The organism is Oceaniserpentilla sp. 4NH20-0058 (assembly GCF_040371755.1).
GTDB lineage: Bacteria > Pseudomonadota > Gammaproteobacteria > Pseudomonadales > Oceanobacteraceae > Bermanella.
Window position 1 is genome coordinate 57,672 of the sequence record NZ_BAABWE010000006.1, and the last position, 57,671, is coordinate 115,342.

The window sequence follows — 57,671 nt, forward strand, 5'->3', positions numbered from 1 at the left end:
TGCAATTCTTGAAGAGCGTAAGGATTTAGAGATGCGCAAACGTTATGAAGCTGCGAAATTTGCAGCACGCACAATTGAAGCTATATAACGAGTACTTTATGAAACTTGTAGATACAAAAATTAGAGATGTGAAAATTATTGAGCCACAAGTCTTTGGTGATGATCGTGGCTTTTTTATGGAGACCTTTAGAGCGTCTATCATGGATGAATTAACGGGTGGGAAGTCTTTTGTTCAAGATAATCACTCTAAATCAAAACAGGGAATTTTACGCGGTTTACATTACCAAATGCAGCAAACTCAAGGCAAGCTTGTTCGCGTGGTACAAGGTGAAGTATTTGATGTTGCGGTTGATTTAAGAAAAAACAGTGAGACATTTGGTCAGTGGGTTGGTGTTGTTTTATCTGCAGAAAATAAAAAGCAGCTTTGGGTGCCTGAAGGTTTTGCTCATGGTTTTTATGTTATGAGTGATACTGCTGAATTTGTATATAAATGCACTGATTATTATGCACCTGAGTTTGATCGATCAATATTGTGGAATGATCCAGATATTTCTATCGACTGGCCGTTAGTAAATGATGAGCAACCACTCCTATCTGATAAAGATAAGAACGGTACACTTCTTAGTCAAGCAGATACATTTTAGGTTTAAATGATTGTCCTAATGTCATCTTAAGTGTTGGATGAATAATAAATTAATTGCTAGGAGGTCGCCTACAGGCGCCCAAATGAAAGTTCTTATTACAGGCAAAAATGGCCAACTTGGTTATGAATTACAACAAACGGTACCAGTAGGTGCTGAGGTTTATGCATACGCTTCTTCAGAGTTAGATATTAGTGATGAGCAAGCAGTGCAAGAGATAATGCAAACAATAAAACCAAATATTGTAATTAATGCCGCTGCGTATACCGCAGTAGATAACGCAGAAAGTAATGAAGAGGCAGCCTACGCAGTTAATGCAAAGGGGGCAGAGTATCTAGCGTTAGCGTGTAAAGAAAATAATGCTCGGTTGATTCATGTCTCTACAGATTTTGTATTTGATGCCACAAAAAATACTCCCTACGAGTCAAATGATAAAACGAATCCATTAGGTGTTTATGGGGCTAGTAAATTAGCAGGCTGTAAGGCAATAAATGATCACCATGCAGAAAACAGTGTAATAATACGTACTTCCTGGGTTTATAGTTCTCACGGCAATAATTTTGTTAAGACTATGTTACGCCTGATGGCTGAAAGGCCAGAGTTAGGGGTCGTGAGTGATCAAATTGGTAGCCCTACCTGGGCGAAAGGTTTGGCAGTGGCTTGTTGGGGATTTGCTCAAAATAAAGTAAATGGTATTTATCATTACAGCGATTTGGGTGTGGCTAGCTGGTATGATTTTGCAGTAGCGATTCAAAATTTGGCGTTAGCTAATAATTTATTAGAAAATCAAATTGAAATTAAGCCCATTAAAGCTGCGGCTTATCCCACTCCTGCAAAGCGACCTGCATATAGTGTAATGAATACAGATAGCACATATGAAATATTAAATTTACAAGGTAAGCATTGGCAAGCAGCCTTAAATGAAATGCTTATCGAATTGAAAAAAACGGACGCTTAAGTTGGCGCTGTATTCATACTTCAACATCATTCATAGAGGCCGCTAAGATAGCGCCTAAAAATTTTTTTAAAAGTAGGAGGCCGCTTTAGGGCGACCAATTAGAAATGAAAATACTATTAGTAACTGGCGGTGCAGGCTTCATTGGTGCAAACTTTGTGCACTATTGGTTGGCAACATATCCACAAGATAAAGTTATTGTATTGGATGCTTTGACATATGCTGGCAATATCGAAAGCTTAAGTCCGATCAAGGATAATAAAAATTATACTTTTTGCCATGGTAATATATGTGATACGCAGTTGGTTGAAGGGCTTATAGAAAAATATAAAGTTAACACTATTGTTCATTTCGCAGCAGAGAGCCATGTTGATCGCTCAATCGAAGGACCAGATGCCTTTATTGAAACCAATATAATAGGCACTCATAGTCTATTAAAGGCGGCTAAAAAATTATGGATAGACGAACCTAAAGCAAAAGGCGAATCACCACTAGAACACCGCTTTCACCATGTAAGTACAGATGAAGTTTATGGAGATCTTGGTCCTCAAGATCCAGCATTTACAGAAAATACGCAATATGCACCGAGTTCACCTTATAGTGCAAGTAAAGCAGCAAGCGACCATCTGGTTCGAGCGTATCATCATACTTATGGTTTGGAGACGACGACCTCTAATTGCTCAAACAATTATGGCTCTTACCATTTCCCAGAAAAATTAATTCCACTGGTATTAACTAACATATTGTTTGATAAAGCCTTGCCTATTTATGGTAATGGCAAACAAATTCGTGATTGGCTATATGTGACGGATCATGCTCGAGGGATTGATTTAGTTTTACAAAAAGGTCGGTTAGGTGAGTGTTATAATATTGGTGGCATTAACGAATGGGCGAATATAGATATTGTGAATTTAATTTGTGAATTAATGAATGAACAATTTTCAAATAATCCTGAGTTGTCTAAAAAATACCCGCAAGCCACTAAAGCGATAGATGGTAAATCACAAGAGTTAATCACTTATGTGACTGATCGCGCTGGGCATGATCAAAGATATGCAATAAATCCGACAAAATCAAATGAAGAGCTTGGTTATAAGCCACAAGAAAGTTTTGAGACGGGTATACGGAAAACAATAGAATGGTACTTAAATTCGCAAGATTGGTGGATGCCTTTAACCAAAGGAAGTAAATAATATGAGTAGTTCTGCTGAAATTCGAAATGTAGAAGCTTCGAATGAAGTTTTAGGCGCATTTTATGATCATGTTATAACGATAAAAGATAACGTCGTATGCTTGTTGGGGTGGGAGCGCTATACAGGTAATGAAAGGCCTAATCTTGTTGTCACACATGGTGGTAACGATGTTAGTATCAATAAATTAGAAACGATTTTTTATAAGCGACCTGATGTAAATAAACATTTTGAGGATGATTTAGATCAGCAGTGGGGGGTAGCTAGAGTATTTACAGTTGAAACTGATGAAATAGAGAATCTGGCAGATTTATCTTATAAGTTAGAGTTAGAAGAAACAGGTGTAAGTGTAGATGCTAACTTTTCACAAGATATTAATGCACTACTAAATGCGACTAGTATGATGAATGATGCAGAGTTGGGTTTAGTAAAAAAATTCCTTCTTGAGCCATATTCACAGGAGATAATAGCTAAGCAAGTGAATGCTGCTGTTGGAATAGAACAGCTTCCCGGCTTTGTAAGAATACATACAGATACCGCATTCTCAATTAACGAATATGGCGTGTTCTTCCAAGGATGGCTTGTAGATGCCGATAGTAATTTACTTGGTATTTATTTACAGCAACAAAATAAGCTCTCAAAAAATCTGCTGGATAATAAAACATCTTTCCCTCGTTTAGACGTTAATGAAGCATTTAACACAAAAATATCTAGTCGTTATAAAGCTGGGCTATATGGTGTATTTGAGTTCGACGAATATGATGTTAGTAAACCTACGCAATTGGTTTTTTTGAGTTCAGGAGGCAATGTAGCAATTAAACCTCTTGAAGTGTCAAGTAAAGGGGATGACCCTGTAAGGGTTATACAGTCACTATTGGCTCCATTTGATATTAAAAGGCCTGGTTACGAAGATGAATTTAATGGTTATTTAGGTAAGGCAATTGAGTCGGTTTGGAAGGGCAAGAAATTTTTAAAAGACACTGAGGAAGTAACTTTTTTTGGTGAAATAACAAAGTCTCCTATTTGCAGTTTAATTATTCCAATTTATGGACGTTATGATTTCGTAATGTACCAAATGGCGCAATTCTCTAAAGATGATGACCTAAAAAACGCTGAAATCATTTATGTTTTGGATGACCCTAGATTATTGAATGAATTCAATCACTACTGTGCAGGCGTATATTCATTATTTAATGTCCCGTTTAAAACGGTTGTATACGATATGAATCTTGGATTTGCTGGCGCTAATAATAGGGGAGTAACGCATGCAACCTCAGAAATGCTTTTACTCCTTAATTCGGATGTCATGCCAAAGGAGACAGGTTGGTTAAATAAAATGCTTGCCTCATACAAGTCTGCACCTGATGCAGGTGTTTTGGGTGCACGGTTGGTTTTTGAAGATGAAACTATTCAGCATGATGGTTTGTCGTATCAGCAAGTCATGCAGTATGGAAATCTATGGTTGATAGAGCACCCAGGAAAGGGCTTGCCAGTATCGATGAAAGAGAATAAAGGTTTGCATTCCATTGCATCAATAACTGGTGCATGCATGATGATGGAAACATTAATATATAATGAGTTAGAAGGACTTGATGAAAGTTATATATTAGGTGATTTTGAAGATAGCGATTTATGTCTTAAAGCACTTGAATCCGGCTATAAGAATTACTTAGATAGTGATATTTCTTTATATCACCTGGAACGCCAATCACAAAATTTATTTGAAGATAGGTCTTGGAAATTTAAGTTAACAATTTATAACGGAATACAACATACAAGACGTTGGGATCAACTTATCAAAAAGATTAATGCTTCAGAAGGGGATGTTTAAATGAGCGGATTAAATCAAAAAATATTAATCATATCTCATGGTCACCCGGATCACAGTAAAGGTGGTGCTGAAGTAGCAGCTTATAATTTATTTAAAGAATATCAAGCTCAAGGAAAAGACGCATTATTTCTTGCAAGATCTGGAGAGTCATCTCACGGTGGCTCCGTATTTTCCTCAAGAAATAATGAGACAGAAGTATTGTTTCATACAAGTATTGGAGATTGGTTTAATCTTCGCTGCGCTGAATCACGACATATGGCTGAACATTTCTCTGGCCTCTTAACAAGATTTAACCCTGAGGTCGTACATTTTCATCACTATGCTCACATGGGCTTAGAAATGATTCGAATTGTTAAAAATACACTGCCCGAAGCAAAAATTATATTTACATTACATGAATATATGGCTATCTGTTTTAATAATGGTCAAATGGTTAAGAAAGACTCCACTAAACTGTGTTATGAGTCGAATCCTGTTGATTGCTCTCAATGCTTTCCTGAAAAATCGAGTGCTGATTTTTTCATGCGCAAACAATACATACAATCAATGTTTGAGCTAGTTGATCATTTTATTTCCCCTAGCCATTTCTTGATTGACCGTTATAAAGCTTGGGGAATAGCCGAAGAAAAAATGACTATGATTGAAAATGGTCAGCCAAAGGCTATAAACAGTGATCCAAGGCCATTAGCAAGTGGGGAGAAGCGGGGGCGATTTGCCTTTTTTGGGCAAATTAATCCATTTAAAGGTATCGATGTAATCCTTGAAGCTTTTGCTTCATTGTCTGAAGATCTCCGGGAGCAAGTACACCTTGATATTCATGGTGCAAATTTACACCTTCAGGAAGAAAGCTTTCAGGAAAAAGTAAATGGTTTACTTGAAGAGTTATCTGGTGTGGTAACTATGCATGGTTCTTATGAACCACATGAAATGCCGCGTTTACTTGCTGAATGTGATTGGATGATTATTCCATCTATTTGGTGGGAAAACTCCCCTATGGTAATTCAAGAAGCCTATAACCATGGACGTCCAGTTATATCTGCTGATATTGGAGGAATGGCAGAAAAAATCATTGACGGTAAGACTGGTTATCATTTTAGACGAGGCAGTCATCAATCTTTAGCCTCAGTGATTGAAAAAGCGGTGACCACGGATCAATGGAGTCGTATACATAACAACATAGTTAAACCAATAAACATTGAAGAATGCGCACATGAGCACTTTAAGGTTTTAGAGAATGTCTAAGAGATTAATTCTACATATAGGTGCTGAAAAGACAGCAACAACCTTTATTCAGAATTATATGTCTGTTAATAGGGAAAATTATAAAGAGCAGGGAGTGCTATATCCAAAGACAAGCTTTGGTGAGCATGCTCAATTTTCACTTATCGCTGCTTTGCATGATATTGATCATGGGTTTGGACTTGAGTTTGCTCCAAAGGGCAAAGCATTTAGCATTGAGTCTGAATGGATGCCGTTAATTAATAGGCTTAATAAACAGTCAAAATTCCATACTGTTCTAATAAGTGCCGAGCATTTTTCTTCACGATTAAAGGATAAAGGGCTTGAAACATTAAGTGAGATACTAGGGCAGTTGGAAGGATATGAAATCGAAGTTATTTATTATTTTCGACGACAGGACGACTTTTTTCAATCTTGGTACAGCACACATATCAAGGCAGGTGGTTATAAAACTTTAAAGCAAGCCTTAATAGACGATTTCAAAAATCATTGGTTTTTCGATATTTACTATTTAATTGAAAAGTGGAAAAACGTACTACCTAATGCAAAATTCCATATTAGACCTTATGACTATGTATCTAAAAATATAGGCATGATAAAGGACTTTACGACTGTGCTGGATCTACCTGTATTAGATAATGCTTTAACGCCTAATTTAGATCGTAATGAATCATGGTCTCCTTATATGTTAGCTATTGCACGTCATATTAATGAATTTTTTCAGCCTGAAACTTTAGAGAAGCGATATCAAATTCTTGAGTTTATAGCAAGTAACTTTCAACGTGACGAAAAAATCAAGAACTTATTATCGGTAGATATTAAAAAGAAAATATTGAACGAATTTGATGAAAGTAATCGTAAGCTATGTTTGGAATATAATATTAATTACGATCTTATTTTCTCCGACCCTGTGGAATCTAAGTTTGTGAATCCTGATGGTATTGAAGTTAATGACTTGAAATTAACCAAAGTACTTATTGAAGCAATTAAAGCAAGTCTATAGGTGTTTTTGAGTAATTTGAGTGTCAGAATGAAAACTTTATATTTACATATTGGTACAGAGAAAACAGCCACTACATCTATACAGATGTTTTGTAAAAAAAATAGGGCGCTGCTTCTTGATAATGGGCTTCTTTATCCTAGTGTTTTATCGGAAGAGCATAATAATGCACACTTTTCATTGGTTGCGTCTTTACTTAGAAAATTTGATAACAATGCTCGTATTGAATTTGCGGGTAAGGGTGTATTAGATTTTGAATCGGAATGGGGTTATTTAATAAAACAAATTAATGAAAACCCTGAAAATGATATATTAATTAGCGCGGAACATTTTAGTTCTAGATTATCTCAAGAGCACATTAGCAAAATTTGTGCTTTTTTTAGGGAAAACCTAGCTACTCACAATATTAAAATAGTGATTAATTTTAGAGCGTATAATGAATTATTAGTATCTGCATATAGCACGATGCTAAAGTCAGGTGGAAGGAAGTCTTTTGGAGATTACTTTCAAGCAATTCCGAATAAAAAGTATTACTTTGACTATGTGGCAATTATTAAAAATTGGTCTGAATTTTTTGGTATCGAAAATTTAATAGTTGATACGTTTGATTCGGAATATAAATCTGATGGAGTTGTATCGCGTTTCTTATCTAGTGTTGGGCAAAAAAGCATTGATGTTGTTGAGGCAGACTATATCTTTAATGAGTCGCTTAGCCCGATGACACTGGTTTATGGTTATAAACTGAATGAAAAGTTTCATAATAACCCTAACCGAAAAAAAATCCTTAAAAAATTCAGTGATAATACAATTGGCGTTGAGGGTGATGTGTTATCTGTAGAGCAACTTTCTATTATTGATATTTGTTGTCGAAATGATATTCAAGAGTTAAAAGAGTTATTCGGGAAGGATAGGATTAGAATAAAATCTATAAAATGGAATAATATTAAAAATAGTACCTGTGTATTTGATGGCTCAGAAGAATATTTATTGAAGGTTATAGCAGGGCTTTATAGTTAGGTAATTGTATGAAATTGGTATTACATATAGGTTCTGGTAAAACAGGTACAAGTAGCATTCAGAAGAAACTTAAAGATTCAAAAAAATCCGGGAAATTAAAGTCCTTCATTTATACTGGATTATTTTTTGAAGAAGTTCCTGAATGTGATGTGGATATGTCTGGTCGATTACCACAACATTTTTTTACTGAAATGAGAGGACGCAAAGAAGATGAGCTGATTGATTTAACCCTTGGCTGCCTACAGACAATTAAATCTGTATATGAAAAAAAGGGTATTGATACCATCATCTGGAGTAACGAGAGTCTTTATCGGTCTACATCCTTTTTCGCTAATCTTATTCCATTAATTTCACCTCTATTTGATTTAGAAGTGGTTTTATATTTGAGGCGTCAAGATAAGTGGTTTGTTTCTTCTTATGAACAATGGAATATAAAACATAAAACATATTCTGGTAAATATAAAAATTTCGATGAGTGGTTTGCAAGTAACTCAAATCGGGGCTCGCATGAAAAAAACCTAATTACTTGGGAAAAGATGGTCGGTAAACAGAACTTCAAAGTTCATGCCTATGATGAAATTGATAATGTAGTAGACCACTTTTTAAATTCTGTTGATATCAAGCTTACTGATTCACTCCAAATAACTAATAAAAGTAGAGTAAATACTCAGCAGCCTAAAGCCCTATTGTCAATTTATGAGCTTTATTCTTCCGTTAGTTTGAACTCTCAGTTACCAGTAGAGGTTAATAAGCTTTTACAAAATATTCCTGTTAATCAAATAGAATATGAATCGGCTACTATTAAAGGCTTATCTGATGTAAATATTAATGCTGGAATATTAGATGTTTTTGAAGAAGAAAATAAAAGAATATCTGAGCGTTACAATATCCCATTTTCCAAGAAATACTGGGATTTAGAGCAAATAAATAAAACTAGCGGTTCTGCATCTGTAGAATCAATTTTAGCTGTCATGGTGCGTATTTTGGTTGAACAAAATAATCGTATTACTGAATTAGAATCTAAGTTGAACAATTAAAATATGAAAGCAATTATTCCTGTAGCGGGCCTAGGCACGCGAATGTTACCAGCAACAAAAGCAATTCCAAAAGAAATGCTGCCTATTGTTGATAAACCTCTTATTCAGTATGTTGTTAATGAAGCAATTTCCGCTGGAATCAAAGAAATTGTACTAGTAACTCATTCTAGTAAAAATAGTATTGAAAATCATTTTGATACTAGCTTTGAGTTAGAAGCGACATTAGAGGCCCGCGTTAAACGTCAATTATTAGTTGAGGTTCAATCAATATGCCCTAAAGACGTGACTATTATGCATGTTCGTCAAGGTCAAGCGAAAGGCTTAGGTCATGCAATTAGCTGCGCCCGCCCTTTAGTAGGTAATAATCCATTTGTGGTGATTTTACCTGATGTAATTATTGATGATGTAACTTCAGACTTATCAAAAGATAATTTAGCTGAAATGTTACAGAATTTTAATAAATCGAGTCGGGGTCAAGTCATGGTTGAAGGCGTCGCTCAGGATCAAGTTGATAAATACGGTATAGTTGATTGCTCAGGTGTAGAGATTAATCCCGGTCAATCTGTTGCTATGGTTGGAATGGTAGAGAAGCCCTTGATAGAAGAGGCGCCATCAAATCAAGCGGTTGTAGGGCGATACGTATTACCTGCATCTATTTGGTCAATCCTTGAAAATACTCAACCAGGTGCTGGTGATGAAATACAATTAACTGATGCCATTGCCAAATTAATGGAAACAGAAACAGTTGAAGCCTATTCAATGAAAGGCAAAAGCCACGATTGCGGCAGCAAAACAGGCTATATGTTAGCAAACTTAGAATACGGATTACGCCATCCAGAAGTATCAAAATGTTTAATGGACGCAATAAGTAAATTAAATATTCAATCTATTGGCAGTTACTAGTCAGTATTGGTTAACAGGGCAATAAACAGGAATATATATGCAGTCTCAAATGGATGAATTGCAAAGTTTTGGTTATCGGTTTTTAGGGCCTATCATAACTTCATTTTTTGATGAAATTGAAAAGAAAAAAACTGGAAATGAACTTTTCTTTCTTGCAAGAGAAGGTTATCACCTTGAATCACTATATAAATATTATTGTGGGCTATTAGGTAAATCTTATGAAACTAAATATTTACTCTGCTCTAGAGTGTTCTTGTTTAAGTTGTGCTTAACGGATAAAAATCTAATACCTTTAACATTGGGACATCATTTCAAAGGTAGTTTAGAGTCTCTACTTATTAGGCGTTATGGTTTTAGTGGTACACAAATTAATAAAGTTAAAAAAGACTTAAAGAATAGTGATAAATTATTAGCCACGGAGATTAGCTTACCTAGCAGGCAGGATATAGCGGTTAAGGCAATATTTGATGTATCGAGGTTATTCATAAATGAACTTGAAAGTAAAAAGAAACTATATCTAAAATATTTAGATTCAATTGGTTTTAATTCAGATAACAAATCTGTAGTTGATATTGGTTTTTCTGGAACTATCCAGAAACTATTATCGAAAATAACTAATAAAAAAACAATTGGTCACTACATGGTGACTACTGTAAATGCTAAAAATAGTGCTGAATGTACATTCCACGGTCATTTTTCAAGTGGTCAAAAATTTGGGAATGGTTATCCATTACTTGATAAGTCGCTATATCTAGAGTCATTATTGACTGCACCACATGGTCAGGTTAATGATATTTTTGGAAGTGATGATGGGTATCGATTTGGTTATTCTACAAAAACCAAAGCACAGCATGAATTTTATCTTATTGATCAAGTTGTTGAAGGTATACGGAGCTATATGGATGACACACTTGAGTCAGGATTACAGCTGACAAAAGAATATGTACCTGAGTACTTTGCTTCTATTGTTAAAAGACCACAATTCATACCTGAAGGTTTAAGAAATATATTGGAAGTTGATGATCATATATCAGGCTTTGGTGTGCTAAACCCTATAAAAGTATTTGGTTAAAAAATGTTAAATATAATCAAGAAAAAATTATCAAAATCTTTTGATAGAAATAAAAGAAGTATACAACCAAAATTATTAGATGCAGCATTATATGAAGACTCTGTAGCAGAAGGTCTATTTGATCCTTTATGGTATCAGCATCAATATAAATTATTTTTTGATACACCAGAAGCAGCATTTAATGATTACCTAAGAAAATCTAAGTTTTCAAATGTTGCTCCTAGTATGAATTTTGACCCTGTATCTTATTTTCATAATAATCCAGATGTTTACGCTGTTAGCGAATCGCCATTACTGCACTACCTTAGATTTGGTCGTTATGAAGGAAGGCAGGCATACCCTTTAAGGCCTTTATGGAATTCATCTGATAATATTAATGTTTCTGAGTATAAACATAAACGTGAAGGCAGGTACGCAGTTGTTTTACATATTTTCTATGAAGACTTTATAAAGAAATTTCATAATGCCTTTATGGGGGTTGATTTTGAATTTGATCTATTTATTACAACAACTTCAAAGGCGGTAGAAAAAAAAGCCAAACTTGTATTTGAAAATAACCCAGCTATAAAAAATATTAATGTTACAAATGTACCAAACAAAGGAAGAAATTTTGGTGGATTTTTAGTTGAATATTCTAAGGATTTATTAGAGTACGACTTTGTTTGCCATTTGCATTCAAAAAAGTCTTTGTATTCAGGTAGTGAACAAGTTCATTGGGCCGAATATTTACTAGAATATCTTGCACGTGATAAGCAGATATTAAGTAAAATGTTAAATATCTTTGAACAAGATGAAAAACTTGGATTATTTTATCCTACAACGTTTTGGAACATGCCTCAGTGGACTTGCCACTGGTTGAAAAATAAAGGAATTGGTAATAAAACGCTTAAAGAATGGTTTGACTTGAAGCAAGATAAAGATTTTTTTTCCTATCCTGCTGGAGGGATGTTTTGGGCTAAAAAGGATGCCCTAAAGCCAATTTTGGAAAGGAGTTGGAGTTATGATGATTTTCCTGAAGAGCCAATTCCAGCAGACGGTACGATCCTTCATGTAATAGAGCGTATACTACCAATTGTTGCTGAAAATGAAGGATTTAAGAGCTTCTATTATTATCCCCCTACTGGCGAATTCACAATAGATGAAAGTTTTATATTTTTAGAGTATCAATTTGGTTTGGATTATCGGATGAATATGTTGTGCTCACAACAAGAAATCTGTTCTTTTGATATATTTGATACGTTGGTATGGCGTAAGTTTTATGAACCAGATTACGCTAAATATTTATTACCTGAGCGCGCTGAATTAAGCATTACTGGCGAAGAATTTGTGGAGCTTAGAAATAACGCTGAGCTTGATGTTCGTAAGAAAAAACATTTTAAAGGTGATGTGTCCATACATGAAGTCTATGTAGAGCTAGCTAATAATAAAGTTATTAATGCTTCTGATGTTGATAAATTATCCGATCTTGAATTTGAAATTGATTTATCAATGATTTCTCCTAAAGAAGTAATGGTAAGTTTTTTAAATTCTCTATCTGAGCAAGGTAAAGAAATATACATAGTATCTGATACTTACTATTCAAAAGCTCAAATAGAAAAATTATTAAGTGTTGTCGGTGTGAAAGCCCCATATAAGTTATATGTATCTAGTGATATGCAGATGAGAAAAGATAATGGTTCTATTTGGGAGCATTTATCTAAAGGTCTCAAGTCGCAGAATAAAATAGATAAGTTTGTACATATAGGGGATAACGTTGTCTCCGATTCGCAAATTCCTGGTGATTTTGACCTAAGGACCTTACATATATTAGCACCAAAGGATAAATGGCAGGCTCAATCTCTTTGTGAAATACCATCAGAAGCATTTGGAATTAAGAATATTTCCGAAATGAAAAGATGGGGATTGCTATTATCAAAGCAATGCGTTAACCCTTTTTTATAAAGTTGTAAGTAATGAATAGACTAATATTACATATAGGCCCTCATAAAACGGGCAGTACTTATATACAAAGAGAACTTTTTAACTCAAAAGAGAAGTTACTAACTAATAATTTATTGTATCCAAGTACAATGCTTGAGATGTTTGGTCATACAGGTCTTGCAAATTCGATTAAAACTAATTCTTTGTCGGATTTTAAGTCTGAAATATCGGACATTAATAATTTCTCAGGAGATGTGATTTTATCAAGCGAGAATTTTTTTAATCTTGATGAACTTGGAATCAAAATACTAGAAGAGTCTTTGGAGTATAATGATGTTGAAATCATTGTGTTTTATCGGCAACCCACAATTAGATTGTTATCTCTGTGGCATGAATATGTTAAGTCAGGTATGACTCTTTCTTATTCTGAATTCTCATCGCGTCATATTTCAAAACCGTTTATGAGTGAAGAGTTGAATATATCAATTAAGTTAAATTTATTTTTGAAGTATTTTAAATCCGGAGATGTAAGGATTATTGATTATGATGAGTCCGTAGCTAATAAGAATACGCTCAGGAGCTTTATGGAAGCTATAGGGAGAAAAGGTTTACTGGATGAAAGTTATGCTGTAATTAATAAAAGAATAAATTTTTATGACCTCGAGGTTCTGAGATGTTTACATCATCTTTCAAAAGGAGGTGAGCTTAAGGGGCATGCATTGAGATTAAAGTATTTCAAAAATAGATATATATTTAAAGAAATTTTGGATAAAAGAATTTTCCCGTTTTTATCAGGAAATTCTATACCATTAAAAATTGGAGGGTCATTTATTGATCATGCTATGGCTGATTTAATGAACAATGAATATGCATTTAAAGTATCAAATAATGGAAATTTTGAAATAGAGAACATATTGTTGCCATCTTCAGTATGGATGTTAAATTTAGAAATGGTTTCTGAAATTCATGGTATTTATACTATGTTAGTAGATATGGATTAATAGAGGTTTTTACTTGATAGACTTTAGGAATTTAGATGTAATTCTACATATAGGTGGGCCTAAAACAGGATCATCTATTATGCAAAAATATTTTAATGATAATGGAGAGCATCTTAATTCAGTTGGATTGTATTACCCTGTTCATGATGCTGATAAAAATGGCATATCTGGTGGTCATTGGTCTTTGGTTGATTTTTTAAAGTCTGGAAATATATTAAAAGCTAAAGAGTTTATAGAGGAAAACATACGTATCGCAAATAATAGAAATCTAACTTTGTTATTGTCATCGGAGCATTTTGTTGATTTTGCAAGTGATTTTTTTACTTTGTTGCAAGGAATAAGTTTTCATATTATTTCTTTTTATAGACATCCTATTGAATGTTTTGTCTCATCTTACAATCAAGATGTGAAACGCCATTATTTAAAGTTGAAATTAGAAGAGTATTCGTTTTCAAATGCTCCTCTTAAACCTCGCATTACAGGCGAGTCATTATTAAATTGGTTAAATTATTTTTCAGTAAATAGTGTCTATGTGGTTTTTTATAAGAAAGAATTCAATGTTGTAAATAAGTTTTTTGAAGTTCTAGGAATTAATTCTACTGATTTCGATTCTAGAATTAATAAAAGCTATACACCATCAGCTCTTAATTTGAAGCGAATATTTAATAAATTAATTTCTATTAAAGATGAAAAGTTTAATGCTAGTCTAGATCAGGTGTTACAACATTATTCGGACTCTATAGATGTCGTATATCCATCGTATATTGATACTTTAGGTGGTGAAACATATGCTTATTTAGAAAGAATTTATGCTCCCTATATTCAGCTTGTTCAAGATAAGTTTAAAATAAAAGTGTGTTTATCTGAATCTGCCCCTTGCGGGCGAGATATAGACTCTTTAGATGATATATTTAAATTGATAAAAAAAAATAGAGAGACTTATGATTTTTTTAGAAAAAAATTATTATTTCAGCTTTCAAATAGTCCAATTGATAGTGATTTTTATCTTTTAATATATTACTTTGAAATAGGTAGTATAAGTAATAACTCCTTTCAGTTATCAGATGCTACTTTAAGAAATATTTTATCTGATGACTTATTACTTCCTGATTTATTAAGAGAGTTTTCTATACTGCTTAGTGAAATTGGCTGCCATAAGTCAGCTTATAAGGTGATTGATAAAGCGTTAGAATTGAGGCCGAGCGGGCCAGTTATCCAGCAATTACATCGTAAACTTGCATGCATAATTGAGTAATTTGATATCGATTATTCTTTACTAGATATTTATTAGAGCGAATAATAAATGTCATTTTTATATTTTTATAGGCATTCTTTTGTTAATTGAGATCACATTACTTGTACTACTTCTATTCTTACTGGTAAGTAATAAATTTTCACCTGTGCACGTATTTCTATTCATTTTTTCATTGTTATTGATTATTGCACCAGAACCTACGCAATTATTAAGTTACTCCATGAACCCTGTGATAGTAAGTTTGGCTGCTTTGTATGTTGTGGTTGGGGCTTTAGTGAATACAGGGGCAACTCAACATGTTGCTGCTTTAATTATGCACAAGCCAAAAGGGCCATATATTCCTAAGCGAATATTAGTCCTTACCTCATTATTAAGTGCATTTATCAATAATAGTCCAGTGGTGGCCATGTTAACAAGGATAGTACAAGGACATTCTAGACGTTATGCTATTTCACCATCACGTTGGTTGTTACCTATTAGTTACGCTTCAATTCTTGGTGGTACTTGTACATTAATTGGCACAAGTACCAACCTTATTGTTGACGGTATGATGCAAAAAGCTAATGGCTATGAATTTCATTTATTTGAGATTGCATACGTAGGTGTTCCGTTAGTTTTAGTTGGCTGGCTTTATTTACGATTCGTTGCACATAAATTACTGCCAGTTAGAGAGGGCTCAGGTGAGCAGTTCGATCATGTACGTGAATATATGGTTGAAATGCTGATTCAAGAAGGTAGCGAGCTGGACGGTAAAACCATTATAGATGCAGGTTTAAGAAGTTTGCCGGGTCTTTTTTTGGTTGAACTTGAAAGAGAGGGCCAAGTGCTTTCGGCAGTGAGGCCAAGGACAGTACTAAATGCAGAGGATCGCTTGATTTTCGCAGGTAGCCCTGAGTCGGTTTTAGAATTACGAAATTTTAGAGGCTTGGTACTAGCTGATGATCATAGGTTTAAATTAGAAGGAGATAGGGGAGACCGTAGGCTATTTGAAGCCGTATTATCACCTTCGAATTCGATGCTTGGAAAGACAATCAAAGAGGCACGCTTTCGTCACCGATATAGTGCAGTAGTACTGAGTGTTTGCCGTCATGGTGCACGATTAAGAGGGCGTCTAGGTGACATTGAATTACAAGCAGGTGATACGCTATTAATTGAAGCTCAAAAGGGATTTTTGTTTAGATATCGAAATAGTCAAGATTTTCTATTAGTGAGTAAATTTGCAGAAACTGACCAAACGGATACGAAGAAAGCCAATATTTCATTGTCAATTTTTTCAGTAATGATTTTTTTATCAGGTTTTGGTTTTCTAAGTATTATGCAAGCTTCCATTGTTGCGGCTATGTCTATGATTTTTACGCGATGCATTAACTTTGAAGATGCAGGGAAATCAATAGATTATTCGGTTTTACTTGTGATTGGGTGCGCATTGGGTATAGGTGGTGCTATAGAGACCTCTGGCTTGGCTGGTAGTATTGCTGAATCTGTTTTGGGAATATCAAGTGACCCATTTATTCTTTTAGTTGGTATTTACCTTGTAACAGTATGTTTGACTGAAATAATAAGCAATAATGCAGCAGCGGTTATTATGTTGCCAATTGCTCTTTCTGCAGCAAGTGCTTTGAATCTCAGCCCACAAGCATTTGCTGTTGCTGTGATGGTTGCTGCCTCAGCAAGCTTTATGACACCTACAGGCTATCAAACGAATTTGATGGTTATGGGGCCTGGTGGTTATAAGTTTAACGATTATTTAAAAGTTGGTGCTCCGCTGAGTATATTAGTTGCATTAATTGCACTAACAATTATTCCAATAGCGTGGCCTCTTAACTAAAGATTATTTATTAAATTGTGAAGGACATTATGAAAGATAATATTGTATGGCATGAGCATCCGGTAGATAAATCCATTCGCTCATATATGAAAAAGCAACGCCCTTGCTTGTTGTGGTTTACTGGGCTTAGTGGTTCTGGTAAATCAACAATTGCGGGTGCAGTTGAAAGTAAACTAGCAGATCGTCTACAACATACATATTTGATGGATGGTGATAATGTTCGTCATGGTTTATGTGGAGACCTTGGTTTTAATGAAAATGATCGCAACGAAAATATTCGCCGAGTAGGTGAAGTGGCCAATTTAATGGTAGATGCTGGTTTGATTGTATTAACAGCATTTATTTCTCCATTTAAAGTAAATCGTGAATGTGTAAGAGATATGTTGAAAGAAGGTGAATTTATTGAGGTACATATAGATACGCCTATCGATGAATGTGAGAAGCGCGACCCGAAAGGTCTCTATAAAAAGGCACGTGCTGGTCAGATTAAAGATTTTACTGGGATTGATTCGCCATATGAAGCGCCAGAGGCGGCTGAAATCACAATCAAAAATGTGGACATCAGTGTTCATGATGCTGCTGATATTGTAATAACGTATTTAGAAGATCGTGGCTATTTAAAGCCAGCGGAAATCAATAATGCTGCATTGGAGTTAAGCTAATGGATGCGTTATTGAAGCAGGCGAAAGATATAGCGAAGAGTGCTGGCGATGCCATCATGGAAATATATCGTACTGACTATGCACAGTATGAAAAAGAAGATAAAAGCCCGTTAACAGAGGCTGATCTAGCAGCACATCATATTATTATTGATGGTTTAAAAGCCATTAGTGATTTGCCTTGCTTATCAGAAGAGTCTGGTGAAGAAGATGGTATTACTTGGGATCGACGAAAAGATTGGAAAAAGTACTGGTTAATTGATCCATTGGACGGCACCAAAGAATTTATTAAAAAGAGCGATGAGTTTACCGTTAATATCGCACTTATTGATAATGGTAAAGCTGTTTTAGGAGTTGTTTATTGTCCTCCTTTAGAGCGCTTCTATTTTGCAGCTGAAGGTATTGGTGCTTTCCGCCAGGATTCAGGTAATACACCTAAATCTATTTCAGTTGCACAAGAGCCTGTAGGTGATGAAACCTGGAAAGTGGTTGGTTCAAGAAGTCACGGAGCTGAAGCTCTTGAAAAGTTTTCGCAAAAACTGGGCAACGTTGATCTTGTATCCATGGGGAGCTCATTAAAGTTATGCCTTGTAGCTGAAGGTGTAGCAAATTTATACCCTCGATTAGCCCCAACTTGTGAGTGGGATACAGGTGCAGCGCAAGCAGTAGTTGAGATTGCTGGTGGTAAAATTTTAAGACCAGATCTTAAATCTTTAGATTACGGTCAAAAAGAAGATTTGCTAAACCCATTTTTTATTGTTTGTTCAGATATCAATGAGCTATGGATAAGTGAGTTTGTAGAGCTTAGTAAATAGTTGAGTAAATAAGATGAAAATTGCTGTAATAGGGACATCTAATTCTGTACAGAAAAATAATTATGTAACGGCTCTGTCACAAGATCATGAAGTGCATAATTTATCTTCGGGCAGAGTTTCTTACTACGCTCATATAAAAACGATACTCAAGAATATTGCTTTACTTAAGACAATGGATTTGATTATTGTCGACCACTATATTAATGATGTAAATGTCTATTCTTTGATCATGGATGAGAAGTATAAAGAAAGGCTACCTCTCTTTTATTCGTTACTATCAGAAATAGGTGTTCCGATATTAAATTATTTATCTGCAATCGATAAAATCAAAGATGAAAAAGGATATTGGTTTTATGAACTTGTTAATAAATTAAGTGAAAACTTTTCATTTAATTTATTGGATTTAAATAAGATTGATTTCACCGATGGAATGTTTGCAGATCCAATCCATCTTAAAAGGGAGGTTTCTTATCTGATTGGTATGCAGTTAAGTAATTATTTATTACATAATGAATTACAATGCCCTTTGCCGCCTAAAAATTTCAAGAACCCATTTGCATTGATAGGTGAGAAGCACCTTAGAGAATACCCTGAGTGCGAAGAGTTTGAGTTTCAGAATAGCTTGCTCAAAATTTCATGTTTTCGCTTGAAGGATGAAATTATTCTTCCTGATAATGGGGAACTAATATCAATCGGTTATTTTAATTATGAGGCTGAAGAAAACTTATTTGGTGTTTCATTAAATGGAGTTAAGTATGAACTTGAAGGTGAACGCTACTACCATGAGGTAGCGCCAAATCTGACTGGTCCAATTGTTGTTTCTCCATTAAAGGGTAGGTGTGAAGACGTCTATAGTTTGGTTGAACGGACTGATTTTTCTAAACCGGATGAAATGATATTCGATTATCCAGCTATCACCGAATTTTTATATTTGAAGTTTCCTGAATATAAGATTGACCTTCCTGACGGGAAGGGGAATCCATTATTAATTAAAAACCTCCAGGAAAATATAAATTTAGTATGCAGCCCTTTTGGAATGGAAGTTCAAAATAAAGAGATTAGATGGATTAGAAATGCTGCCTTTTCTCTTGAAGGTGTAGACTCAAAGTTGTCGTTTAAACTGTTAAGAATTATCAGGCGATACAGGCCTGCCGATAAGGTTGCGATGAATAAATTATGGGAAATACGAGATAGGCTAAAAGGTATCACTGAATAGAGTGGTGCTAATAGCTAGCTTACATTGATGTTTAATGGGCAAACATTATGAAAATCGCAGTAATTGGAACTTCAAATTCAGTTTTTAAAAATAATTATGTCACAGCATTGTCAGTAGAGAATGAGGTTTATAATTTATCTTCGGGTAGAGTTCCTTTTTACTCTCATATTACAACAATTTTGAAGAATAGTGATTTTCTTGAAAGTATGGATGTGGTGATTGTTGATCACTACGTTAATGATGTGAATTTTTATTCTTCTAAGTTAGGAGCGAAATACACAGATAAATTACCTTACTTTTATGCACTTCTATCAAGGTTGAATGTACCTATAATTAATTTTTTTGCTGCGTTCTATGGTTTAGAAGAGCACGAAAATTATGATTACTTCAAGTTAGTAAAGAAACTGAGTGGTCAATTCTCTTTTAATATTCTTGATTTAAATGAATATTCATTTGACAAGGAAATGTATAGTGATTTCATACATTTGAAGAGAGAAATATCATTTTTTATTGGGCAAAAGCTTAGTCAATACTTAAAAGAAAATTCATTAGTCCAGCCTTCTCGCATTCAAGGCTTTGAAAATCCTTTCTATTTATTTTATGAAGATGAATTTGAAAATTATCCAGAGCTAATTAAGGGGAGGTTTTCAAATAGTTTATTAAAGTTGAATTACTTTGAATTGAAAGGGGATGTTGAGATTTCTGATCATGGTGACTTGCTTTCAATAGGGTATATTAATACCACTAAAGGGGAGCCCTTAACCATTTTGAAAATTAATAATAGTAATTTTCTTCTAGACGGATTTGGTTATTATCATGAATCAGTTCCCAGCGGTATTTCAGGCTGTATTAAATTATCGGCATCAAAGCTAAAAGATGAGGCTCCTTTAAGTTTAATGGGTAGAAAGTACAAGGGTAATGAAACTCAGCAAACACCCCCTTGTTTAGTTGATCTTTTATTTATGAAAAACTCTTATCCTGATTTAGAGATTCCTGATGGGAAGGCTAATCAGATCAAACTAGATTATTTTAATGAATATCTTCATCTAACATTTCCTTCAAATGGGCATATTCTGGAAGAAAATGAAGTGAATATTTTAAAAAGAGCCTCGCTAGATTTAGAAGAAATCAATTCAAGACTCAGTCTTAAATTAATGCGGATAGTTAAGAGATGCTGGCCAGAAGATAAAATTGCACTTAAAAAAATGAAAGAACATAGAATGAAAAATAAGGAGAAATAAAGTGAAGTTATCAAAAAAACGATTAACTCACCTTCAGCAATTAGAGGCGGAAAGTATCCATATTATCCGTGAAGTAGCGGCTGAATTCGATAATCCAGTAATGCTTTACTCTGTCGGTAAAGACTCTGCAGTAATGTTGCACTTGGCAGCTAAAGCTTTTTTACCTGGCAAACCTCCTTTCCCATTGATGCATGTTGATACAACTTGGAAGTTTAAAGAAATGATCGCTTTCCGTGATCAAATGGCGAAGAAAGTAGGTATGGATTTAATTGTTCATATAAATGAGGAAGGGGTAAAGCAAGGTGTTGGCCCATTCACTCATGGTTCCGCTGTTCACACAGATGTTATGAAAACTCAGGGTCTAAAACAAGCTTTAGATAAGTATGGATTTGATGCCGCATTTGGTGGAGCTCGTCGCGATGAAGAAAAATCACGAGCCAAGGAACGTGTATATTCATTCCGTGATGAGAACCATAGATGGGACCCTAAAAACCAACGTCCTGAATTGTGGAATATATATAACGGCCGTATTAACAAAGGTGAAAGCATTCGCGTGTTTCCACTTAGTAACTGGACAGAATTAGATATTTGGCAGTATATCTATAAAGAACAAATTGAGATTGTTCCATTGTATTATTCTGCCCCACGCCCTGTAGTTGAGCGTGACGGTATGTTACTTATGGTTGATGATGAGCGTTTACCATTAAACGAAGGCGAAGTGCCTCAGCAGAAAATGGTTCGATTCCGCACATTGGGTTGCTACCCTTTAACTGGTGCAGTTGAGTCTGAGGCTACAACTTTGCCAGAAATCATTCAAGAAATGCTATTGACTACGACCTCTGAGCGTCAAGGTCGAGCTATAGATCATGATTCATCTGGGTCTATGGAAAAGAAAAAAATGGAAGGCTACTTCTAGTTTTTTTCAATTAATAATAGTATTTTTTAATCAGGAATTATTTATGGCACACGCATCGAATTTAATCGAAGACGATATCCTTGCATATTTGAAGCAGCATGAAGAAAAAGATATTTTACGTTTTTTAACTTGCGGAAACGTAGATGACGGTAAATCAACACTCATTGGTCGCTTATTGCACGATTCAAAGCTGATTTTTGAAGATCAACTAGCATCAATAAAGAAAGACTCACAAAAATTTAATACAACAGATCAAGAATTCGATTTGGCTTTGTTGGTCGATGGTTTGCAATCAGAGCGTGAGCAGGGCATCACGATTGATGTTGCATACCGATATTTCTCAACAGACAAGCGAAAATTTATTATTGCTGATTGCCCAGGGCACGAGCAATATACACGTAACATGGCTACAGGTGCTTCTACTTGCGATCTCGCAATTATCTTGATTGATGCGCGCAAAGGTATCCAAACTCAAACTAAGCGTCATAGCTACATTATAAGTCTTCTAGGGATTAAGAATGTTATTGTTGCTGTAAATAAAATGGATTTGATGGGGTTTGAAGAAACTGTATTCGAAAATATAAAGTCTGACTATTCAAAATTGGCTCAACAATTAAATATTGAAGATGTTCATTATGTACCGTTATCAGCACTAAATGGAGATAATGTTGTAGACCGTAGTGTTAATACACCATGGTACAGCGGTGAGACATTTATTGAAAAGCTCGAAAGTATCAAAATTAATGATAAAGCAACATTAGATGGCTTTAGATTGCCAGTTCAGTATGTTAACAGGCCAAATCTGGATTTTCGAGGGTTCTGCGGTACGGTTGCAGCAGGGGACATAATGGTTGGTGATTCTATTACTGCTTTACCGTCTGGCAAGGTGAGTACAGTTAAATCAATCATTTCACCTGAGGGCGAAGTGGAACATGCTGTATCTGGTGAAGCAATTACAATTACTCTAAATGATGAAATTGATATCTCCCGTGGTGATACAATCATTAGTGGTGAGAGCACGCAAATATCAAATAGCTTTACATCTAACCTTGTTTGGATGTCTGAAGAGCCTCTACAGGTGAATAAGGAATACCTATTCAAAGTAGGGACAAAGCCTGTTTATGGTCGTGTTACATCAATTGATCATAGGGTTGATGTGAATACAATGGCTAGCATTGATGCTGATGCTCTATCACTTAATGAAGTAGGTGCTGTAACTGTATCTTTAAATGGCCCTGTAGTATTTGATGCCTATAAATCATCGAAAGGTACGGGTAGTTTTGTGGTTATTGATCGTATGAGCAATATTACAATTGCTGCTGGTATGATTGAAAGTGCCATTGAAAAATCAGAAAATCTGACGACCTTAAGTTATGAAGAGCGCTTACAGGCATTTAATGCTGAAGTGGCTGCATTGACTAGAAAATACTTTCCTGAATAGTATATAGTTCATGTATGTCGAAAAATAAAAAAAGGCGCATATAGCGCCTTTTTTATTATATATTGGGCATCTATATGCTATTAAAAGCAATATTTTATCGGGATGAAAATCATGAGTAGCCCTATAGTTCTTGCGGGATTTCATCGCAGTGGAACATCACTAGCCTCACAAATTATTCATATTGCAGGAGTGTCATACGCTATAGACCCAATGCCAGGTAATCCTTCTAATCCTGACGGTCATTTTGAAGATATTCTAACAATGAAGCTACACGATGGTTTATTGTTAAAAGCAGGAACAAATTGGCAATTCCATTCGGAATCACAAATCAAACCTTCGTCTGAGAATGTGAGTTTAATTCGCAAATATTGTCAATGTCGGTATGAGTTAGATGGTAATTTATGGTTGATGAAAGACCCAAGAGCAACACTGTATTTAAATGAGTGGAAACAAGCACTTAATGGCAGAGGTCGATTTGTTTTAATGTATCGACATTGGGGATCTTGCGTACAATCACTATTTAATCGTCATTCTGAAGACTTGGCATTTAATTTGTTGGATGGCAAGGACTTTACTGATAATAGCCTTTTCTGGAAAGATCCTGAGCTTGCCGCCAAAATGTGGCTTGCTTACAATAAAAAGATGATCAATTTTCACAAAAAGAATAAAGATGTAAGTATTGTTGTTGCGCAAGAGGCGTTGTTAAATGGATTTGATCTTCCTTTTGAACTGAATAATCAATTCAGCTTCCAGCTAGATACTCAAATTCAGTCACCTATTAAAGCAAACTATACTAATAATAAAATTGATGAAAATACCTTTTTTGGAATATCAGATTCTCTAAAACAAGAATTAGAGGAAGTGTACGTAGAATTGCAAGATATTGCATATGCAAAGAATAATAATGAAGTTGAAATTGTAAAAAGTAGATTAGATCCAAGGTGGATAGATTTATTATCAAATACTATTGATAGATTGCCGAGTGATTTTACCTGCAATGAAATAGGTGTCGATGAATTTAAGAACTTGTCATTCGCTGAATTTAAAAAACAAATCGAAGTTTTAAAGACTTATTCAAACCCAGATTTATCTAGACTTTTAATACCGATGGTTGAAATGTATCGCTCTAGTGATCCTTATAATATTGGTATACTTGAGGTTTTAGGGTTACTTAATTTCTCTATTGCTGAATATGAAACAGCAGAAAAATTCATTATGATGGCTGTTTCCACAGATACAACTAGACCATATTTTAAGAAAATTCTTGGTGATATTTCGAAAGAAAAATTCGAATTTGATGCAGCAGAATATTATTATAGTTTGGCCATTAAAGGCAATTCTCAGAATTCAGATTTTTATTCTAGATTATCCGAAATAAAAAGATTTAAAGGAAATTATCAAGAAGCTTTAGAATTACAAAATAAATCTTTATCCATACAGGAGAGTGTTTTCGGAAAGCTAAGAAAATATGATATTCATCGTGAAGTTTATGGTATTGAGTCAGCATATTCATTATTGAAAGATAATTTAGGTGATGATGTTCTTGAAATGAAGCTTATATCTTTTATGTATTCTCTTGGGCTCGATAATACTAAAGAATATCATCATGATTTTATAAAAAATAGAATTGAACCTAATACTTTTCAGCGTTTTTTAATGAGTATTAAATCACTTAATCTTGATGATAATACTCAAATTTTATACTGGATAAGTAAAGCATTTTCAAAAGTTTATACTTTAGAAGAGCTTCAGTCTTTATGTATTAAACAAGAAGGTGTGTCGCCAAGTAATCCTAAAATCTCAGTTGTTGTTATATCTTATAATATGCAGAGAGAGATCCCTCGAACAATTTTTAGTTTATCATCCCAGTATCAATTAGAAGTGGATGTTGATGATATTGAAATTATTCTTGTGGATAATGGATCGAAAGCTCCTCCTAAACTATCCGATTTTTCTAATGCCAAAAACTTACGCATTGTTCATAACCCTAAGCCTGAAGTATCACCTGTTTCAGCAATAAACCTAGGGCTGTCTATGGCGAAGGCTCCCATTGTCGGGGTATGTATTGATGGTGCAAGGATTGCCTCACCTGGTTTATTAAATGGTGTCTTAAAAGCCTCTAAAATATCTGAAAGTTCAATTGTATCAACTCTTGGTTTCCATCTTGGCCCTGAAGTTCAAATGGAGAGTGTAGCTAAAGGTTATAATCAAGATTTAGAAGATAAATTATTAAATATTATTAACTGGAAGGAGAATGGCTACCGTTTGTTTGAAATCAGTTCACTAGCGGGTTCTAGCGCGAATGGCTATTTTAAACCTATTGCCGAAAGTAATGCGATATTTATGCGTAAGCAGTTATGGCAAGAGCTTAACGGTTATGATTATGCTTTTAAAACACCAGGGGGCGGGCTTAGTAATTTAGATATTTATAAGCGTGCTTGTGATTTGCAAGGTACAGAATTAATGATTTTATTAAATGAAGGTACTTTCCATCAAGTTCATGGCGGTATCGCGACGAACTTAAAAAGACCAGATGCTACTTTTGATATATTTTCAAAAGAATACAAAAATATACGTAATGAAGTATTTACAGTACCCGAAAAAGAAGCGTTATATATTGGTAAATATGTTCCTCAAGGCAGTCATTTTTTAAAACTATCAGTTTCGAATACTTTAGAGGATTATAAACAACAAGATTTACCAGCATTGAATTTGGCTATATTGCAAGCATCTAATTGTCAGGTGTTTTCTCATGCTACTGGTTTAAATAAAGAGTTTATAGACTCACCAGTTATTATTACAGGAAGAGGAGGCAGTGGAACTCGCCTATTATCAGAGTTAATGCAAAGTTTTGGATTATTTCTTGGAAATGAAATTAATAAAACAGAAGACTCCATTGAATGGGTAGAACCAATATACGATCTAGTTACAAAATACAAATCTGGAAATTGCTTAGCCTCTAGAAATGATTATATCCAACGTTTAAGAAATAATGCGCTTAATATACTTGAGAGAGGAGGTATTGAAGAAGGTTTATGGGGGTTCAAATTGCCAGAGGCAATGCTGTGTATGCCAGAGTTACTTGAGGCATTCCCTAATGCAAAGGTAATTCATTTAACACGTCACCCCTTGAGTATTAGTTTTCGCCGTACCCATGTAACGTCTAGATTGGATAGCCCTGTTGGAAATGTAGCATTAAAAGAAGCGTATAAGCATCATGGCTTAAACTTTGAAGAGTGCATAAATAATTCAGATACTTTTAATAATGCAGTGAGTTGGAACTATCAATTATCTAACATATCCCGTATTTTAGATTCAAGTCTGCCTAACGAAAGATATATTCAAATTAAATACGAAGATATGGTTAGTAGTCCTGAATATGTGCATATACAATTGCAAAAATTCTTAAATATTGAAATAACCGCTCCCCCTGTTTTGAATATTGATTCTAAGCGATTGAACTTCGAAATTGAAAACACAAAAGCAGTATCTGAAATTTGGGATTTAACCAAGGAAGTCGCGCAAGAATTTGGTTATACAAAGAGTTTGGAGGCTTAGTTTGAAGGTCGTATTTATAGGTGGCGTTGGTGGTAGTGGAACACGTGTAGTTGCCAATATTTTTAAAGAAAATAATATTTTTATTGGCTCAAACCTTAATAAGTCATTAGATAACTTAGATTGGCCAGGTTTAAGAGATATTATTAAAAGTAAAAATCTATCTCATAAACAAAAGCTAGATAAATTATCAGGACCATTTACACAATTTATAGAGAAAATGAGAGTAGAAGCTTGCCAACTGGATATGTTGGATGATGATTTATTAGCAATAAAGGTTCCTGGAAGTTTTTATTATTTGCCTTATTTTTGTGAAATATTTGAGGATGTTTCCTATATTCACGTTATTCGGCATGGCTTAGATATGGCGTTTAGTGGAAATAAAAACCAATTACTGAATTGGAGTGATTTCTTTGGTGTTGATATACAAAAAGGAACTTTAGAGACTCAACAGTTAGACTACTGGATAGCTGCCAATGAATACGCAATAGAGACAGGTAAAAAATTACTTGGAACGAATTTCCAAGTAATTCAATTTGAGAACCTTTGCTTGAATAGCAAAAATGTTATTAATCGCTTATTTCAAAAGCTAAACCTTGATAATAAATTAGATCAGAGTGTATATAACTCTATTGTGACTCCAGTTACTAAAGGGCGCTATGAGAAAATGGACCTATCAATTTTCTCCCGCGCTGCTTTAAGTAGATTAAAAGATTTAGGGTTCAACTTTTAATTGCCTTCCAAGAAGCTTTCATATATTGGATGAAGTGTACCTTTAATATACTTTTTTTCTTGTGGTGTTAACTCTGTTTTTGTAGAGTTTCCTAGCATAGGGCGATTACTTAGATGATTCATTTTTTTGTCTAGATATTGCTCTAGAGAAGAAAAGGGTAGGCTCTCTGATTTTAGCTCTTCATAGGTTATTTTTATGCCTTGATTTGGTTTAAAACTAGATAGGGTGGAGTATAAAACATAGTAGGCTTTTGCACAGGCTGCTAGCTCCTCCCCTATAATCTTATCTGCGTCAGGTAATGGGTCGGAATAACCTTCATCTTGATGAAGCCTTTCCCATTGCTCGACTACCGCTTTGCGAGCATCTTTCATTCCTTTTATACTTTGAATAAACTCTATCGGGTTTCTGATCAATGAAATATAGTATGCATCAGGGTTATATTTTTTATATAGATCGTGCCTGCCTATCTCTATAAATTTAAAAATATCCCATTCAGGGCTATTTAGTAAGTTATTTAGCCATGGTGATTCATCGTTCCCACTTGAAATCACGTTTAAATTTTTGTGTTCTCTTTGGCCAATTTGACATCTTTCTCTTAATTTTTGCTGTATCTTCCAATCTTCACTTGGGCGTGTGACGATTCCTCTGTCCCATGAGAATGGCTCTAAGTAAACCCTTTTTAAGTCGAATGCGTTTGAGATTAAAAATGAAGCTAGCTTAGTGCCTGTTCGGTTCATGCCTAAAATAATTATTTTCTTCATTTTAATAGTGTGTAAGCTTTAGTTAACATTTTGGTAGTGTAATTTATTTAGTGCTTTCGTACTATAATGCTACTCGCATATTGAGTATTAACTGTGGTTTAATATTTTACTTTGATTTTTCAAAAGACTGTTGATTGTTATGAATGTATCTGACCTTAAAGTATCATTATAGCTGGCTGCCAGCGCAGCGGTACAACTTTGACTGGCCAGATACTGGGTGCTCATCCGAAAGCATTCTTAATTGATGAATTTGAAGGAGTATATAAGTTCTTAGATTATTACTTGGATCGTCAAGCATTTGATACTCTGAGTATGAATGAAATAGTTAATGTTTCGTCTAAAAAGTATACAGATATTAGGGCGAATTTTTCTAAATTTTCTGATATTCAATCGAGTATTATAGTTGCTAAAGCCCCAAATATTACTTATGAAATTACTGATTTATTGAAAAGGGCTAATAATATAAAAGTTGTATACCCCGTGCGTAATCCAAGAAGTGTAGTTGCTTCAATGCTAAAGTTGAAACATATTCCTATGGTAGAAAATCAGACTAAAAGGGCTCTCAAGTCTAAGCCTTTGTTTACAGAGTTTTCTCGACAAATAGAAAAATTGGAATCGGAAAAGACTTCTAAGTTAATAAAAGCAGCCATTATTTGGAATATTAAAACAAGTATATACAAAGCATATCAAGAAGGTGACCTAGATACTTTCGTATTTAAATATGAAGATTTGATTGTTGATTTCAAAGCTACGCTAGAATTATTAACGAAGCACTGTGGATTAGAGTATGATCCTGCATCAGAAAATTATTTTGAATACCTAAAAGGAGAGGGTCCTGGGGATACGTTGCGAGATCGAAAGATTGATCCCTCGTCCCTTGATAAATGGAAAACACAGTTATCAGAGGCTCAAATATCAGAGTTGGACTTTATGACAAAAAGACTTTCTGAGCAACTTGGTTATTCAAATATATAATAAGTATTAAAATTGAATTACTACCTTGTGCCTATTGATACATAGATAAGGTTCTTTTAGGTAGTGTCCGTGAGATTGTATTCTTATGAGTAGGCTGTATAAGTAGGTTTAGTTGCTATCAGGGATGCTTGCTCTGGGGATTTAGTCTATTTTTAAAAGCCGGCCCAGTTAGACTGGGCCTTGTTTTTTAGTAAGTAGGAAGGTTTTTTCCTAATTCACTAAGGGCAGTAACAATATCAGAAAGTTTATAAATATTTCCATTATCATCTACAAGGTAGGTTGCTTTTAGTGAACCTCTAATTTCAACTTGTGAGTTAGTGGTAGCTCCTTCAGCGGTAATAGTTGTACCAATTTTAACTAGATTATTAGAAGCATCTTTTTCTAGCTTAAGTGGTGTGCGAGCGCCGGTTGGATCATCGGTGAATTTTAACTTACCGGAATCTCCTTGGTTATAAACTCTCCATGTTGAACCAACGGTTGCTGTAGTATTTTCAAATCTAAAGCCAGTATCACCTGAATGTTTTATATGCACAGTATCACTTGGTGCATTGGTTCCGATACCAATAGATCCATTTTTTAGTACTAGGTTGTTATTACCAGCATTTGGTAGAATTTTAAAAGGTAACTGGCTTCCATTGGTTACATCACGAACAAAGAAGTTAGTTTCGTTGCCTGAAATATCCCACGTTTGAGGAGTCCAACCAGAAGAGCCGTTTTGCTCTAGTCTTAGGCCTGGGCTGTCACCGTCTGTAACTTGTAATTCTAGAACTGGTGTACTTGTCCCCACACCTACATCGCCTTGACCATCTACATATAGTGAATTTGCTGGAGCACCTGCTTCAACTTTAAATATAGATTTGCCTGCAGTGGCGTCATCAACTGAGAAAAAACTAGATCCGCCATTACCGCTGTCGTTGAATGTGAAGCGCCAATCGTTACTTGGGAAGCTCCCTGTGCTGCTTGAGTCGTCAAAATACATTCTCAAGTTGTTTTCTTTCAGAACTAATGTGTCAAACCCGAAGTTGTAGCCATTAGTACAATCCAATCCGATACAGGAGCTACCATTAACAATTAAATCGTCATTAATTACATTGTCCGCTAAAGCAGCATGACTCGCAGCTAGAATAAATGATGTAAGAATAATTTTTTTCATGTTCTTTCCTTATTCAGCTTCAGCAGTTAATAGAAATTGACCATCTTCAATTCTGATATGGCCGCTTTCAGTTTCAGAGGTGACGATGTTCTTTTCAACTTGGTTGCGACCATTGTTGTCAGAAACCTCGGTGCTACCTGCAATACTGGTTGCGATGACGCTATATTTGTAGAGACCATCTTGAGCACTATTAATCTCAAAGTTTGAGATACTTGCGCTAGAGCCCGAAAAATTGAATGTTTCTGAATATTGGTTTGAATCACCAATTGTAATAGCAATAACATCGGTATTTGAGTTAGATACAGACATTTGACTATCAGTAAAAGTAATATCAATAGCGAAGCTACTCATACTTAGAGGTAGCATTAATACACTTAATAACGTTTTTTTCATTTTTTCTGCCCATTGTCAGTGAAATGTGGCCACATTCTAATACCTTATTCCCATAATCGTAAGGAACTTTTTTAGTCCTTTGAAAATAATTTTCTGTTTGACTTCTTTTAGCTAGTTAAAAAGTACTAGTTTATGCGATGTTTGTTCTTGGCAGGAAATTACTTCAAATATTCTTGAGCATGTCTCTAACAAAGAGGCGGGGGTTATTTTTAAGTTTAAGCAGTTTTCGTTTAATGCGGACTTTTGAACTTTGTTCAAAGTAATTTTTCAGGTGGAATTTAAATTTTGAGTTTAGGCTCGTAATATTGTCATCTATGGATGTAATTAATGCTTGATTGTCTAACTGAGATAACTGAGACAGTTGTTCATTAATCTTTAGGTGTAGCTTATGGGTGGGGTTGTATAGGCATTCAAGCCAGTTAGGACCATAGTTTGATGATAGAATTTGCACTAATTGAACAGAATTGGCTGCTTTGAAAGTATCGGATGCAATTACAGACTGGGCGCTAGATTGACGGATGGCTTTTGATGAGGCAGCGTAATTATTGGCGTCTTTATAGTTTAATATAAGATGTTCCCAGTCATTAATATTAGTTGTTAGGGATAAGCCCGAACATTTCAAACGTTCCATGTCTGGGTTGCTACTGGAAATAACAGGTACGCCAAAAATACCGCTTTCCCAAGCCTTTAGGCCACTTTTACATTGATTGAATATATTATTTTCAAGTGGGGATATGGTTAGCCAACTGCTGCTAATTAATGCGGGTAATTCATCAAAAAGAACGGTTTCAGTTTGCTTAAATTGAGCTTTAGGGAAGGCGTCGTTAGGGATGTTAATATCACCGACCACTTCAAGTCGAATATCTGAATTGTTATTCAATATTTTATTAAGGCAAATATTAATAGAGTTAAAATTTGCACTATGGTGGCTTGTTCCAGGAAAGTACCTTATGACTTTATCTTTCAGCTTGTCTATTGGGTGTGCTTGGTGTTCGGTGCTGAGGTAGCTCCAATAGGCTGGAATCCTGTTATTTGTAACTTGAGTCCTAATTTTAGGGCTACATTGTCCAATATATTGTTTTAATGGCTCGGTTGATACTTGTGCTTTGTTAAATAAGTTTAAAGCTTTTAGATAATTCTGGGTCATATCTAAGGCTTGCTGTTTAGACAATTGGCCACTTAAATAGGCTGGGCTTTCCAGTGCGTGCTCAACTGAAAACAATAAATCATCAAAATCCGCAATAACATTAACGCCTTGATTCTCAAGATGCTGAATGAGTCTTTTAAGTTTATTTGAATAAACAGGTCGATGAAAAATAACTGTGCTGTAATCACTCACTCGGATGTGTTTGAGTTGCTTAAAGTGAACGCAGTGTTTAATGATACGATCTGAGGTATCGGTACATGGAAAAATGCAGCGATATCTAGCGGATGCGTCTAAATAGAAGTGTTCTTTGCCTCTTTTTGAGTGGCTTATGTACAGAGTTTGTTGCATTAAATTAACTTAAATATGATATTTCTTAATTGTACATCAAATTGATCAAATAATTAGGAAATATAGATTAGTGGCCTTTATATGGTAATTTGGCAACCAATATGAATAAAATGGTCGTCATTATAAGTTATTGGTAGTTTTGTTCCTCTGATTGTTAGTGTTAAAATGTGATCCGTTTCACTTTACTTATAATTATAAGAGTTGGCACATGGATCGCTCGGTATCCCCCCCTTTGATGTTTTCAGATAAACCTGAGTTTAAAGCTTTATCTGAGCATTATGATCACATTGAATCAAAGCGCATGGATGAGTGCTTTGATGAAGAGCCTAATCGCTTTGAACACTTCTCATTATCAGCGGCAGGGTTGAATCTCGATTATTCAAAAAACAGAATATCCGACGAAACGATCAAGTTATTGGTTGATTTGGCAGAGTCTTGTGGTTTACCTAGCGCAATTGAAGCCATGTTTATGGGCCAGAAAATCAACCTAAGTGAAAATAGACCAGCATTACATACCGCTCTTAGAAACTTCTCTGGTGAGCCTGTTATGGTTGGCGGCATAGATGTCATGCCAGAAGTTAAATCAACTTTAAACCGTATGGAGGCGTTTTGCTGGTCCATTAGAACGCAACAATGGCGTGGATTCAGTAATAAACCATTTACAGATGTAGTAAGCATTGGCATAGGGGGCTCTTTTTTAGGCCCTAAGCTTGCCTCCGAGGCGTTAAAGCCCTATTGGAGCCGCAAGATTAATTGTCATTACCTATCCAATATAGATGGCTCTGATTTAACCGAAACCTTACAAGGGTTAAGTCCAGAAACTACGTTATTTATTGTGCAGTCTAAATCATTTGGTACACAAGAAACGTTGAAAAATGCAACGGCTTGCCGTGATTGGTTTTTAGATAATGGCGGCTGTGAAGCTGAATTGGCACGTCATTTTGCTGCAGTTACCGCCAATGTTGAAAAGGCGCAATCGTTTGGTATAGATGCTAAAAATATTTTTCCAATGTGGGATTGGGTCGGGGGGCGATATTCGCTGTGGTCTGCCATTGGTTTACCTCTCATGCTGACCATTGGTTTCGAGAACTTTCGGCAGCTATTACAAGGCGCTCATGCAATGGATGAGCATTTCAGAAACGCTCCTCTTGATCAAAATATGCCAGTATTATTAGGGCTTCTGGGTGTATGGTATAACAATTTTTTTGATGCTCAGTCCCATGCTATTTTGCCATATGATCATTACCTTAGGGGGCTACCTTCTCATATTCAACAGCTTGATATGGAGAGTAATGGTAAGTCTGTTGATATTCATGGGCGGCCGTTACCGTTTCATTCTGGGCCAATTATCTGGGGTGGTGTTGGCAGTAATGGTCAGCATGCATATCACCAGCTGTTGCATCAAGGGACTCAATTTGCCCCATGTGATTTTATTATACCTTTAATGAGTCACAATGCCGTGGGTGACTTCCATGCTTTACTTGTCTCAAATTGCTTAAGTCAAAGCCAAGCCTTGATGAAAGGGAAGTCCCTTGAGCAAGCTAAGACAGAGCTGCTTGCACAGGGTAAAACAGAAGAAGAGATATCAGTACTTGCCCCGCAGCGAGCAATTGCAGGAAATAGACCTAGTAATACCATTTATTTTGATAAGTCTACACCACATGTTATTGGGGCGCTTATCGCAATGTATGAACATAAGGTATTTGTTCAAGGGCAGATATGGGGGGTTAATAGTTTTGATCAGTGGGGTGTAGAGTTGGGTAAACAACTAGGAAATAAAGTACATAGTGCGTTGTTGGCTTGTCATGATGAAGCGTCAGAATTTGATTCGTCTACTCAAGGGTTAATCAATGCCTTTAGGTCTATGAAAAATAAGTTGTAAGCCGGTTTGGTTCTAGGGAATGGATGTTGGCGGCATGGCCCAAATTAGGGTATATTTTGCCGCTAAATTTATAGGGGTATTACATGATAGAGCAAGTATCGGTAGCTAATATTGAGGTTAATAATAAAAAGCCTTTCACTTTGTTTGGTGGTATCAACGTATTAGAAAGTCGCGATCTGGCCATGAGCACATGCGAGAAATATGTTGAAGTTACGCAAAAGCTCGGTATCCCATACGTTTTTAAAGCATCGTTTGATAAAGCCAATCGCTCCTCGATTAACTCTTACCGTGGGCCGGGCATGGAAGAAGGCTTGAAGATCTTTCAAGAGATCAAAGATACCTTTGGTGTACCTATCATTACTGATGTCCACGAGCCTTATCAGGCGGCACCAGTGGCAGAAGTGGTAGATGTGATTCAACTGCCTGCTTTTTTGGCGCGTCAAACGGATCTAGTGGTTGCTATGGCCAAGACTGGTGCAGCCATCAATATTAAAAAACCTCAGTTTTTGGCTCCTCATGAGATGCGTCATATCATTACCAAATTTAAAGAGGCTGGTAACGAGCACATTATGTTATGTGAGCGAGGGTCTTCTTTTGGTTATAACAATTTAGTGGTCGATATGCTGGGCATGGACCACATGAAAATCATGGCTCCGGTGATTTTTGATGCGACTCACGCTTTACAGCGCCCTGGCGGTCGTACAGATAGTGCGGGTGGTCGTCGCGCCCAAGCATTTGAATTAGCACGTTCAGGTATGGCCCTTGGAATTGCGGGTTTATTTTTAGAGGCCCACCCAAACCCAGATGAAGCCAAATGTGATGGCCCATGTGCATTGCCCCTAGACAAATTAGAGCCTTATTTAGCACAAATGAAGGCAGTAGATGATTTGATTAAATCATTTGAGCCTGTGATTATCGAGTAACAGGGGATATTCCTTTACCAGTTATGGCGTTCTATACATCTTCCCGTGGGATTATTAATAACCCACAAATTTCTCGATTACTTAAGACGAACGGTGTTCGTCTTTTGTCGTTTAGCCCTGCGAAAAAAGCGGATGGGCATACACTTGTCGGTTGGGGATACAAACCCACTGCGCAATTAGCAAGAGATGTAGCGCAGAAAAATGGAACCCCTTATTGGGCACTAGAAGATGGATTTATTAGCTGGCTAAGCCATCCTAGTTTGTCCAAACCATACCAGCGTTTGTCCTATATTATTGATCGTGTAGGTATTTATTATGATGCGTCAAAACCTTCTGGGCTTGATCAGTTGTTAGAGGATCCCGCTGAACTAGATGACGGGAGAGTTAGTCGTTTAATTGAGCAATTAAACACCCTCAAAATATCTAAATATAATCACAAGCGAGAAGCAGCCAGCCATTTGGATCAATCTCTAATAACAAAGCCATATTTATTATTAGTGGATCAAACCTATGGTGATGCATCCATAGAACACTCGGGTGGTACGGAACGTAGTTTTAACAACTTGTTAGATTGGGCATTATTAAAGTTAGCAGAAGACCCAACTTTAAATTGTGTCGTTAAAATCCATCCTGATGTGTTGCTAGGTCAAAAGAAAGGCTATTTATTTGAATTACTTGCCATAGAACAAGTTGATGGCGGTCTAAGTGATCGAATTCATTTATTAGCAGAAGATTACTCCCCTGCTGATTTAATTTGTTATGCGTCGGAAGTTGGAACGGTAAGTAGCCAGCTTGGTTTTGAAGCGTTGTGGCAGCATAAACCGGTTACGTGCTTTGCTTGGCCCTTTTACGCAGGGCGAGGTTTGACTCAAGATAAATGCGATAAGCCATTAAAATATGCACGTAAGAGCACAACATTGCATGAGCTAATAGATGCAGCGATTATTCGTTATCCAACATATTTGCATCCTGATACGCAAGAGCCGTGTGAGGTTGAGGCGATTGTGGATTACTTGCAAGCTCACTTTCAACTTCGTGATATGTCTTGCCAACTTCTGTCTGCACCTAACTTCTCCTTATGGAAGCGCAGTTTTATTCCTGAGTTTATTGCGCAATCGGCAAATAAAATTACGTTTTTAAAACGTAAACGGGCAGAGCAAACATTGATTTGGGGAATGAAACAACCTGAGGTCGTTGATTGCTGGCGTATTGAAGATGGCTTTATTCGTTCGGTAGGGTTAGGTGCGGATTTACGCAGACCTAGTTCACTAGTGGTAGATAAACAAGGTATTTACTATAACGGTAAACAGGCTTCTGATTTAGAAGGGCTATTAGATTCTTATCAGCTAAACGAATATGAGCAGGTTAGGGCTGAGAAGCTAATTAGCCAACTTAAACATAGTGATATCACTAAGTATAATGTGGAGTCTGCTGATGATGTTGAGCAAATTAAACTCTCGGCAGGAGATAGAGCCATTGTTCTTGTGACAGGGCAATTTCAGCAAGATCTATCTATGGAGTTTGGTGCCATTGATATAAAAGACAACCTATCTTTGCTAAAGCAGGTAAGGTGTGATTATCCCGATGCCTACATAATCTATAAAGAACATCCGGATGTTTATAGTGGTGTGCGCCCTGGTCGTCTAAGTGATGCAGAGGTTAAGCAATTTGCCGATTTGTACTTATCCAGTACGAGTTTATTAAGTTTGTTCGCGATTACAGATCGCTTATGTACTATCTGCTCGTTGGCAGGGTTTGAGGCATTGATTCGTGGAGTATCAGTGTCTACTTATGGTTTGCCGTTTTATGGAGGTTGGGGATTGACTCAAGATAACTACAGCTATCCTAGGCGAAACAAAAAAGTGTCAGTAAATGAATTGGTATATATAACGTTGGTTTTGTATTCTCGCTATGTAAATTGGGAAACGAGAAGCATTACCGCTGTGGAATCAACTATTTCGCAAATAGTTTGTGATAAAGTACTAGGAATGAAGCTCAAAACTATATGGTATGCTCGACAATGGCGTAAAATACGCTATTTTGCTCAAGCAATTTTTAAAACCCATGGCTTTGCCAAAAAGGACGTTGGGGTTGGGAGCTAGGTTTGTCTGTACTGCTACTTCAGGGTCCGTTAGGGCCGTTTTTTGACTATTTTGCGAAAGCTTTAAAAGCTCATGGTATTAATGCCCATAAGATTAATTTAAATCTTGGTGATTCGCATTATTACTCTCAAAGCCCTGCTGTTTCTTATAAAGGTGAGTCGCACTATTGGTCACTTTTTCTTGAGAAATATTTACAAGAAAATCAGATAAAATTGGTGGTCGTTTACGGAGACTGTCGCTACTACCATCAGCAAGCCCATATTTTATGCAAAAAACTGAATATTCAGTATATCGCATTAGAAGAGGGCTACTTGCGTCCAAACTACATTACCATTGAGCAAGGTGGTGTAAACGGTCATAGCCCTATTCGTCATTCGGGTGTCGAGGCATATAATCCGATTCATAGTATTCAAGATGAGCATACTATCCCCAGTAATTTCTTTAGTCGTGTGGTGTATGCATTTGTTTATTACAATGTGATCGCTTGGCAATTTTGGCGGTTTATCAATTATCGTCACCATAGGGAATACCCAGCTATTCAAGAGTGCGTCTTTTGGTGGCGAGGTTTTTTTCGTAAGCAACTTTATAAATTAACTCAACCCTCGGCCCAAGACTTTGTAGAAAAAGGGGCCTTCTTCTTAATGCCTCTTCAGGTTCATAATGATGCGCAAATCAAGTGTCATAGCGTATACGATGATTTAGAGTCGTTTATTGAGCAGGTAATGACTTCCTTCGCTAATAGTCCCACAGATGCCATGCTTTTGATTAAACATCATCCTATGGATCGGGGGCACTCCCATTACGGAACTTTTATCGGGCAATTAGCTAAGAGGTTATGTATTCAAGATAAAGTGGCGTATATACACGACCAGCATTTACCAACATTATTGAAGCACTGTGAAGGTGTTGTCACCATCAATAGTACAACAGCTCTGCAAGCGTTTTATCATGAGGCCGCTGTAAAAGTAATGGGTAATGCCTTTTTTGATATGCCAGGTTTGACTGACCAAAAAACCTTGGATGAATTCTGGTTGAACCCTCAAAAACCCGATATACAATTTGCAGATAGGTTTCGAGCTTATTTGTTAGATCATGGACAAATTAACGGAAGCTTCTATTGTGATTACGAATTTACTTGTAACAATATTGTGCGATATATGGAGAAGCACGGCATGCTGTCGTTTTAATTCTTTATTAAATAGATAATGAAAAGGCTCGGCAATTAAATTGCACGAGCCTTTTTTGTTTTAGGTGAAGGAAAGTTAGAAGTTAATGCCTAGGGTGACAGTATGGGTTTCTAACGCTGGGTTGTATTCATAAACATCGCCGTTGCTCATGTGCTGCCACATGTAGCTGGCAAATGTATTAATGGTAATGTTGGTTTTGAGGCCAACCCCATAAGTCCAATGGATTGGGCCACCATAGCGTTTACGGCCATAGTTATCACGGGTTAGATAATGCATTTTTCCGTGAGCCGTAAAAAATAAGCCGCCATTGGTGCCTCCAATGGGAATGCTCATAGCTGGACCGAATCCGTAAACGTAGCCTTTCTCTTCGCCTACATTTAACTGGCTTACACTAAATTCGAGTGCAGGGGTGATAAGGGAGCCGCTTAAAGGATGAAAGCGGTGCTGAATATATACCTCCTTTGTATTGATGGGCAATATCTGCTTATTGCTCGGAGCCCCGTATCTTAGGCCGATTGTGTTTTTCAGCAGCATATTAGCGATAAGGTCATCAACGCTAATGCTACCCTTTGATGAGTAGTTTTCACTCAAGCTTGGCAGGCTAAACAAGACAAGGCTTGAAGTCAGTAATAATAACTTAGTTAGTTTGATCGATTTCATAACAGCGTCCTAATGGTTACGAATCGACCTGCTTCCTTGACGTAGGGTGTGGCGTAAATCAGCAGGTCCTTAAAACTGATACTAGTTAGGATTTGAGACTTTTCCCGCCATGTTGCAAAAAGATATTAAAAAATAACAGTACATTACACTTAGACAAAATAAGTCAAAAAGACTCTTTATTGGCGGATTTATAGGCTAATTATTTGACGCTTTAAGGGAGGCTTAATACACATTGTTACAACGTAAATGGTTTGTATGGACTAACTTTTTGGGAATTCAGAGCATAAAAAAGCCGATAATGATCAATTATCGGCTTGTGGAGGTTTAGATGTTGGGAGGGGATTTAAAAATCTAACCCGATTTTCACCTCAGATGCGCCACCACTTTTTTCGCTCATTAATAGCTGAGTGTAGAAAAATGGGGTTACCTGCTGGTGCAATCCAAATCCCATGTACTGCACAGTATGTGCTTGCCGACTATTTTGCAAAAAAGTATTAGATACTTGCGTAAAGCCCATGAGTTGGGGTGAGCCGCTGTGACCAAATAACCAAGTGGGTTGAACGGTGTGTTCGCTGTATTCAGACAGTATGGTTTGGCTGCTGAATAAACTGACTTGAAGATCATCTGCGCAGCAAGCTTGAGCATAGGCCGCTAAGGTGAGGATCAAGCTGGCAAGAACAGTTTTCATAAGTGTCTCCTAGCCATGATTGCTGTATTCATTTTTAACTTTAGTCCAAGTTAAGCTATTGTGTGCGGGATTTATGCTAGGTGAGGATATTTATTCAGTTAGCTAACATTTAAAGGAATTAAGCTGACTAATTTGAAGGGCTGATGGGTATGCAGGTGCTTACTAAAATCATTATTTAAATGATTGGCTTTTGTTTAGGCATAAAAAAAGCCAGCACATGGCTGGCTTTTTGGCAGGGGCTGCCCCCAATTTTGCGATTAACCTTTAAGGGCAACAACCGCAGAGTTTAAACGGCTCTTGATACGAGCTGCTTTATTTTTGTGCATGATACCTTTAGTAACCATTTTGTCTACATAAGGTGATGCAACGGTTAATGCTGCTTGAGCGTCGTCGTAGCTTTTAGTATCGATGGCTGCGCGTACTTTTTTGATGTAAGTACGAACCATTGAACGTAGGCTAGCGTTTTGAGAGCGACGGTTAACCGCCTGACGAGCGCGTTTACGTGATCCAGCTGAATTTGCCACTATCAGGCTCCTTCGAATAAGTGTATTAACAATAAATTTAAGGGTGCCGAATTATCCGGAGTAGGAGCCTTTTTGTCAAACCCTTTGTCGGTTTAAGCCTAAATCTTATTTAAGGCTCGTGCCAATGGCGCGCTCAGATTACAATGGCAATTAACTTTTAATGAAAACAACGGCTTAAGTCTGCTTGTATGAGTAATCCCGAACAACCTGTTAATCCTCAGCCAACCCCAGTAAAGTCGGGCCTGTTACGCTCATCGTCAATTGTAAGTGTCATGACTTTGTTATCTCGTATATTGGGATTGGCCCGAGACATATTGGTGGCCTCATACTTTGGCGCGCGGGCCGACGCTTTCTTTGTGGCGTTTAAAATACCGAACTTTTTTCGCCGATTATTCGCTGAAGGGGCCTTTAGTGTGGCATTTGTGCCAATATTGTCGGAATACAAGGTACAAGAGAAAGACGTTAAATCACTGGTGAAGGCGGTTTCCGGCTCATTGTTAGCGATTATTGGCCCATTTACTATCTTGGCAGTGGCGGCCGCGCCTATTTTAACTTGGATTTTTGCCCCAGGTTTCTCATCGGACCCAGCTAAATTTGCCTTAACCAGTGATTTGTTGCGTATAACGTTTCCATATTTATTGTTAATCAGCCTGACGGCCTTTTATGGCAGTGTGCTGAATACCTATGGTAATTTCGCCGTTCCCGCGGTAACCCCTGTTTTGCTTAATTTGTGCCTTATTCTGGCGACGTTTTATTTTACACCTTGGTTTGATGAGCCCTTGATGGCGCTAGCATGGGGGGTGTTGCTGGCGGGTGTTACTCAGTTAGGATTCCAATTGCCGTTTGTGATGAAACTTGGCTTGTTGGCCTTACCCAAGGTGGCTTTGAGTGATTCAGGGGTGAAGCGCATTTTAACCTTAATGGTGCCCGCGCTATTTGGTGTGTCGGTCAGCCAAATAAACTTATTATTGGATGTCCTGCTAGCTTCATTCCTACAAAGTGGTTCAGTTAGTTGGTTGTATTACTCTGATCGTTTAGCCCAATTACCAATGGGGATTTTTGCCATTGCTATTGCTGTCGTGATTTTACCCAGTCTTTCGCAAAAGCACGCAGCACAAAACCAGCAGCAATTTAGTGCTACCCTAGATTGGGGGATTCGCATGGTGCTGTTAATTGGAGTGCCGTCGGCGTTAGCCCTCATTTTGTTGGCAACGCCACTAATGGCCACCATTTTTTATCGGGGTGAAATCACGGAGTTTGATGTGCAAAAAATGTCGTTAAGCCTGATGGCTTACGGCGCGGGCCTGTTAGCATTTATGTTGATTAAAGTACTGGCTCCGGGCTTTTATGCTCGCCAAGATACCAAAACCCCAGTGAAAATCGGCATTCGCGCCATGCTGGCAAACATGGTGTTTAATCTGCCTTTAGTATTCATGTTGGCCCATACAGGTTTGGCTTTAGCGACCACCTTATCTGCGTATCTAAATGCGCTTTGGTTGTTTTGGGGGTTGAAGAAAGCGGGTTATTATCAAGCCCAGCAAGGTTGGCCGTTATGGCTTGGTCGCATTGCACTGGCCAATGTTACTTTGGTTATCACCATTATGAGTATCAACCCTGAGGTGACACAGTGGCTGCAGTTTACCGAGTGGCAGCGCATGAGCTGGATGGCTTTAATTGTGGGTGCGGGTGTGCTGGTTTATGGTTTGACTTTAGTGGTTTTAGGTGTGCGTTTTAAAGATTTGACTGCCCGTACAGGGGTTTAGTCACATAAATTTAGTTTTCAGGTGCTCAGTGTCCGTCAATGGCTATTCACTGGGCCTTGCCTCCTTTATAATGCGGGCTTTTATTTTGCCGTCATTCTATGCATTTTTTTCGCTCGTTACATAACATTAAGTCCTATCCACAAGGTTGTGTTTTAACTATCGGTAACTTCGATGGCGTACACCTTGGGCATCAACGAGTGTTAAATAAACTAAAGCAGACGGCCAATCAGCTAGGTCTACCAGCTGCAGTCATGGTGTTTGAGCCTCAACCTAAAGAGTGGTTTGACGTTTCGACAGCACCTGCAAGACTGTCTACCTTGGCTGAAAAAGTTGATTTATTACAGGCGCAAAATATAGATGCGCTGACGTGCGTGGCCTTTAATCAGCGTTTTAGAGGATTACGGGCGGAGCAATTCGTGCAGCAGGTTTTGGTTGATGGCCTGAACGTTAAAGCCCTTATTGTTGGGGATGACTTTCGTTTTGGCTGTGATCGCAGTGGAGACTTTGCCTTTTTAGTGCAAAGTGGCAAGCAATTTGGCTTCAGTGTTGAAGATACTCGCACAGTGGAACAAGAAGGGGAGCGCATTAGTAGTACCCTTGTGCGTCAAGCTCTACAAAATGCAGACCTCAGCCATGCTCAATCCCTATTGGGGCGTGAATACAGCATTACAGGGCGAGTAGCCCATGGACAAAAACTGGCCCGTACCTTTGGTGTACCCACGGCCAATGTATTATTAAAGCGCAATCACACCCCATTGGTGGGTGTATTTGCGGTGGAGGTGTCCACTAAACAAGGGCATTTTCAAGGGGTAGCAAATATCGGAATGCGCCCAACGGTAGGCACATTGACGCCTATTTTAGAGCCTCACCTATTTGGGTTTACTGGTGATTTATATGGCCAGCGAATCAAAGTGACGTTCAAACATAAAATAAGAGATGAAAAGCGCTTTAACGGTTTAGATGAACTCAAAGCGGCAATTCAGCAAGATATACAATTGGCTAAGGCCTATTTTAACGAACAGTAAGAGCCAAAATGACCGACTATAAATCAACACTTAATCTTCCAGAAACCGATTTCCCGATGCGCGGAAATCTGGCAAAGCGTGAGCCTGCCACATTGAAAAAATGGCAAGACATGGATTTATACGGAGCCATTCGTAACGCTCGTTCTGGACGTGAAAAATTCATTTTGCATGATGGCCCTCCGTACGCTAATGGTGATATTCACATTGGTCACTCAGTGAATAAAATACTAAAAGACATCATCATCAAAGCACAAACCATTAATGGTAAGGACGCCCCATATATTCCAGGCTGGGATTGCCATGGTTTGCCAATTGAATTAAACGTTGAAAAACAAATTGGCAAAGCTGGTGTGGCCGTAGATGCAAAAACGTTTCGCCAGAAATGCCGCGAATACGCACAAACCCAAGTTGATGGTCAGCGTAATGACTTTAAGCGTTTGATGGTACTGGGTGACTGGGATCGCCCTTACTTAACCATGGACTTTAAATTTGAAGCCAACATCATTCGCACCCTTGGCCGTATCATTAATAACGGTCATCTACATAAAGGCGAAAAGCCAGTTAATTGGTGTATGGATTGTGGCTCAGCACTTGCCGAAGCAGAAGTGGAATACCAAGATAAAAAATCGGTTTCTATTGATGTGAAATTTGCCTTTCAAAATACAGCGGATCTATTAAACAAGTTCAAACTTGAAAAAGACGCAGCCGATTACTCAGGTAAAACAGCCAGTATTGTTATTTGGACAACTACCCCTTGGACGTTACCAGCAAACGAGGCCGTATCGGTTCATCCTGAAATTGAATACGCATTAGTACATTTAAAAGAAGCAGATGAATTAATTATTTTAGCGGCTGATTTAGTTAGTGATGCTACTGCCCGCTATGGCATAGAAGAAGATGGTTTTGACACTATCGGCTTTGCAAAAGGTGCTGATTTCGGCTGGGTACTTGAAGAGAGTGACAGTGCACCTTTTAGTGTGAAACATCCGTTCATGCCAAGTGATGACGGTGCCGCGGAAAAATTTGTACCTATTATCACAGGTTTACACGTAACAGCCGATTCTGGTACTGGCTCTGTTCACACGGCCCCGTTTCACGGTGCAGACGATTATGTTGTATCGAATAAATACGGTATTACCTCTAAAGCCATGCTGGTCAATGCCGAAGGTCTGTTTATCGAAAACGAAGCGCTAAGTGCATTAGAACTTTCTGGCTTGAGCGTAGCGGATAAAGGTAATTTTAAAGTACTGGGCATTTTAAATGAGAAGGGCGCGTTACTTAAAAAGCAAAACCTAACTCATAGTTACCCTCACTGCTGGAGACACAAGTCGCCAATTATTTTCCGTGCTACGCCGCAGTGGTTTATCTCCATGAAGCAAGGTGGTTTGTTAGAACAAGCCATGCACGAAGTAGAAAATTCAGTGGATTGGCGTCCAAGCTGGGGTAAAGCCCGTATCGAAGCCATGATGGGTTCACGTCCTGATTGGTGTATTTCTCGTCAACGTACTTGGGGTGTACCCATTACTTTATTTGTCAATAAAGTAACAGGTGAACTGCACCCTAATACACAAGAACTAATGGAAGTGGTGGCTAAAAAAGTTGAAGCCGAAGGCATTGATGCATGGTTTGAATTAGAGCCAAGTGAGCTTATTGGAAAAGACGCTGACGACTACCAAAAAATTACTGACACTTTAGATGTGTGGTTTGACTCAGGGGTAACCCATGCAGCCGTACTAGAAGAGCGCGAAGAACTACAGGTGCCCGCTGACTTATACTTAGAAGGCTCAGACCAACACCGAGGCTGGTTTCAATCGTCCATGCTAACCAGTGTAGGTGCCCGAGGTAAGGCACCTTATAAAACAGTGTTGACTCACGGTTTTACTGTAGATGGCGATGGCAAAAAAATGTCTAAGTCTCTAGGTAATGTTATGTCACCTCAAGACGTGGTGAACAAGCTGGGTGCTGATATTTTACGTTTATGGGTTGCTTCTACCGATTACTCTAGCGAAATGACTGTGAGTGATCAGATTCTGAATCGCACCGCGGATTCTTATCGTCGTATTCGTAATACGGTTCGATTCCTACTGGCTAACATTAATGGTTTTGAACCAAGCCAACACATGATGGCCGCTAATGAACTATTGCCATTAGACGCTTGGATTGTGGATCAAGCCAATAAATTGCAAGGCGAAATTCAAAATCATTACAACGAATATCAGTTGATGAACATTTATCAAAAACTGCATCATTTCTGTGTAAATGAATTGGGCGGTTTTTACTTAGATGTGATTAAAGATCGTCAATACACTACTAAAGCGGATTCGGCTGCACGTCGTTCAGCTCAAACTGCTTTGTATCATGTGGCCGAGGCCATGGTGCGCTGGATGGCTCCAATTTTGAGCTTCACGGCAGAAGAAGCATGGGAGCAGTTACCCGCTCCAGTTAATGGCCAGCGTGAAGAAAGTGTGCTGTTAAGCCAGTGGTATGATGGTTTGTTTGCAGGGCAGGATGAAAAATACAATGATGCTTTCTGGCGTCGTATCATGACCGTGAAAACCGAAGTAAACAAATTATTAGAAAAAGCCCGTAACGAGAAAACCGTCGGTGCCAGCTTAGGCGCAGAAGTGACCCTATATGTAGATGGTCAGTTAGCGCAAGACTTGGCTAGTTTAGGTGATGAGCTACGCTTTGTGACCATCACTTCAACTGCAGACGTAAAAGCGTTCGATGCACATGCAGGCGAAGCCACCGAAATTGAAGGCTTACGAGTATCGGTTACTGCCAGTGAACATGAAAAATGTGATCGTTGCTGGCACCACCGTGAAGATGTCGGTACGAATAAGGATCACGAACACTTATGCGGGCGTTGTGTTGAAAACGTAGCGGGTGACGGTGAGCAAAGGACCTACGCTTAATGCTAAATCAGTGGATGAAAGAGCAATTTACAGGCTTGCAAGTGTCTCGTTTGAAATGGTTATGGTTAGCATTGTTAACCATCATTTTAGATTTAGTCACTAAGCAAATGGCTGAGAATTTTTTGCAATACGCACAGCCCGTTTATGTGTTGCCAATGTTCGATTTAACTTTGCTCTATAACAAAGGAGCCGCGTTTAGTTTCTTAGCTAATGAAAGCGGTTGGCAGCGTTGGTTTTTTACCGTTATTGCCATATCTTTTAGCGGCGTCTTGTGCGTTTGGTTGATGAAATTAAAAGAAACTGAAAAGTGGTTAGCAGTAGCGTTAGCCCTCATCATTGGTGGTGCGCTTGGAAATTTATATGATCGCTTAGCCTATGGCCATGTGGTGGATTTTATTCATCTACATTGGGGGAATAAATATTTCCCTGCATTTAATATTGCCGATAGTGCCATTTCAGTTGGTGCGGCCATATATTTGATTGATGGTTTCTTTTTCCAAAATAAGTCATCGAACTCATCAAATTAAGAGGTGAAGTATTGGTTATGCAGATTGCACAAGGCAAACAAGTAGAACTCCATTTCGCATTGAAATTAGCGGATGGCCAAGTGGTCGATAGTACTTTTGATCGCGCACCTGCAACTTTAAAAGTAGGTGATGGTAATTTACCAGAAGGGTTTGAAGAGCTGATTATTGGTTTACAAGCAGGTGATAAAAAGAGCTTCGTTGTACCACCTGAAAAAGCGTTCTCACAGCCTAATCCAAATAACATTCAACACATGAAACGCAGTGACTTTGCGGCGGATATGGAATTAGAAGTAGGTATGGTTGTGTCGTTTGCTGATGCGAACCAAGCTGAACTGCCTGGTGTGATTCAGCAGGTGGAAGATAATCTTGTGATTGTAGATTTTAATCATCCGCTGGCGGGTAAGCAGCTTACCTTTGATGTTGAAATTTTAAACGTGAGTGATGCTTAAAGTCATGGATATTACCTTAGCAAACCCTAGAGGTTTTTGCGCTGGTGTTGATCGCGCTATTGATATTGTTAATCGCGCGTTGGAATTATTTGAGCCGCCCATTTATGTGCGTCATGAAGTGGTACACAATAAATTTGTGGTAGATGACCTTCGCAATCGCGGAGCGATTTTTGTTGATGAGCTGCATGAAGTGCCAGATGATTGCATCGTAATTTTCAGTGCTCACGGTGTATCCAAAGCGGTTCAGCAAGAAGCCAAGGACCGAAGTCTAAAAGTATTTGACGCCACATGCCCGTTGGTAACTAAGGTGCATATGGAAGTGACGCGCTACGCTAAAAAAGGCAGTGAGGTGATTTTAATTGGTCATAAGGGACATCCAGAAGTGGAAGGTACCATGGGACAATATGATCACTCGGCAGGTGGAGAAATCTATTTAGTCGAAGACGAAGAAGATGTGCAAGCACTCGAACCAGTTAACCCCAATGCACTGTCTTATGTGAGTCAAACAACATTATCTATGGATGATACGGCTAAAGTCATAAAGGCGTTACGAGCTAAATTTCCAAAAATTCATGGGCCAAAAACCGATGATATTTGTTATGCCACGCAAAACCGCCAAGATGCTGTAAAGGATTTAGCCACTCAATCGGATTTAATTCTGGTTGTAGGTAGCCCAAATAGTTCAAACTCTAATCGGTTACGTGAATTGGGTGAACGCATGGGAGCAAAAGCGTTTCTCATTGATAATGCCGATGAAATACAAGCCGATTGGTTTGGTAGTGAAACGAAAGTTGGAATTACAGCCGGTGCTTCCGCTCCGGAAGTATTAGTCAAACAAGTTGTGACACGGGTACAAGAGTTAGGCGGAAGCGTGCCTTTGGAATTAAAAGGTCGTGAAGAAAACATCACCTTTAGTTTACCAAAAGAGCTTCGTTTAAAAGAAGTTTAATGGTCAGTTAACTAAAAAAACGGAGCTAAAGGCTCCGTTTTTTTGTTTAAACAGGATAACGCAAAGTAGGCGTGAAGCTTACTTGTCCTTGATCACTACTAATGAATACTTCGCCGTCTTGAATGCTTACCTGAATATCCATATTTTTTGTCACCAGTTTAGCAAGCTCTTCGCAGGTCTCACTGTTGATGTGATAGACGTTTAAGTCTTTTTGTCGCGCAAATGATTTTTGCATTTGTGCATACCAAGGTTCGGCTTGTTTATCGTGATAAGTGTAAATAATTACTTTTTGGGCTTTACCGCAGGCTTGGCGTAGGCGTTTTTCTTCGATTTGCCCTAATTCAATCCACAGCTCAATTTCATCGCTTAATGTCTTTTGCCATAGTTCAGGCTCATCTTGTGAGCTCAGACCTTTAGTAAAGCTTAGCTCTTCTGTAGCGTTTAATATAAAGGCCATGAGCCGCACCATCATGCGTAAGTCGTTCTCACTAGGATGTTGCGCTATGGTAAGAGCGTGGCTTTGGTAGTAGTGGCGATCCATATCACTGATATGAACCTGAACTTTAAAAATGTCTGCGTTTAATGCCATTTGATACTCGTTTATTAATAGATGCAAATCGGCATCATCAAGCGAGTCATTATACGTTAAAATAGTCCGTTTAGTGCATTAACCCTTTGGAGTACTTATGCCAGTTGCAAGTGCCTGTCATATATTAGTAAAAGAAAAAGCTTTAGCTGAAAAACTTAAAGAGCGACTAGCTAAAGGTGAAGACTTCGCAGCATTAGCGAAAAAATACAGTACTTGTCCCAGCAAGAAGAATGGGGGAAGCCTAGGCGAGTTTCACAAAGGTGATATGGTAAAAGCGTTTGATGACGTAGTGTTTAAGCGCCCAATATTAAAAATCCATGGCCCAATTAAAACCCAATTTGGCTATCATTTGATTAAAACCTTATATCGCAGTTAATTATGACAAGTGTCGTTGTGTGGTTGAATGAAAATCGACCAATCTTACATATGATGTTGCATGGATTAGTCCCGCTTATTGTGGCTTGGTTTTGTGCGAAGCGAGGGAATATCAAATTTGTATTTCTGATCATGCTGGCCACTATGGTGGTGGATGTTGATCATTTATTGGCAACCCCTATTTATAAAGCTGATCGGTGCAGTATTCTGTTTCATCCTCTTCATCAGGTGTGGGCCTTTGCGATATATGCTGTGATGGTCACTTGGCCAGTGTTGCTGCATGGTATGAACAAACCTATCAGAACTTGGCAGCGAGTAATGGGATGGGTGGGGTTAGGTTTGATTATACATATGCTGCTAGATGGGCTGGATTGTATTTGGATGCAGCTTAGCTAAGGTGTTGAGCGAAATTTTGCATTACCTAATGCTTTTAAGCTGGCTTCAACTGCCCCTGTTAATACACCAATAATATCCCTGTTAAAGTAAATGGGAACAGAAATTTGCGCACTAATGGTTTGGGTGCTTTCATCCCATCTAAGTGCGTCAATAAAAACTTCGTCATACCCCATGACTTGTTTGAATTTAGCTTCATCCCCTTGCCAATAGTCTGAGGTTTTGGGTATTGAACCTAACGTTTCACCGTATTGTCCTATTAAAATTACTTCAATAAAGAAATTTGAGTTCTGAGCCATGAATGACTGCAATATTTTTTGTGCTGCTGGATCTAGTACGTTATCAGAGATACCTTCTTGAGTACGCCATAATTGATCCATTTTAAGCATGTAACGTATGGTCTGAGGCTTACTATGGGTATTGATAATTTCAATGATATCAGCGGATTGAGAGAGGCTAACAAGTCGAGAAATGGCAGGTTTAAGTTTCTCTGGCTCTATGGCCTGAGCGCAGATGGAAATGAAGAGTAAAAGTATAGGAGCGGCGTATCTGGCCATTTTTCACACCGTTTAAATGCTTAATTTAATATAGCTCGGATTTCGGCTCTTCGCTAGTGCATATTATTGTGCCATAGCCTATTTTTAATGGCTCAACTTGGGTAAAATTCGCGCCTAATTTTACATAACGGCTTTGCCCCTAGGAGTTTCCTTGGAAGTTCAACCAATCATTAATCAGATTAAAGACCTTAAAGCACGTACAGACATGCTTAGGGGGTATCTTTGACTACGAGACAAAGGCAGAGCGCTTACAAGAAGTTGAACTAGAACTTGGCCAGCCGGCTATTTGGAACGAGCCAGAAAAAGCTCAAGAGCTAGGCCGCGAGCGATCAAACCTTGAAGCGGTGGTGAATACCATTGACGGTATGGACACAGGGCTTAATGATTGCGAAGAGCTACTTGAAATGTCCGTTGATGAAGATGATGCTGACGGCGTAGCCGAAGTAGAGTCTGAACTTGAAGGGCTACAAGCGCTTCTGGAAAAACTTGAGTTTCGTCGTATGTTCTCTGGGGAAATGGACCCAAGCCATGCCTATTTAGACATACAGTCAGGCTCAGGTGGTACAGAGGCACAAGATTGGGCAGAAATGATTTTACGCATGTACTTGCGCTGGGGAGAAGCCAAAGGCTTTAAAGTCGAGCTAATGGAAGCTTCTGCTGGTGAAGTGGCCGGTATCAAAAGTGCCACAATCCGCTTTGAAGGCGAATACGCGTTTGGTTGGCTGCGCACCGAAACAGGAGTGCACCGTTTAGTGCGTAAATCTCCGTTTGATTCAAGTGGCCGTCGTCATACATCGTTTGCCTCTGTGTTTGTATCCCCTGAGGTTGATGACAATATTGAAATTGACATTAACCCCGCGGATTTAAAAATCGATGTATACCGTGCCAGTGGTGCTGGTGGGCAGCACGTAAACACCACAGAGTCGGCGGTACGTATTACCCACGTACCAACCAATACGGTTACACAATGTCAGAACCAGCGTTCACAGCATAAAAACAAAGACCAAGCCATGAAGCAGTTGAAAGCCAAACTGTATGAGCTTGAATTAAGTATTCGCAATGCTGAAAGCCAAGCCCTTGAAGACACTAAAAGTGACATAGGTTGGGGCAGTCAGATTCGTTCCTATGTGTTGGATGACTCACGCATTAAAGATTTAAGAACAGGTGTAGAAAACCGGAATACGCAGCAGGTGTTGGATGGGGCGTTGGATCCGTTCATGGAGGCGTCTCTTAAAGCGGGTCTTTGACCCTCAGCTTAGATGACGAATGTAAGATGAGAGATGTGTTTAAGCTCTTGTCTTTGCATAATTGTAAAAAATTATGCATGTAGGAAATGAGTCAGCAGTAATAGGCCGGACGTTGTCCGGCAAAGAATTTCAACGATTAAGTTTAATTAATAGAGCGTCTTACATCTCTCGTATCACGTCTCTCGTTTAAAGGTAACAAAATGACTGAACCACGTGATGAAAATAAATTGATCGCTGAACGTCGTGCAAAATTAGATGCACTGCGTGAGGGCTGCCCAGCTAATGGACACAAGAACGATTTTGATCGAAAACACGTGGCGGCTAAGTTACAAGCTGAATTTGGCGAATTCGATAAAGAAACTCTAGAAGAGCAAGACAATCAAGTGGCCGTTGCTGGTCGTATTATGTTTCAGCGTGGGCCATTTGCTCAAATTCAAGACACCTCTGGCACTATTCAAGTTTATATTGATAAGTCAGTTCAGAAAGAAGTGAATTACAAAAGCGTTTATGACTTAGGCGATATCATCGGTGCTCGCGGAGCGTTACATAAATCCGGTAAAGGTGAGTTATACGTTAATGTGACGCAAGTAGAAGACTTAGTGATGCTAACTAAATCACTGCGTCCGTTGCCAGACAAGTTCCATGGTCTTGCAGACCAAGAAACCAAATACCGTCAGCGCTATATTGATTTAATCATGAGCCAAGATACACGCGCATTATTTAAAGTACGTTCAAAATTAGTGGCAGGAATTCGTCGTTATTTAAGTGAACGTGACTTTATGGAAGTTGAAACCCCAATGCTGCAAGTGATTCCAGGTGGTGCAACTGCTAAGCCATTTGAGACACATCACAACGCATTAGATATGGGTATGTACTTGCGTATTGCCCCAGAGCTAAACCTTAAGCGTTTGGTGGTAGGTGGTTTTGAACGTGTATTCGAAATTAACCGCAGCTTCCGTAACGAAGGTCTATCGACTCGTCATAACCCTGAATTCACCATGATTGAGTTTTATCAAGCCTATGCAACTTACCATGATTTGATGGATACCACAGAAGATATGTTGCGTACTCTTGCGCAAGATGTCATGGGTACAACCGATATTAAAAACACCACAAAAGACAGTGAAGGTAATGTTGTAAGTGAAGTGGTTTACGATTTTGCGCAACCGTTTACGCGTATCACCATGGCCGATGCCGTGATCAAATATAACCCTGAATTTGATCCTGCTGTGATTCAAGATTGCGAAAACAATATTGAAAAACTAAAAGAATACGCCAAGCAAGTGGGCATTAAAGATGAGCCTAAACAAAGCGTTTGGGGCCCAGGTAAGTGGTTGTGTGAAATTTTCGAAGAAACCGCTGAACATAAATTGGATCAGCCTACTTTTATTACTGCTTACCCTTGGGAAGTATCACCACTTGCCCGTCGTAGTGATGATAACCCGTTCTTTACTGACCGTTTCGAGTTCTTTGTTGGTGGTCGTGAATTAGCAAACGGTTTCTCTGAGCTTAATGATGCACAAGATCAAGCAGAGCGTTTTCAGCGTCAAGTGGATGAAAAAGATGCAGGTGATGATGAAGCCATGCATTACGATGCAGACTACATCCAAGCCCTTGAGTACGGAATGCCACCAACCGCTGGTGAAGGCATTGGTATTGACCGTTTAATGATGCTATTTACCGATAGTCCAACCATTAAAGACGTTATTTTGTTCCCACATATGCGTCCTATAAAATAAGGCGCTTTTTGCAGTTTGATGGATTAGCTCTTCCCGAAAGGGAAGGGTGAGCCATCAAAATCCAGATTGCTCGCTTCTCACTTCTCCTGCCGATATACTCAAGCCTCGCGTTTAACCATATTTAAGATACATAGAGATACTTATGACAGCTGTTGATATTTTAAAACAAAGCCTTAATTTTTATGGTCGTGTGTTCAATAAGGTTTTTTGGCTAAGTGTGGCATCCAGCATCATGCCGTTGTTAATGGTGGCATTTGTTGGTGGGGGCCAGCCTAGCATTTTAGGTATGTTACTGGTGATGGTCCTTAGCATGTTCTTTTCTATTTACATGTTGGTGTTTGTGCATCAGTTTTCTAAAGATCAAGACGACAGCTTAGCCGCTGGGTTTCAATTGACTCTGAAGAAGTTTTTCCCAGTCATTCTCACGTCTATGGTTTTTGGCCTTGTTACCATGCTCAGTATGATTCCTGGGGCAATTGTTGGCAGTGTTTTGGCGTCCGGAATTCAAGATGAGCAATTGCAAGCGGGCTTAATCGCTATAATTGCTATGATTCCAATGAGTTTTTTCTTGTATCGTTGCTTCTTTGCAATTTATTTCACCTTAACGGATGGTACGTCACCTATTGATGCCCTAAAGGCCAGTAACCAACTGACTAAAAAGAATAAATTAATCTTTCGTGGATTTATGTTGCTGACATTTATTATGCTGGCTTACTTTGTATTGTTAGTACTAGTGGGTCAGATGATTGCGTTTGGCACAATGGCAATTGCTATTTTAGAGTTTGCTTTGCAAGTGATTGTGATGCCTCTATTTACTATTTTTATTTACCGTATGTATGAAGTAGCGAAAGAGCAATACGCAACTAAGTCAAAAAACGGCGACATAGACAGCGAGTAATTAGTCATGTTTGACGCAATCCCCTCATCATGGCAGCCATTTTTCCAAGCGCAGTTGGCTCAGGAGTATTTTAAAAATGTATTGCGCTTTGTTGAGGTCGAGCGCAAACAATCCACGGTGTTTCCTAGCGAAAAAAATACATGGCATGCATTTGAGGCTACAGATTTTACACAATTGAAAGTTGTGATTATTGGGCAAGACCCATATCACGGTGCAGGGCAAGCCCATGGCTTATCTTTTAGTGTTCCTGAGGGGATTAAAATCCCCCCGTCTTTGAAAAATATATTCAAAGAAATCAGCTTAGAGTTTGATACGACCATTCCTCATAGTGGTAACTTGGAAGATTGGGCCAAACAAGGGGTATTGTTACTGAACGCGTGCTTAACGGTCAGGGAAGGAGAGCCTGCCAGTCATAGCAAACAAGGCTGGGAAATATTTACATCAGCATGTATAGATTACATTAATAAAAATAAACAAGGAGTTGTATTTTTAGCTTGGGGACGCTTTGCTCATGAAGTGTGTAAAAACATTGACACCAATAAACATAGCGTAATTAAAACCTCACATCCTAGCCCCTTAGGGGCCAGCAAGCAGGGCAAGGATTTCACTGCCTTTTTGAGCTCGGGCTGTTTTAAACAGTGCAATGCTTATTTACGAAGCCAAGGGAAAACAGAAGTAAACTGGAATCTGGCTGAAAATCAGCCCCATACATTGGGCTTTGAGTTTTAGCTTGATCATTTCCCTTGGGGTTACTTATTAGCTTTTTCTTTTGCTCGCTCGGCTTCAAATTTTTCTAGGCGTTTATCCCAAGTTTTAAAACGTTTTCTGCAGTAACTATCGAGTTCTTCAAATGTCTGGAAATAGAGATCGCACCCTTCATTTATAGGTACTTCTTTTTCGCAGGCATCATTACTGTGTTCGCGACAAATCATTGGGCGGGTTTCATAAATGCCGCAGCGGTTATCCGGCATGACATATTCACATTTTGTCATAGCTAGGAGGTACCAGCCATTACCATCTTTGAATACATGAACTCCCTTATGAGCGATTTGCCAGAGTAATACATCAAAGGCGTGCATGGTTCTTGGCGTGTCTAGTTCTTGAGTGATGTACGAGCAGCACAGGGCCGAGCAAAAATCGCACTTATTACTTGATGTGATATCTGTCGTTTCGATGATTTGTACGCTATCGGACACAGGTTAAACTTCGACTAAGGGATAGGATGGCTATTTTAATGCCCATGAGCCCCAATAGCGACCCCAAATCGAAATGGATTGTCTTTTAGTTTAGTTGATAGCCCTCAATATCTTTGTGCAAGTGACTGATTTGAGTTTTCAAATTCGCGCATACGGTTTTGCTTTGTGTGGTTAAACTGGTACTGGAAAGGGCTAGGCGCATGAGTGTTTCGACATTTTGTTTGCAGTGTTCAATATCGCTGACTTGGCCTTCAACCGCCGCGTTAATCCCAGAATTGACCGCTTGAATGCGTTGTACGGCGCTTAATATCTCGTTTAAGCTTGTTTGTGTGCCTTGTACCTCCTCAACCCCTTGGCTAGCTAGTTTAGCGCCTTTATCCATTATGGTGACGGCGGCTTCGGTATCTTCTTGAAGCTCTGAGATCATATTGTTTATCTCGTTGGTGGATTGTTGCGCACGATTGGCCAGCGCCCTTACCTCATCTGCCACCACCGCAAACCCTCGTCCTTGTTCACCTGCTCTAGCTGCTTCAATAGCTGCATTAAGAGCTAACAGGTTGGTTTGTTCTGATATTTCTTGGATGCTGATGAGCACAATTCCTATTTTATCACCATGACGTTTTAGTTTTGAGATGGTATTAGCGGCATCACTGCTTTGCTGGCTAAGTTGCGTCATGAGATTCATGGTGTTACGTATATGGTCTGACGACTCCATAGCTTGATCATGTGAAGATTGGCTAGCTTGGGCGGCTTGTTCGGTTTGCAGGTTAATACTGCTGGCTGACTCGTGTAATGACTTCATGGCCGATAACGTGGCCTCGGTAGCTTGGTTTTGCTCACGTATTTTTTGACTGCTGCCTGATGCTTTAGTGTCTAGATGTTCAATGGTTTCAGTGCAAGATTGAGTGACTTGCTGGATACGACTAAAAGAGGATTGAATGTTATCAGCCATGGCATTCACATTATGGATAATGTTACCTATGGTGTCCTGACTTTCTATGGAACATCTGCGGGTTAAATCTTTATTTACAATGGCTTTAGAGACCTTGGCAACTTGCTGTAAATGTACCAACAGTAGTTTTTTTATTAGCCAAAAGTTAATAATGCCGATACAGGCTCCCGCCACCAAACAGCCTGCGGCAAACCAAATAAACATACCTTCTTTCCAATCCACAAAAAACTGGGCATACACTGGAAAGATAAGCCCCATAGCTAGGCCAAAGGCGATAAACGAGAGTTGAATACGGCGTAAGATACTCATAAATACACACATCCTTGTAAAACCATTTCTACAGTATAGACATCGAATCAGATAAGTTGATATGTGTGATTAGTGGCCATTTAAATCTAATTCTTTTTTTATAATTCACTGTAATAAAAAATTCATATTTATAGCTTTATGAGTACCTCCTTACATTCATAGCCAATGTATACGGGCGTAATAGGCAAATTTTGGATGTCATATTTTAGCCATAAAAATGCAGTGAAACTGAAACTCAAATGTCATGTAACACACCTGTCATAAACAAAACCTATTGTCTGGCCAACTAAATATATAACCAAACCCCTTTTAAGTTGGAGACACTATGAAACGCAATATTTTGGCTGGCGTAATTGCCGCCATCACGGCCTCGGGGGCATACGCAGGTGAAGCGGTCTTTTATGTAACAGACCAAGGTAAGCCAGTAGATACGCTATCCATCATTGTTGATGGAGATAAAAAATTAGTGGGTAAAAATGGTGTTGCTATTTTTGAGTTAGGCGGTGGCAAGCACCAAGTTGAATTAAGTGAATTTGGCGAATGGGCTGGCGAGTTCGAATTTGATGCTAATGCAACTCAAAATGCAGAAATCAAAGTAGATATGATTGCAGGAGAGGCTATTCCTGAGATTAATGTATATACCCCCGGCCAAGAAGAGCAAGTGGTGGTAGGGCAAGTTGCTGGTTATATCGAATCTGACGAAACCGGTGGCGGCGTTGAAGGTGCGCGCATTTCAGTTGAAGGGCAAGAAATATCCGTTAACACTAATGGTGAAGGGTATTTTGAGTTAGAACTTCCTCGTGGTGAATATGACTTACGCATTGCACACCCATCTTATGGGAACCGTGATGTAAAAGCGTTAAGAATACTGGGTAATAGCAGTACAACTTTAAACCTAAATATGAGTTTAAGTGGTGACAGTGCTATTGAGGAAGTCGTAGCTGTAGGAACTTATGTTCCAAACTCAGCAACGGCTCAGCAGCGTGATTCTAGTGCGGTATTAAGTGCTATTGGATCAGAACAAATGGCTCGTTTTGGGGATTCAAATGCGGCGTCAGCACTTAAGCGTGTGGCTGGGGTTTCGTTGATTGGAGGGCAATACGCAGTCGTGCGAGGCTTAAAAGGTCGATATATATCATCAACTTTAAATGGCTTAGGTATGCCGAGTACAGACCCAATGCGTCGTGATGTGCCGCTGGATCTATTTCCAGCTAGTGTTCTAGGTGGGATTGAGATTCAGAAAAGTTATACGCCAGATCTTCCGGGTGACACTACTGGTGGCTCAATCAGAATGAAAACAAAAGGGTTACCAGATGATGATAGTAGTAAAATATCTGTATCAGTTGGTTTTAACTCCCAAGTAACGGGTAAAGATATATTATCTTATGAAGGTAGCGGTACTGATTTTATTGGTATTGATGATGGTGCTCGTGAAGTGCCAAGCAGCATCGAATCTTCAACGAACGGTGGCACGTCGGCTAGTTCATTAAGCACTGCACAAAGAAAAGATTTATTGGGTGAGTTTGAGCATTCTTATAACACTAAGGATGTAACGGCGATGCCAAATATGGGTATTTCGT

Annotated in this window: 52 protein-coding genes (2 of these 52 cut by a window edge); 41 read left to right on the forward strand and 11 right to left on the reverse strand. The window is 38.1% G+C overall.

From position 1 onward, the window contains the following. The 23 genes from rfbA to ABWV45_RS09445 all read left to right on the forward strand — a co-directional run. Positions 1-88, forward strand: partial view of a glucose-1-phosphate thymidylyltransferase RfbA gene (gene rfbA / locus ABWV45_RS09335; RefSeq protein WP_353350953.1) — the end only. It extends 881 nt beyond the left edge of the window; only the last 88 of its 969 coding nucleotides appear in the window; its start codon lies beyond the left edge, outside the window; its stop codon occupies positions 86-88. 10 nt (positions 89-98) lie between these two features. Further along, entirely contained in the window at positions 99-644 is a 546-nt protein-coding gene (rfbC, locus tag ABWV45_RS09340) for a dTDP-4-dehydrorhamnose 3,5-epimerase (protein WP_353350955.1), read from the forward strand. Positions 645-681: 37 nt separating this feature from the next. Continuing rightward, positions 682-1,599: a dTDP-4-dehydrorhamnose reductase gene (gene rfbD, locus ABWV45_RS09345; RefSeq protein WP_353350957.1), complete on the forward strand. Its 918-nt coding sequence runs from the start codon at positions 682-684 to the stop codon at positions 1,597-1,599. A 104-nt stretch (positions 1,600-1,703) separates the two neighbouring features. Further along, positions 1,704-2,789 carry a dTDP-glucose 4,6-dehydratase gene (gene rfbB, locus ABWV45_RS09350; protein WP_353350959.1) on the forward strand — a complete coding sequence of 362 codons (1,086 nt, stop codon included), beginning with the start codon at positions 1,704-1,706 and terminating at the stop codon, positions 2,787-2,789. A 1-nt stretch (position 2,790) separates the two neighbouring features. Beyond that, positions 2,791-4,617, forward strand: coding sequence for a glycosyltransferase family 2 protein (locus tag ABWV45_RS09355; protein WP_353350961.1), 1,827 nt, complete (start codon positions 2,791-2,793; stop codon positions 4,615-4,617). Continuing rightward, positions 4,618-5,859, forward strand: a complete 1,242-nt coding sequence (locus ABWV45_RS09360; RefSeq protein WP_353350963.1) for a glycosyltransferase family 4 protein — start codon at positions 4,618-4,620, stop codon at positions 5,857-5,859. Next, positions 5,852-6,859 carry a hypothetical protein gene (locus tag ABWV45_RS09365; protein WP_353350965.1) on the forward strand — a complete coding sequence of 336 codons (1,008 nt, stop codon included), beginning with the start codon at positions 5,852-5,854 and terminating at the stop codon, positions 6,857-6,859. The genes ABWV45_RS09360 and ABWV45_RS09365 overlap by 8 nt, the downstream gene beginning before the upstream one ends. 27 nt (positions 6,860-6,886) lie before the next feature. Next, on the forward strand, positions 6,887-7,873 hold the full coding sequence (locus ABWV45_RS09370) for a hypothetical protein (protein WP_353350967.1): 987 nt from the start codon (positions 6,887-6,889) through the stop codon (positions 7,871-7,873). A gap of 8 nt (positions 7,874-7,881) precedes the next feature. Further along, positions 7,882-8,910, forward strand: a complete 1,029-nt coding sequence (locus ABWV45_RS09375; protein ID WP_353350969.1) for a hypothetical protein — start codon at positions 7,882-7,884, stop codon at positions 8,908-8,910. A gap of 3 nt (positions 8,911-8,913) precedes the next feature. Further along, positions 8,914-9,813, forward strand: coding sequence for a UTP--glucose-1-phosphate uridylyltransferase GalU (galU, locus tag ABWV45_RS09380; protein WP_353350971.1), 900 nt, complete (start codon positions 8,914-8,916; stop codon positions 9,811-9,813). 49 nt (positions 9,814-9,862) lie between these two features. After that, positions 9,863-10,885, forward strand: a complete 1,023-nt coding sequence (locus ABWV45_RS09385; protein ID WP_353350973.1) for a hypothetical protein — start codon at positions 9,863-9,865, stop codon at positions 10,883-10,885. A 3-nt stretch (positions 10,886-10,888) separates the two neighbouring features. Continuing rightward, positions 10,889-12,826 (forward strand): rhamnan synthesis F family protein, encoded by a 1,938-nt coding sequence (locus ABWV45_RS09390; protein ID WP_353350975.1) that lies wholly within the window; start codon positions 10,889-10,891, stop codon positions 12,824-12,826. A gap of 11 nt (positions 12,827-12,837) precedes the next feature. Then, complete coding sequence (locus ABWV45_RS09395; protein WP_353350977.1) at positions 12,838-13,806, forward strand: hypothetical protein; 969 nt, start codon at positions 12,838-12,840, stop codon at positions 13,804-13,806. A gap of 79 nt (positions 13,807-13,885) precedes the next feature. Beyond that, positions 13,886-15,061: a hypothetical protein gene (locus tag ABWV45_RS09400; protein ID WP_353350979.1), complete on the forward strand. Its 1,176-nt coding sequence runs from the start codon at positions 13,886-13,888 to the stop codon at positions 15,059-15,061. A gap of 79 nt (positions 15,062-15,140) precedes the next feature. Next, on the forward strand, positions 15,141-16,889 hold the full coding sequence (locus ABWV45_RS09405; RefSeq protein WP_353350981.1) for a sodium:proton antiporter: 1,749 nt from the start codon (positions 15,141-15,143) through the stop codon (positions 16,887-16,889). A gap of 29 nt (positions 16,890-16,918) precedes the next feature. Continuing rightward, positions 16,919-17,551 (forward strand): adenylyl-sulfate kinase, encoded by a 633-nt coding sequence (cysC, locus tag ABWV45_RS09410; RefSeq protein ID WP_353350983.1) that lies wholly within the window; start codon positions 16,919-16,921, stop codon positions 17,549-17,551. Beyond that, complete coding sequence (cysQ, locus tag ABWV45_RS09415; RefSeq protein ID WP_353350985.1) at positions 17,551-18,363, forward strand: 3'(2'),5'-bisphosphate nucleotidase CysQ; 813 nt, start codon at positions 17,551-17,553, stop codon at positions 18,361-18,363. The genes cysC and cysQ overlap by 1 nt, the downstream gene beginning before the upstream one ends. Before the next feature lie 13 nt (positions 18,364-18,376). Continuing rightward, a complete protein-coding gene (locus tag ABWV45_RS09420; protein ID WP_353350987.1) occupies positions 18,377-19,579 on the forward strand; it encodes a hypothetical protein in 1,203 nt (400 codons plus the stop codon). Between the two features lie 47 nt (positions 19,580-19,626). Further along, a complete protein-coding gene (locus ABWV45_RS09425) occupies positions 19,627-20,820 on the forward strand; it encodes a hypothetical protein (RefSeq protein ID WP_353350989.1) in 1,194 nt (397 codons plus the stop codon). 1 nt (position 20,821) lies between these two features. After that, positions 20,822-21,736, forward strand: coding sequence for a sulfate adenylyltransferase subunit CysD (gene cysD / locus ABWV45_RS09430; RefSeq protein ID WP_353350991.1), 915 nt, complete (start codon positions 20,822-20,824; stop codon positions 21,734-21,736). A 43-nt stretch (positions 21,737-21,779) separates the two neighbouring features. Next, positions 21,780-23,177, forward strand: a complete 1,398-nt coding sequence (gene cysN, locus ABWV45_RS09435) for a sulfate adenylyltransferase subunit CysN (RefSeq protein WP_353350993.1) — start codon at positions 21,780-21,782, stop codon at positions 23,175-23,177. A 111-nt stretch (positions 23,178-23,288) separates the two neighbouring features. After that, a complete protein-coding gene (locus ABWV45_RS09440; RefSeq protein WP_353350995.1) occupies positions 23,289-26,735 on the forward strand; it encodes a sulfotransferase in 3,447 nt (1,148 codons plus the stop codon). A gap of 1 nt (position 26,736) precedes the next feature. Continuing rightward, positions 26,737-27,465 carry a sulfotransferase gene (locus ABWV45_RS09445; protein ID WP_353350997.1) on the forward strand — a complete coding sequence of 243 codons (729 nt, stop codon included), beginning with the start codon at positions 26,737-26,739 and terminating at the stop codon, positions 27,463-27,465. On the opposite strand, the gene ABWV45_RS09450 is transcribed toward ABWV45_RS09445, so the two are convergent. Beyond that, positions 27,462-28,226, reverse strand: a complete 765-nt coding sequence (locus tag ABWV45_RS09450) for a hypothetical protein (protein ID WP_353350999.1) — start codon at positions 28,224-28,226, stop codon at positions 27,462-27,464. The two genes, ABWV45_RS09445 and ABWV45_RS09450, sit on opposite strands and share 4 nt — an antisense overlap. Positions 28,227-28,394: 168 nt before the next feature. On the opposite strand from ABWV45_RS09450, the gene ABWV45_RS09455 reads away from it, so the two are divergent. Continuing rightward, positions 28,395-29,201, forward strand: coding sequence for a sulfotransferase family protein (locus ABWV45_RS09455; RefSeq protein ID WP_353351255.1), 807 nt, complete (start codon positions 28,395-28,397; stop codon positions 29,199-29,201). Between the two features lie 187 nt (positions 29,202-29,388). On the opposite strand, the gene ABWV45_RS09460 is transcribed toward ABWV45_RS09455, so the two are convergent. The 3 genes from ABWV45_RS09460 to ABWV45_RS09470 form a co-directional block, all read right to left on the reverse strand. Beyond that, the gene (locus tag ABWV45_RS09460) at positions 29,389-30,354 is read right to left on the reverse strand and encodes a Maf family protein (protein ID WP_353351001.1); all 966 of its coding nucleotides are present in this window, start codon (positions 30,352-30,354) and stop codon (positions 29,389-29,391) included. Between the two features lie 9 nt (positions 30,355-30,363). Further along, on the reverse strand, positions 30,364-30,747 hold the full coding sequence (locus ABWV45_RS09465) for a hypothetical protein (RefSeq protein ID WP_353351003.1): 384 nt from the start codon (positions 30,745-30,747) through the stop codon (positions 30,364-30,366). 163 nt (positions 30,748-30,910) lie between these two features. Further along, the gene (locus ABWV45_RS09470; RefSeq protein ID WP_353351005.1) at positions 30,911-32,242 is read right to left on the reverse strand and encodes a hypothetical protein; all 1,332 of its coding nucleotides are present in this window, start codon (positions 32,240-32,242) and stop codon (positions 30,911-30,913) included. Between the two features lie 208 nt (positions 32,243-32,450). Between ABWV45_RS09470 and pgi the strand changes: the two genes are divergently transcribed. The 4 genes from pgi (at position 32,451) to ABWV45_RS09490 (ending at position 38,336) form a co-directional block, all read left to right on the forward strand. Next, positions 32,451-34,124: a glucose-6-phosphate isomerase gene (pgi, locus tag ABWV45_RS09475; protein WP_353351007.1), complete on the forward strand. Its 1,674-nt coding sequence runs from the start codon at positions 32,451-32,453 to the stop codon at positions 34,122-34,124. An 83-nt stretch (positions 34,125-34,207) separates the two neighbouring features. Continuing rightward, positions 34,208-35,047: a 3-deoxy-8-phosphooctulonate synthase gene (gene kdsA / locus ABWV45_RS09480; protein WP_353351009.1), complete on the forward strand. Its 840-nt coding sequence runs from the start codon at positions 34,208-34,210 to the stop codon at positions 35,045-35,047. 23 nt (positions 35,048-35,070) lie between these two features. Beyond that, entirely contained in the window at positions 35,071-37,149 is a 2,079-nt protein-coding gene (locus ABWV45_RS09485; RefSeq protein ID WP_353351011.1) for a capsule polysaccharide biogenesis protein, read from the forward strand. Between the two features lie 2 nt (positions 37,150-37,151). After that, a complete protein-coding gene (locus ABWV45_RS09490) occupies positions 37,152-38,336 on the forward strand; it encodes a capsule polysaccharide biogenesis protein (protein ID WP_353351013.1) in 1,185 nt (394 codons plus the stop codon). Positions 38,337-38,411: 75 nt separating this feature from the next. On the opposite strand, the gene ABWV45_RS09495 is transcribed toward ABWV45_RS09490, so the two are convergent. The 3 genes from ABWV45_RS09495 to rpsT all read right to left on the reverse strand — a co-directional run bounded on the left by ABWV45_RS09495 (position 38,412) and on the right by rpsT (position 40,208). After that, positions 38,412-38,996: an acyloxyacyl hydrolase gene (locus ABWV45_RS09495; protein WP_353351017.1), complete on the reverse strand. Its 585-nt coding sequence runs from the start codon at positions 38,994-38,996 to the stop codon at positions 38,412-38,414. Between the two features lie 343 nt (positions 38,997-39,339). Continuing rightward, positions 39,340-39,684 carry a hypothetical protein gene (locus ABWV45_RS09500; RefSeq protein ID WP_353351019.1) on the reverse strand — a complete coding sequence of 115 codons (345 nt, stop codon included), beginning with the start codon at positions 39,682-39,684 and terminating at the stop codon, positions 39,340-39,342. Between the two features lie 257 nt (positions 39,685-39,941). Then, positions 39,942-40,208 (reverse strand): 30S ribosomal protein S20, encoded by a 267-nt coding sequence (rpsT, locus tag ABWV45_RS09505; protein ID WP_353351021.1) that lies wholly within the window; start codon positions 40,206-40,208, stop codon positions 39,942-39,944. Positions 40,209-40,396: 188 nt separating this feature from the next. Between rpsT and murJ the strand changes: the two genes are divergently transcribed. The 6 genes from murJ (at position 40,397) to ispH (ending at position 47,836) form a co-directional block, all read left to right on the forward strand. Beyond that, complete coding sequence (murJ, locus tag ABWV45_RS09510) at positions 40,397-41,971, forward strand: murein biosynthesis integral membrane protein MurJ (RefSeq protein WP_353351023.1); 1,575 nt, start codon at positions 40,397-40,399, stop codon at positions 41,969-41,971. A gap of 98 nt (positions 41,972-42,069) precedes the next feature. Next, on the forward strand, positions 42,070-42,996 hold the full coding sequence (gene ribF, locus ABWV45_RS09515) for a bifunctional riboflavin kinase/FAD synthetase (protein ID WP_353351025.1): 927 nt from the start codon (positions 42,070-42,072) through the stop codon (positions 42,994-42,996). 8 nt (positions 42,997-43,004) lie between these two features. Next, a complete protein-coding gene (gene ileS, locus ABWV45_RS09520) occupies positions 43,005-45,911 on the forward strand; it encodes an isoleucine--tRNA ligase (RefSeq protein WP_353351027.1) in 2,907 nt (968 codons plus the stop codon). Further along, the gene (gene lspA / locus ABWV45_RS09525) at positions 45,911-46,438 is read left to right on the forward strand and encodes a signal peptidase II (RefSeq protein WP_353351029.1); all 528 of its coding nucleotides are present in this window, start codon (positions 45,911-45,913) and stop codon (positions 46,436-46,438) included. Before ileS ends, lspA begins: the two co-directional genes overlap by 1 nt. 17 nt (positions 46,439-46,455) lie before the next feature. Further along, on the forward strand, positions 46,456-46,887 hold the full coding sequence (gene fkpB / locus ABWV45_RS09530) for an FKBP-type peptidyl-prolyl cis-trans isomerase (protein WP_353351031.1): 432 nt from the start codon (positions 46,456-46,458) through the stop codon (positions 46,885-46,887). Positions 46,888-46,891: 4 nt separating this feature from the next. Continuing rightward, positions 46,892-47,836 carry a 4-hydroxy-3-methylbut-2-enyl diphosphate reductase gene (gene ispH / locus ABWV45_RS09535; RefSeq protein WP_353351033.1) on the forward strand — a complete coding sequence of 315 codons (945 nt, stop codon included), beginning with the start codon at positions 46,892-46,894 and terminating at the stop codon, positions 47,834-47,836. A gap of 46 nt (positions 47,837-47,882) precedes the next feature. On the opposite strand, the gene ABWV45_RS09540 is transcribed toward ispH, so the two are convergent. Further along, on the reverse strand, positions 47,883-48,425 hold the full coding sequence (locus ABWV45_RS09540) for a YaeQ family protein (protein WP_353351035.1): 543 nt from the start codon (positions 48,423-48,425) through the stop codon (positions 47,883-47,885). 97 nt (positions 48,426-48,522) lie between these two features. On the opposite strand from ABWV45_RS09540, the gene ABWV45_RS09545 reads away from it, so the two are divergent. After that, positions 48,523-48,801: a peptidylprolyl isomerase gene (locus ABWV45_RS09545; RefSeq protein WP_353351037.1), complete on the forward strand. Its 279-nt coding sequence runs from the start codon at positions 48,523-48,525 to the stop codon at positions 48,799-48,801. Positions 48,802-48,803: 2 nt separating this feature from the next. Next, positions 48,804-49,196 (forward strand): DUF6122 family protein, encoded by a 393-nt coding sequence (locus ABWV45_RS09550; protein ID WP_353351039.1) that lies wholly within the window; start codon positions 48,804-48,806, stop codon positions 49,194-49,196. On the opposite strand, the gene ABWV45_RS09555 is transcribed toward ABWV45_RS09550, so the two are convergent. After that, positions 49,193-49,750 carry a hypothetical protein gene (locus ABWV45_RS09555; protein ID WP_353351041.1) on the reverse strand — a complete coding sequence of 186 codons (558 nt, stop codon included), beginning with the start codon at positions 49,748-49,750 and terminating at the stop codon, positions 49,193-49,195. The two genes, ABWV45_RS09550 and ABWV45_RS09555, sit on opposite strands and share 4 nt — an antisense overlap. Before the next feature lie 205 nt (positions 49,751-49,955). Between ABWV45_RS09555 and prfB the strand changes: the two genes are divergently transcribed. From prfB to ABWV45_RS09575, 4 genes are all read left to right on the forward strand, one after another. Further along, positions 49,956-50,997 (forward strand): peptide chain release factor 2 gene (gene prfB, locus ABWV45_RS09560; protein ID WP_353351256.1). Its coding sequence is split into 2 segments (ribosomal slippage): positions 49,956-49,973 and positions 49,975-50,997, totalling 1,041 coding nucleotides; the frame shifts between segments, so codons are not numbered across the junction. Between the two features lie 200 nt (positions 50,998-51,197). Next, a complete protein-coding gene (gene lysS, locus ABWV45_RS09565) occupies positions 51,198-52,736 on the forward strand; it encodes a lysine--tRNA ligase (protein ID WP_353351042.1) in 1,539 nt (512 codons plus the stop codon). 142 nt (positions 52,737-52,878) lie between these two features. Then, positions 52,879-53,634 carry a hypothetical protein gene (locus ABWV45_RS09570; protein ID WP_353351044.1) on the forward strand — a complete coding sequence of 252 codons (756 nt, stop codon included), beginning with the start codon at positions 52,879-52,881 and terminating at the stop codon, positions 53,632-53,634. A 6-nt stretch (positions 53,635-53,640) separates the two neighbouring features. Further along, on the forward strand, positions 53,641-54,363 hold the full coding sequence (locus ABWV45_RS09575; RefSeq protein WP_353351046.1) for a uracil-DNA glycosylase: 723 nt from the start codon (positions 53,641-53,643) through the stop codon (positions 54,361-54,363). 20 nt (positions 54,364-54,383) lie between these two features. On the opposite strand, the gene ABWV45_RS09580 is transcribed toward ABWV45_RS09575, so the two are convergent. Further along, a complete protein-coding gene (locus tag ABWV45_RS09580) occupies positions 54,384-54,830 on the reverse strand; it encodes a YkgJ family cysteine cluster protein (protein ID WP_353351048.1) in 447 nt (148 codons plus the stop codon). 85 nt (positions 54,831-54,915) lie between these two features. Further along, complete coding sequence (locus ABWV45_RS09585; protein ID WP_353351050.1) at positions 54,916-56,091, reverse strand: methyl-accepting chemotaxis protein; 1,176 nt, start codon at positions 56,089-56,091, stop codon at positions 54,916-54,918. Positions 56,092-56,416: 325 nt separating this feature from the next. Between ABWV45_RS09585 and ABWV45_RS09590 the strand changes: the two genes are divergently transcribed. Then, positions 56,417-57,671, forward strand: partial view of a TonB-dependent receptor domain-containing protein gene (locus tag ABWV45_RS09590; protein WP_353351052.1) — the beginning only. The gene runs 1,676 nt beyond the window's last position; 1,255 of the gene's 2,931 nt are visible here — the first part of the coding sequence; its start codon is at positions 56,417-56,419; its stop codon lies beyond the right edge, outside the window.

Coding starts and splice junctions, on each gene's coding strand:
- rfbC (WP_353350955.1), top strand. CDS start 99: ATGAAACTTGTAGATACAAAAATTAGAGATGTGAAAATTATTGAGCCA.
- rfbD (WP_353350957.1), top strand. CDS start 682: ATGAATAATAAATTAATTGCTAGGAGGTCGCCTACAGGCGCCCAAATG.
- rfbB (WP_353350959.1), top strand. CDS start 1,704: ATGAAAATACTATTAGTAACTGGCGGTGCAGGCTTCATTGGTGCAAAC.
- ABWV45_RS09355 (WP_353350961.1), top strand. CDS start 2,791: ATGAGTAGTTCTGCTGAAATTCGAAATGTAGAAGCTTCGAATGAAGTT.
- ABWV45_RS09360 (WP_353350963.1), top strand. CDS start 4,618: ATGAGCGGATTAAATCAAAAAATATTAATCATATCTCATGGTCACCCG.
- ABWV45_RS09365 (WP_353350965.1), top strand. CDS start 5,852: ATGTCTAAGAGATTAATTCTACATATAGGTGCTGAAAAGACAGCAACA.
- ABWV45_RS09370 (WP_353350967.1), top strand. CDS start 6,887: ATGAAAACTTTATATTTACATATTGGTACAGAGAAAACAGCCACTACA.
- ABWV45_RS09375 (WP_353350969.1), top strand. CDS start 7,882: ATGAAATTGGTATTACATATAGGTTCTGGTAAAACAGGTACAAGTAGC.
- galU (WP_353350971.1), top strand. CDS start 8,914: ATGAAAGCAATTATTCCTGTAGCGGGCCTAGGCACGCGAATGTTACCA.
- ABWV45_RS09385 (WP_353350973.1), top strand. CDS start 9,863: ATGGATGAATTGCAAAGTTTTGGTTATCGGTTTTTAGGGCCTATCATA.
- ABWV45_RS09390 (WP_353350975.1), top strand. CDS start 10,889: ATGTTAAATATAATCAAGAAAAAATTATCAAAATCTTTTGATAGAAAT.
- ABWV45_RS09395 (WP_353350977.1), top strand. CDS start 12,838: ATGAATAGACTAATATTACATATAGGCCCTCATAAAACGGGCAGTACT.
- ABWV45_RS09400 (WP_353350979.1), top strand. CDS start 13,886: ATGCAAAAATATTTTAATGATAATGGAGAGCATCTTAATTCAGTTGGA.
- cysC (WP_353350983.1), top strand. CDS start 16,919: ATGAAAGATAATATTGTATGGCATGAGCATCCGGTAGATAAATCCATT.
- cysQ (WP_353350985.1), top strand. CDS start 17,551: ATGGATGCGTTATTGAAGCAGGCGAAAGATATAGCGAAGAGTGCTGGC.
- ABWV45_RS09420 (WP_353350987.1), top strand. CDS start 18,377: ATGAAAATTGCTGTAATAGGGACATCTAATTCTGTACAGAAAAATAAT.
- ABWV45_RS09425 (WP_353350989.1), top strand. CDS start 19,627: ATGAAAATCGCAGTAATTGGAACTTCAAATTCAGTTTTTAAAAATAAT.
- cysN (WP_353350993.1), top strand. CDS start 21,780: ATGGCACACGCATCGAATTTAATCGAAGACGATATCCTTGCATATTTG.
- ABWV45_RS09440 (WP_353350995.1), top strand. CDS start 23,289: ATGAGTAGCCCTATAGTTCTTGCGGGATTTCATCGCAGTGGAACATCA.
- ABWV45_RS09450 (WP_353350999.1), bottom strand. CDS start 28,226: ATGAAGAAAATAATTATTTTAGGCATGAACCGAACAGGCACTAAGCTA.
- ABWV45_RS09460 (WP_353351001.1), bottom strand. CDS start 30,354: ATGAAAAAAATTATTCTTACATCATTTATTCTAGCTGCGAGTCATGCT.
- ABWV45_RS09465 (WP_353351003.1), bottom strand. CDS start 30,747: ATGAAAAAAACGTTATTAAGTGTATTAATGCTACCTCTAAGTATGAGT.
- ABWV45_RS09470 (WP_353351005.1), bottom strand. CDS start 32,242: ATGCAACAAACTCTGTACATAAGCCACTCAAAAAGAGGCAAAGAACAC.
- pgi (WP_353351007.1), top strand. CDS start 32,451: ATGGATCGCTCGGTATCCCCCCCTTTGATGTTTTCAGATAAACCTGAG.
- kdsA (WP_353351009.1), top strand. CDS start 34,208: ATGATAGAGCAAGTATCGGTAGCTAATATTGAGGTTAATAATAAAAAG.
- ABWV45_RS09485 (WP_353351011.1), top strand. CDS start 35,071: ATGGCGTTCTATACATCTTCCCGTGGGATTATTAATAACCCACAAATT.
- ABWV45_RS09495 (WP_353351017.1), bottom strand. CDS start 38,996: ATGAAATCGATCAAACTAACTAAGTTATTATTACTGACTTCAAGCCTT.
- ABWV45_RS09500 (WP_353351019.1), bottom strand. CDS start 39,684: ATGAAAACTGTTCTTGCCAGCTTGATCCTCACCTTAGCGGCCTATGCT.
- murJ (WP_353351023.1), top strand. CDS start 40,397: ATGAGTAATCCCGAACAACCTGTTAATCCTCAGCCAACCCCAGTAAAG.
- ribF (WP_353351025.1), top strand. CDS start 42,070: ATGCATTTTTTTCGCTCGTTACATAACATTAAGTCCTATCCACAAGGT.
- ileS (WP_353351027.1), top strand. CDS start 43,005: ATGACCGACTATAAATCAACACTTAATCTTCCAGAAACCGATTTCCCG.
- lspA (WP_353351029.1), top strand. CDS start 45,911: ATGCTAAATCAGTGGATGAAAGAGCAATTTACAGGCTTGCAAGTGTCT.
- fkpB (WP_353351031.1), top strand. CDS start 46,456: ATGCAGATTGCACAAGGCAAACAAGTAGAACTCCATTTCGCATTGAAA.
- ispH (WP_353351033.1), top strand. CDS start 46,892: ATGGATATTACCTTAGCAAACCCTAGAGGTTTTTGCGCTGGTGTTGAT.
- ABWV45_RS09540 (WP_353351035.1), bottom strand. CDS start 48,425: ATGGCATTAAACGCAGACATTTTTAAAGTTCAGGTTCATATCAGTGAT.
- ABWV45_RS09545 (WP_353351037.1), top strand. CDS start 48,523: ATGCCAGTTGCAAGTGCCTGTCATATATTAGTAAAAGAAAAAGCTTTA.
- ABWV45_RS09550 (WP_353351039.1), top strand. CDS start 48,804: ATGACAAGTGTCGTTGTGTGGTTGAATGAAAATCGACCAATCTTACAT.
- ABWV45_RS09555 (WP_353351041.1), bottom strand. CDS start 49,750: ATGGCCAGATACGCCGCTCCTATACTTTTACTCTTCATTTCCATCTGC.
- lysS (WP_353351042.1), top strand. CDS start 51,198: ATGACTGAACCACGTGATGAAAATAAATTGATCGCTGAACGTCGTGCA.
- ABWV45_RS09570 (WP_353351044.1), top strand. CDS start 52,879: ATGACAGCTGTTGATATTTTAAAACAAAGCCTTAATTTTTATGGTCGT.
- ABWV45_RS09575 (WP_353351046.1), top strand. CDS start 53,641: ATGTTTGACGCAATCCCCTCATCATGGCAGCCATTTTTCCAAGCGCAG.
- ABWV45_RS09585 (WP_353351050.1), bottom strand. CDS start 56,091: ATGAGTATCTTACGCCGTATTCAACTCTCGTTTATCGCCTTTGGCCTA.